Below are 56269 nucleotides of genomic sequence, written 5' to 3'. Positions count from 1 at the left end.
GAGCTCCTTCTCGTAGTCGAAGGGCAGCGGGGGCAGGTCGGTCCAGCCGGTGTTGGTGCGCCATTCGGTGACGAAGGACTTGGCCTGCTCGATCTCGCTGGTCCACTGCCGGGGTGTCCAGTTGCCGACCGAGCCGGAGCCGCCGCAGAAGTGGCCGTTGAAGTGGGTGCCGATCTCGTGGCCGTCGAGCCAGGCCTGACGGATCAGCTTCAGGGTGGAGCGGACGTGTTCGTCGCTGAGGTAGCCGATGTCCGAGGCGCCGCGGGGGTTGTTCGGCGGGTCGTAGAGGCGCTTCTTCGACTCGGGCAGCAGGTACAGGCCCGAGAGGAAGAACGTCATGTGCGCGTCGTTCTGCCGGGCGAGCTGGAGGAAGCGGTCGAAGAGACCGGTGCCGACCTCTCCGGCCCCGTCCCAGGAGAAGACCACGAACTGCGGCGGGGTCTCACCGGGCTCCAGCGGCACGGGGGCCTGGGGCTGGCGCGGCTGCTTGCCGGTGTAGGCGGTGGAGCCGTCGCCGATGAGACGCACGGCCGGCTTCTTCGGGGCGCCGGGCCTGCCGGTGCCCGCGGTGGCGGAGGGGTCGGGATGCCGCGTGGCGTCCTTGCCCGAGGTGGTGCCGCACGCGGCGAGTCCGAGCGCGGCCGCCGCACCCGCACCGAGGCCGATCATTCCCCTTCGGCTGACGTCCCGCATACGGACCTCTTTTCATCGCACCCTCTCAGCTGGCTCTCAGCTGGCATCCCATGAGAGGGCACGATGAAGTCCGAGGTTCCGATAAACGCGCGATGATTTATATGATTTTACGAAGATGCGCTCGTTTGGCCCGGGTTTGGGAACGGTCCGTCAGGCCCGGACACCCGCCCCCGGCACCCGGCATCAGGCCCCGAACGCCTTGCTCTTGCCCGGCACCGGCTTCGCGCCCGCCAGGAGATGAGCCGGAACCAGATCGCGTGCGGGCTCGGTGTAGCCCACGGACACGATCTTGTCGCCGCGGTAGGTGAACGTCGTCAGCGAGGCCAGCGTGCACTGCCGCTTGCGCGGGTCGTGCCACAGCCGCCGCTTCTCCGCGTAGCTGCGGACGATCCAGATCGGGAGCTGATGACTCACCAGCACCGCCTCGTGGCCGCGTGCGGCGTCCTTGGCGGCGTCCAGCGCACCCATCATGCGGACGACCTGGTCCACGTACGGCTCGCCCCAGGACGGCTTGAAGGGGTTGACCAGGTGCTTCCAGTTCTCCGGCCGCCGCAGCGCGCCGTCCCCGACACCGAAGGTCTTGCCCTGGAAGACGTTGTCGGCCTCGATGAGCCGCCCGTCCGTCGCCAGGTCCAGCCCATGGGCCTTCGCGATCGGCGTCGCCGTCTCCTGCGCCCGCTCCAGCGGCGAGGCCACGACGTGCGTGACATCGCGCGTGCTGAGGTGCTCGGCCACCCGGTCGGCCATCTGCCGCCCCAGCTCGGACAGGTGATACCCGGGCAGCCGCCCGTAGAGCACCCCGTCCGGGTTGGCGACCTCGCCGTGCCGCATCAGATGGACGACGGTGATGTCGCCCGCGCCGTCACTGCCGGTGCTCTCGCTCATGCCGTGGCCTCCGCCGCTGCCCGTGCCGCCGCCGGAAGGGCGTCGGCGATCCTCTGAACCGCCTCGTCGTCATGGGCCGTCGACACGAACCACGACTCGAAGGAGGACGGCGGCAGGTAGACGCCCTGCGCCAGCATCGAGTGGAAGAACGCGGTGTAGCGGAAGGACTCCTGCGCCTTCGCGTCCTCGTAGTCGCGGACCTCGCGCCCCGTGAAGAAGACGGAGAACATGTTGGAGGCGCTCTGCAGACGGTGGGTCACACCCTCCTTGGTGAGCGCCTCGGTCACCAGCGTCCGGATCCGCTCCGACACCGCGTCGATCCGGTCGTACGCGGCCTGGTCGAGCAGCCGGAGCTGCGCGAGCCCGGCGGCGGTGGCGACGGGATTGCCCGAGAGCGTGCCCGCCTGGTACACCGGCCCGGCCGGCGCGAGGTGCGCCATCACGTCCGCGCGGCCACCGAACGCGGCGGCCGGGAAGCCGCCGCCCATCACCTTGCCGAAGGTCATCAGGTCGGGACGCACGCCGTCGATCCCGTACCAGCCGGCCCGGCTCGTGCGGAAGCCGGTCATGACCTCGTCGGAGATGAACAGGGCGCCGTTCTTCGCGCAGGCGTCCTTCAGACCCTGGTTGAAACCGGGCGCCGGCGGCACCACGCCCATGTTGCCGGGCGAGGCCTCGGTGATCACACAGGCGATCTCGCCGGGGTGCGCGTGGAACGCGGCCTGCACGGATTCGAGGTCGTTGTAGGGCAGGACGATGGTGTCGGCGGCCTGGGCACCGGTGACACCGGGCGTGTCGGGCAGCGCGAAGGTCGCGACCCCGCTGCCCGCCGCCGCCAGCAGCGAGTCGACATGGCCGTGGTAGCAGCCGGCGAACTTGATCACCTTCGTGCGCCGGGTGAACCCTCGGGCGAGCCGGATGGCCGACATGGTCGCCTCGGTGCCGCTGGAGACGAGCCGGACCTGCTCGACGGGCTCGACGCGGGCGACGATCTCCTCGGCGAGAGCCACCTCCCCCTCACCGGGCGTGCCGAAGGACGTACCGCGCGCGACGGCCTCCTGAGCGGCGGCGACGACCTCGGGACGGGAGTGCCCGAGGATCATCGGACCCCAGGAACAGACGAGGTCGACGTACTCACGGCCGTCGGCGTCGGTCAGATACGGACCGGTACCGGACACCATGAACCGGGGCGTACCGCCCACGGCACGGAAGGCGCGCACCGGAGAATTCACGCCACCTGGTGTGACGGCCGCCGCGCGGTCGAAAAGCGACTGCGAGACTGGGGCTTCGTAGGGATAAGGCAGTTCGGTCATGACCTGCGACGTCTCCGACTCCGGGGGGCTAGTGACCTCCTCAGGGTAGGCCAGGGGCCCCGGTGGGCCGTGAGGGGAACAGCGGGGCGCCGTGAACGGACGGCCCCGGCCCGACGTACGGCTCCACAGAGGAAAGATCCCGGCCATCGCCGGGCCGGTGTGACGGAGCCCTGGACGACAACCGGGTCCCTTCCCCCGGCCATCTGCGAAACTGGGACCACGAACGGACAGCTCACATGAACGACGGTGTTCAGGGGCCGCGAAGATCCCGCGGACAGGTGTTTCGGCGTACGTTTCGGCGTGCGACCGTGGGGGAGGTCACTGTCACGATGATCGGGTTGCGTGGCGGGGGTCGCGCGACTTAGAAAAGCAGTCGGGTGGAGATATGCATCGCGGTGGCGGACTGGGCGAGGGGACCGATGACCTCAACCCTCGGCGTGCCCGGCGGGGGAAACACCGGCGTGAGGCGGAGGAAGCGGCGGCCGGAAGAGCCGGTCACGTACAGGGCTCGCAGGGTGACCCCGACGAGCGGATCGATCGCGCGGTCGAACGACTGCGGGCGGAGAGCGGGAATGGTGGCCGAGTGGGGGTGACGTACAAATATTTCGGCGCGCCGGACGGCGCGACGGCCGCCAGGGTCCCGATCTCGATGCGCCCCGAGGAACTCGGCGGCGACGAACTCGGCATGAACGGCATGTTCACCAAGATCAAGCCGGAGACGATGGCCGCGATGGTCCTCACCGGCATAGAAGGCGTCCCCCTGAACAAGGTGCCGCCGCTGGAGCTCGTCGTCCTGCACCCCGACTACGCCGTGGTCAAACTCCCGATGACCGTCGTCGACCCGCTGCGCGGGATAGGCGAGGAGGCCGTGGGCGCGGCCGCCTTCATCTGGTCCACCGTCCCCGACCGCGGCGGCCCGCGCGACGCGTTCAACGTCTACCAGCTCCTGCACGAGTGGCAGGACTTCTCCCACCGCCTGCACGAGGCGGGGCACCAGCCGTACTGCCTGGTGTGGCCCTGATCCCGGGGCTCTGAGGCAGCGGGCGGGGTTTCCGGACCCCGCCTTTCCCATGCCGGGGGACGATCGCCGCCGACCGTGCCGGACGATCACCGGCACGCGGCACGCAGCACCGGAGCGCGCCCGACCGCCGCCCGAAACCGTCGGAGACGGCCGGCTCGCAGCCCGGGGCTTCCGGGACCGACAGCCCGGTCGCGGAATCTCCGGAAGCCGTCGGCTACAGGCCTCCCGCGACCCGCAGGACCGCCCCCGTCGTGTACGAGGCGTCGTCCGACAGGAGCCAGGCCACCGCGCCGGAGATCTCCTCGGGCCGGCCGGCCCGGCCCATGGGGACGACCGCGGCCACCCGGGCCGGACGCTGCGGGTCCTCGTGGAAGTCGGTCCAGACCGTGCCCGGGGCGACACCGTTCACCCGGATTCCGTCGGCCGCCACCTCCTTGGACAGGCCCACGGTCAGGGCGTCGACGGCCGCCTTCGCCGCCGCGTAGTGGACGTACTGCCCCGGACTCCCGAGCGTGGCCGCCGCCGACGAGATGTTGACGATCGCGCCCCCGCCGGACGCCGCCATCTCCCGTACGGCACGGCGCGCGCAGAGCAGATAGCCGAGGACGTTCACCGCGAGGGCGTCCCGCATGCCCTCGGGGTCGGCGTCGGCCAGCGGTCCGTTGGGCCCGCTGACGCCCGCGTTGTTCACCAGCCCGGTGACCGGTCCGAGTTCGGCGCCCGCCGCGTCGAAGAGCCCGTCGACCGCCGCGGGATCGGAGGTGTCGACGGCCACCGTAAGACAGCGCCGGCCCGCGTCCGTGACGGCCTCCGCCACCTTCCGCGCGGCCGCGTGGTCGGACCGGTAGCCGATGACGACGTCATGGCCCTCCAGGGCCAGCCGTCGGCAGACCGCGGCGCCGATCCCGCGGCTGCCTCCGGTCACCACCGTGATCCTCCGCCCGTTCGGCATGATCACCCCTCCTCACGATCTGGACCACTTCACGATCTGGACCACCAGTGTGGCGGCGGAGGGTGCCGGTCCCGCTTCTCCCACGCCCTCGGCCGGGCGCCCCAGGACATGACTCGCCCATGGATCCCCCATGGCCGCACCAAGACAAGAGCCTTGAGGGCAACGGGATCTGACGGTGAGGGCCCCGCACGGCCCATCCGGGCGCAGCAGACGTGTCGCCGCCGATCGGGTCATGCGTGAAGCACCGCTGACGGCGACCCCACGCGGGTCCGGCCCGGCAAATCGGCAGGTCAGAGCCGTCGGGTCGGCGGCGGGTGGGCGCCAGGGCCACCGCCGGACGGAGTCCTCGCCCTGGGCCGTGCGAGCTCCCCGGGTGGTGCGCCGCGCACTTCGGATTGACGGTGGATCACGTCGCACCGGGTTTTCGGCTGCTGACAACAGGTCAGCTACCTGGTTCTGACGGAAGGACTCCGACTAATGCGATCTGCCCGCATGATCCTGGCCGCCGCGACGGCCACCGCCGCCCTCGCGATCGGCGCCCCCGGCGCCTACGCCGCCGCGACCGGCGACTGGGACCACAGCGACTCCTCTTCCTCTTCTTCTTCCAGCAAGGAGGACTCCGGCTACGGCAAGGAGCACGAAGACTCCGGCTACGGCTCGGACCACGGCAAGGACGAAAGCGACCACGGCAAGCCGAGCTGGCACCACGAGAAGCCGGAAGGCGGAGTGCACACCGGCGGCGGCGCCCTGATGTCCGTCAAGACGGACGACTCCTCGAAGGGTGACAAGAAGTACGACCCGGAGACCTACAAGGACAAGGACTCCTCGAGCTCCGACAGCAGCGGCTCCTGGAGCTCCGGGACCGAGAAGGGCTCGGGCTCCTGGGACTCGAGCAGCAAGGGCTCGTGGGACTCGGGCAGCAAGGAGTCCGAGGACAGGCCGCACGGCGGCATGCACACCGGTGGTGGCGGTCTCGCCACGTCGTCCGGCGTCACGGCCGGCGGAGTGGGCGTCCTGGGTCTCGCGGCCGCGGGCGTGTACATGCTGCGTCGTAGGAGCAGCCAGGGTGGTGTGGCCTGACCATGCCTGACGACATAGCGGTCCGGGCCGCCGCCCCTCACCCCGTGGCGGCCCGGCCGGTCCCTCCACCGGCTTCCGCGGCTCCCGCCGCTTCCGCCGTCCCCTGTCCCGCTTCCCGCTCCTGCCTCCGGTGCCGGTCTGGTCGATCCAGCCGGTCCTGCTTGCGTTGCACGTGTCGCCCGTCCTGCTTGCGTTGCACGTGCCGCCCGTCCTGCTTGCGTTGCACGTGCCGCCCGTCCTGCTTGCGTTGCACGTGCCGCCGGGCCTGCTTGCGTTGCATGTATCGCTGGTCCTGCTTGCGTTGCCCGTGTTGCCGGTCCTTCGCCCGGTGACCGTCTGAACGGCCTTGCTGATCTTGCTTCTGTCCCCCGTCCCGCTGTCCCCGCCCCTTCCGCCCAGTGCTCCGCTGCCCCGACCCGAAGAGGTGGTGCCCGATGGCAGCCCGGTTGTCCTCTCCCGCCAAGAACCCGAACCCGTCCCCCCAGCGGACCTTCCGGCGCCGTGCGACGTGGGTCGTGTGGTGCGCCGGTATCGCGGTCCTGCTGACCACGAACGTGCTCCACCGCCAGGACGAGTCGTCCGACCCCTCCCCCACCACCCCCGCCGCCGCGGCCCCCGCCCACTCGCACGCGCCCGCGTCCTCGGCCTCCCCCTCGAACGACCGCCCGGCCGCGAAGCATCTCCCGCGCGCCGAGCCGACCCGGCTGCGCATCCCGAAGATCTCGGTGAACGCGCCCTTCACCGAACTCGCCCTCGACGCCTCGGGCAAGCTCCAGCCTCCGCCCCCGGACGACACGAACCTGGTGGGCTGGTACGCCAAGGGCGTCTCCCCCGGCGAGGTGGGGACGGCGATCATCGCCGGGCACGTCGACACGAAGACCTCCGCCGCCGTGTTCGCCGGTCTCGGAGACCTGAAGAAGGGCGACAGGTTCAGCGTCGAGCGGTCCGACGGACGGACGGCGTCCTTCGTGGTCGACAGCGCGGAGACCTACGCGAAGGACGCCTTCCCCGACGACAAGGTGTACGCCGACACCCCCGACGCCGAGGTCCGCCTCATCACCTGCGCCGGCACCTACGACCGCTCCGTCAAGGACTACACCGACAACCTGGTGGTCTTCGCCCACCTCGTCTGAGCGGGCGGGCGAGCCATGCGGCTAGCGCGTCACGAGCGAGTCGCCGTAGACGTTGTAGACGGTCACCGAGACCTCCTTGCCCGCGCCCTTCGCGTAGGCACGGTAGGCCGCGGCGACCTTCTCGGCCTTGCCGATCGCGTCGTCCTCGGACCCGATGTCGGTGGAGATCAGGGCGTGGCCGTCGGTACGTTCCTGGATGCGCTCGACGTCGTCGGTGACCCGCACGAGGCTGTGGTCCTTGCCGTAGTCGCGCAGCGCCTTCGCGTTGGACTTCATGTCCGCGCTGTCACCGGTCGCGGGGAACTTCTCGGGGATCGCCGACTCCTTGGGGGCCTCGCTGGTGCAGGCCGTGGCCAGCAGGGACACGGCGAGGACGGGAAGGGCCAGGAAGGCGGCGGCACGGCGGATGATCACGATCGTCTCCTTGTCGGGGGGAGACGGCGGGGGCCCGGTCGGGCCCCCGCCGTCCGTCAGAGATGGGTCGTCGGGTCAGGTCAGTACTTGATGGCGTCGACCTTGTCGTTCCAGTTGCCGCCACCCGAGATCCAGGGGTAGCCGTAGCTCTTGAAGTTCTTGTAGAGCGAGTACCCGGCGCCCAGGAACAGGTGCGGGTCCGGCATTCCGGTGCGGATGTCGTAGCACTCGACACCGCGCTGCGGGCGGTTGACGTACGCGCTCGACGTCTGGTCCCGGAAGCCCCACTCGGACAGGTGCCGGGTCTTGGCGGTGTCGTGGGTCGGGAACTTCAGCATGCGGCCCTTGTAGCCGGCGTCCGCCCAGAGGCACACGTTGCCCGCCGGGCAGGCCGTGTACAGCTTGGAGATGATGCCCGAGCCGGGACCTGCCGGCTCCGGCTGGTCGGGGGTCGCCGTGGTGCTGCCGCCGTCGCCGGTGGCGTCGTCGGTGTAGTCGTCGCCCCCCGTGTCGCCGCCGGTGTCACCGTCGGCCGGGGCGGCGGCCGGAGCAGCGGTACGGGCCGCGGCGGCCGTCGCCGTCTTCTTGCCCTGCGCGGTCTTCTTGCCGCTCGCGCTCAGCGAGGCGTGCGCCGAACCGGCCGCGTCGCGGTTGGAGTCCTCGACGGAGTCCCAGCACTTGGCCTCGCCCGTGTCCGGGTCCTCCCCGCAGACCTGCGCGCCCTGCCAGCCCTCGGCAAGGTTGATCTTCTTTCCGTTGTAGTCGGCGACAACGCCCCCGCGCGTCTCGTCGTCCGTGGCGACGGCCTCGTGCAGCCGGGTTTCCTCACCCGGGGTCAGCAGGCCGGACACCGGCTTCTGCCCGGCGGACGGCGCGATGCCGTGGCCGAGGGTGCCGGCGGTGGCCGGCGTGGAGACGAGAGCCGCGGTCACGGCGGCTATCCCGACATAGATCATTTTATGCATGCGCCGACTATATGGTCATGAACATGATGCTTTTCCGGAAAGGGGCACACAATCGAGTGATCATCCTCACTCGGGACATTCACGCCCCCATCGGACATCCATCCGACAGTCGGGCCGACCCTCCGTCCACCCACGCAAGACGGACCGACGCTCCGTCAGGTCACCACGAGAGACTGTGAGTTGAGTCACCGGCCCGTCGCTCTGCGGGGCGGGACCGCCCGAAGACCGGCCCCCGGAGCGCAGCGCCGGGAAGGGCACGACCGACCCGACCCGAGCCGGCCCGACCCCGGGCCGACCTACACCTGAACGGGCGACGAACACCGCCCCCTTGGCGCTCCCGTGATGCGCGACCGGCCGGTCTTAACGCAAGCTTGACGCCTGAGGCCCCTGGACGCTCGGGCCCGGGGATCACTCTCTGCATACGCTGATGGGCGCCGTCTCCTCGATGGCCGGAACCGTTCGACGAGACGTACGTACAGGAGAGTCATCGATGGCCAGCACCGAGCCCGCCCCACCGAGCCGCTTGCGGGCGTGGATGCTGGAAGGCCTGTCCGACATGGGCAAGAGCAAGGGCCGCCGGCTCCCGACCCAGGCCGCCGAACCCGCGCCCGTCCACAAGGGGCAGCGCTGGTGGCGCGTCATGTGCCTGACCGGCGTCGACTACTTCTCCACCCTCGGCTACCAGCCCGGCATCGCCGCCCTCGCGGCCGGACTGCTGTCCCCCGTGGCGACCATCGTGCTCGTCATCGTCACCCTCGCGGGCGCCCTGCCCGTCTACCGCCGGGTCGCGGAGGAGAGCCCGCACGGCGAAGGCTCCATCGCGATGCTGGAACGCCTGCTCTCCTTCTGGAAGGGCAAGCTGTTCGTCCTCACCCTGCTCGGCTTCGCCGCCACCGACTTCCTGATCACCATCACCCTCTCGGCGGCCGACGCCTCCACCCACCTGGTGGAGAACCCCCACCTGAACAGCGCCCTGCACGACAAGCAGATGGTGATCACCCTGTTCCTGGTGGCCCTGCTCGGCGCGGTCTTCCTCAAGGGCTTCCTGGAGGCGATCGGCGTCGCCGTCGTCCTGGTGGGCATCTACCTCGGACTCAACGTCGTGGTCGCCGTGTCCGGTGTCTGGGAGGTCATCACCCACGAGCACCTCGTCACCGACTGGACCACGGCCCTGACCGCCGAACACGGCAACGTCCTCGCCATGATCGGGGTGTCCCTGCTGGTCTTCCCGAAACTCGCGCTCGGCCTGTCCGGCTTCGAGACCGGAGTCGCGGTCATGCCGCACGTCGAGGGCGACCCGGCCGACACCGAGGAGAAGCCCGCCGGACGGATCCGCGGCGCCAAGAAGCTCCTGACCACCGCCGCCGTGATCATGAGCGTCTTCCTCATCGTCACCAGCTTCATCACCACCGTGCTGATCCCGGAGAAGGAGTTCGAGCCGGGCGGCCAGGCCAACGGCCGCGCCCTCGCCTACCTGGCCCACGAATACCTCGGCAACGCCTTCGGCACGGTCTACGACGTCTCCACCATCTGCATCCTGTGGTTCGCCGGAGCCTCCGCCATGGCCGGACTGCTCAACCTCATGCCGCGCTACCTCCCGCGCTACGGCATGGCCCCGCACTGGGCCCGCGCCGTCCGCCCCATGGTGATCGTCTTCACCCTGGTCGCGTTCCTGGTCACCTGGATCTTCGACGCCGACGTCGACGCCCAGGGCGGCGCGTACGCCACCGGTGTCCTCGTCCTGATCAGCTCCGCCGCCATCGCCGTCACCATCGCCGCCCGCAAGGCCCGCCAGAAGCACTGGACCATCGCGTTCGCGGTCATCTCGGTCGTCTTCCTCTACACGACCGTCGTCAACATCATCGAGCGCCCCGACGGTGTGAAGATCGGCGCCTGCTTCATCGCCGGCATCATGCTCGTCTCCTTCCTCTCCCGGCTCGCCCGCGCCTTCGAGCTGCGGGTCACCAGCGTGACCCTGGACGACATGGCCGAGCGGTTCGTACGGGACATCGCGAGCCGGCGGATACGGTTCGTCGCCAACGAGCCCGACAAGCGCGACATGACCGAGTACCGCGAGAAGATCGAGCAGATCCGCGCCGACCACGACCTCCCGCCCCAGGAGGACTTCGTCTTCCTGGAGGTCACCGTCCGTGACCCCTCGGAGTTCGAGTCCGTCATGAACGTACGCGGCGAGGTCCTGCACGGCCGCTACCGCGTCCTCACCCTGGAATCCGCCTCCATCCCCAACGCCCTCGCCGCCCTGCTGCTCTACGTGCGCGACAGCACCGGCGGCATCCCGCACGTCTACTTCGAGTGGACCGAGGGCAGCCCCTTCACCAACTTCCTGCGCTTCTTCCTCTTCGGCCAGGGCGAGGTCGCCCCCGTCACCCGGGAGGTCCTGCGCGAGGCCGAACCCGACCGGGCGCGCCGGCCACGGGTGCACGTCGGCTGACGCCTCCGGTGAGGTCCTGACGTACGGGTCCGGACATCAGGGTCCGGACCTTTCCGGGCACGTCCGACACACCGGAAACGAGTGAGAGGCCGGTAAGAAGGTCCGTCGCGGAGCCGCTCACCAGGTCGCACGCCGCCGCGGGCTTGGCAGACTGGTCGAGTGCCCCAGAACGTACTGCTCGCCGAGGACGACCGCGCCATCCGCCATGCCCTGGAGAGGGCACTGACCCTGGAGGGCTACGCGGTGACCGCCGTCGCCGACGGCGTGGAAGCGCTGGCCCAGGCCCACCGCACCCCACCGGACGTCCTGGTCCTCGACGTCATGATGCCCGGCATCGACGGCCTCCAGGTGTGCCGCGTGCTGCGCGCCGAGGGCGACCGCACCCCGATCCTGATGCTCACCGCGCTCGTCGAGACCGCCGACCGCATCGCCGGCCTCGACGCCGGCGCCGACGACTACGTCGTCAAGCCGTTCGACGTCGAGGAGGTCTTCGCCCGGCTCCGCGCGCTCCTGCGCCGCACCGGGAACGGCTCCTTCGACGAGGACGCGCCCGCACCCGCTCCCCGGGAACCCCAGACCTCCGGGGCGCAGATCTCCGCCGCCGGGCTGCGCATGGACATCCAGGCCCGCCGGGCCTGGCGCGGCCGGCGCGAGCTGGAACTGACCCGCACCGAGTTCGAACTCCTCGAACTGCTCGTCCGCAACGCGGGCATCGTCCTCGACCACTCCACCATCTACGACCGGATCTGGGGCTACGACTTCGGCCCCGGCTCCAAGAACCTCGCCGTGTACGTCGGCTACCTGCGGCGCAAGCTCGACGAGCCGGGCGCTCCGGCGCTGATCCACACCGTGCGGGGCGTGGGATACGTCCTGAGGGAGGACTGAGTGCGAAGACGGCTGCGGCAGGTGTCCTCGCTGCGGGCCACCTTCACCGTGTCCTTCGCGGCCGTCGCCGCCGCCGTCACGGTCCTCGTCGGCTTCCTGAGCTACGACGCCGCCGCGCGGCTGGTGCGGGTCGACCAGCAGACCGTCTTCGCCGAGGTCGTGCAGGACCTGCGCGACCAGGTCCGTGAACATCCCCTGCACACCAGCGACTTCGCGTCCTCGGACCCGGACCACGACGGGCCCCTCGACGACATCATCCGGCCCAGCCGCACCGACGTCCAAGTGCTCGGACCGAACGGTGTGATCGTCGACCACGGTGTTCCGCCGCTGCCCGTGGACGGCCGCGACCGCGTCGTCGCCGACCACTCCGGCGCGGGCGGGCTCGTGGAGCACAAGGACGTCTACGTCGCCGGGGACCGCTACCGCATCGCGACCGTCTCGCTCGGCGGCGGACGCGGGGCCGTGCAGGTCGCCCAGCAGTTCAGCGACACCGAGGATCTGCTCCGGGAACTCCAGCAGCGGACCGTCCTGCTCGTCGGGGCCGTCGTGATCGCCGCGGGGCTGTTCGGCTGGTGGCTGGCCCGGCGCATCACCCGGCGCCTGGTGCGGCTGGCGGGGGCCGCCGAGGACGTGGCGCGTACCGGTCGGCTCGGCATCCAGGTGCCGGTCACCGGATACGACGAAGTGGCACGGCTCGGACGCTCCTTCGACCGGATGCTCGGCCGGCTCGCCCAGTCCGAGGAGGACCAGCGGCGCCTGGTGCAGGACGCCGGGCACGAACTCCGTACGCCGCTGACCTCCCTGCGGACGAACATCTCGATGCTCCGCCGGATCGACGAACTGCCGCCCGACGCGCGTGAGGAACTCGTGGCCGATCTGGCGCTGGAGTCCCGGGAGCTGACCGACCTGGTCAACGAGCTGGTCGCCCTCGCGGCCGGCCAGTCGGACACCGAGCCGGTGCGGCGGCTCGACCTCGCCGAACTCGCCGAGGACGTGGCGGTCGTCGCGCGGCGGCGCACCGGGCGGGACATCACCGTCCGGGCCACCGGCGACACGGCGGTCGACGGCCGGCCGACCGCCCTGCAGCGCGCCGTCTCCAACCTGGTGGAGAACGCGACCAAGTTCGACCGGGCGGGAACGGAACCGATCGAGGTCGAGGTGACGGGGCCGGCCTCCGCGGGCCCGGCGAACCCGGCCGGCTTCGCGGGGCCCGGGGGTTCCCCGGGTTCCTCGGGTTCCGGCGGGGGCCGTCACCGACAGGTGCGGGTCGAGGTGCTCGACCGGGGGCCCGGCATCGGTGACGACGACCTCGTGCGGGTCTTCGACCGCTTCTACCGAACCGCCGACGCCCGCAGCCTGCCCGGCTCGGGCCTCGGCCTGTCGATCGTCCGCGAGGTCTCCACGGCCCACGGCGGCACCCCGTTCGCCCACCCCCGCAAGGGCGGCGGCACGGTGATCGGCTTCACGGTGGAAGCCGCCGAGGCACCCGACTGACCGGTCCGGGCCCCGGGTCCGGCCGGCGAAATTTTCAGCCCCGGCCGGCAGGATCCAGCCCCTCCGGCGTTTGAGGAGCGGGGGTCCGGGGGCAGCGCCCCCGGGTACGGGACGGGTAGGGGCGGAGGGGGCGAGGAAACCCGCTACGGCCGAAGCGCGGCGAGCTGTTCCGCGAACGGGACCACGTGGAACCCGTCCGCCCGGCCGGACAAGGGCTGGGTGGGCGAGGACTCGGCGGGCGAGGACTGGGCGGGGACGGTGGCGCCCGGCCCGGGCCCGGCCGAGGCCGAGGGAGCCGGCGCCGTCGGGCCGGGCGCCGCGCCGGCCAGGGCCGTCATCAGACCGGCCAGCTCACCCCCGGCCCTCTCGACCCGCTCGGCCAACCCCTCCACCCCCCAGTCCTCCGAAGCCGCGTACACCCCGGTCGGCACGACCACGGCCCGCAGATAGGCGAACAACGGCCGCAGCGCGTGCTCGAGGACGAGCGAGTGCCGCCCGGTCCCCCCGGTCGCCCCGATCAACACCGGCTTGCCCGCCAACACGTCCTTGTCGAGCACGTCGAAGAACGACTTGAACAGCCCGCTGTACGAAGCCGAGAAGACGGGGGTGACGACGATCAGGCCGTCCGCGGAGGTCACGTCGTCGATCGCGGCGGACAACGCCCGCCCCGGAAACCCGTTGGTGAAGTTGTGGGCGATCTCGACGGCGAGGTCGCGCAGTTCGACGACCCGCAGATCCACCCCGCCGGACACCCGGCCGGCGGTCGCGGCCGCCAGCCGGTCGGCCAGCAGCCGCGTGGACGACGGAACACTCAGCCCCGCCGAGACGACGACGAGCTTCATGCGCGGCTCACCTCTTCCTTGGCCGCGGCCACCCGGGCCGCGTGGGTCGGCGCGTCCGGCACGTCGGCCGGACGGTTCTTGGCGAACTCCTCGCGCAGCACCGGCACGACCTGTTCGCCGAGCAGGTCGAGCTGCTCCAGGACGGTCTTGAGCGGCAGCCCGGCGTGGTCCATCAGGAAGAGCTGACGCTGGTAGTCACCGGCGTACTCGCGGAAGGCCAGCGTCTTCTCGATGACCTGCTGCGGCGAGCCGACGGTCAGCGGTGTCTGCTCGGTGAAGTCCTCCAGGGAGGGCCCGTGCCCGTAGACCGGCGCGTTGTCGAAGTACGGACGGAACTCCCGTACGGCGTCCTGGGAGTTGGGCCGCATGAAGACCTGGCCGCCGAGGCCGACGATGGCCTGCTCGGCCGTGCCGTGCCCGTAGTGCGCGTACCGCTCGCGGTACAGCTCGACCATCCGCTTGGTGTGGTCGGCGGGCCAGAAGATGTTGTTGTGGAAGAAGCCGTCGCCGTAGTACGCGGCCTGTTCGGCGATCTCGGGCGAGCGGATGGAGCCGTGCCACACGAACGGCGGCACGTCGTCCAGCGGACGCGGGGTCGAGGTGAACGACTGGAGCGGCGTGCGGAACTTGCCCTCCCACGTCACCACGTCCTCGCGCCACAGCCGGTGCAGCAGCGCGTAGTTCTCGACGGCGAGGTTGATGCCCTGCCGGATGTCCTGCCCGAACCAGGGATAGACCGGCCCGGTGTTGCCGCGGCCCATCATCAGGTCGACCCGGCCGTCCGCGAGGTGCTGGAGCATCGCGTAGTCCTCGGCGATCTTCACCGGGTCGTTGGTGGTGATGAGGGTGGTGGAGGTGGACAGCACCAGCTTCTCGGTCTTCGCCGCGATGTAGCCGAGCATCGTCGTCGGTGACGAGGGCACGAACGGCGGGTTGTGGTGCTCACCGGTGGCGAAGACGTCGAGGCCGACCTCCTCGGCCTTCAGCGCGATGGCGACCATGGCCTTGATCCGCTCGCGCTCGCTCGGCTCCCGGCCCGTGGTGGGGTCCGGTGTCACATCGCCGACGCTGAAGATCCCGAACTGCATGGTGGCTCACCCTCCATCTTGTTGATTGTTCAACTATACCCACGAACCACCACCCCTCCCCAGGTATTCCGCCACCCCTCTCACATCCGACGGACCGCCGCCCACTATCCACTTGACCGCACCGCGACCCATGCCCCACATTTATCTGCGTGACACAGATACTGCATGACACAAATGAATCCTCCGGACAACCCCCCGGTCGGCCCTCCGGACAATCCTCAGGACACCCTCCCTCCCGCATCCGCTGGGCGATCCTCGGCGTCGTCCTCGCCGCCGACGTCCTGGACCTCCTCGACGGCACCATCACCAACATCGCCGCCCCGACCATCGCCCACGACCTCGGCGGCGGCACCGCCCTCATCCAGTGGCTCGGCGCCTCGTACGCCCTCGCGCTCGGGGTCCTGCTCGTCCTCGGCGGGCGGCTCGGCGACAAGTACGGCCGCCGCCGGCTCTTCCTGACCGGACTCGCGGGCTTCACCGCCGCCTCACTCGCCTGCGGCCTCGCGCCGACGCCCGGAACCCTCGTCGCCGCCCGTCTCGTCCAGGGCGCGTTCGGCGCGCTCGTCATCCCGCAGGGCTTCGGCATCCTCGGCGCGACCTGGCCCCGGGACCAGATCGGCAAGGCCTACAGCCTGTTCGGACCGGTGATGGGCCTCTCGGCCGTCGGCGGCCCGGTCCTCGCCGGCCTCCTGATCGACGCCGACCTCGCCGGCCTCGGCTGGCGCCCGATGTTCCTCGTCAACCTCGTCCTCGGCGGCGCCGCGCTCCTCGCCGCCGCCCGCCTGCTCCCCCGCGACACCGGCGACCGCGCGACCACCGTCGACATCCCCGGCTCCGCCCTCCTGGGCGCCACCATGCTCGCCCTGCTCACCGGCCTCATCGAAGGCTCGGCCCACGGCTGGGGCCTACTCCCCGGCCTGCTCCTGCTCGCCGGCCTCGGGCTCTTCGCGGGGTTCTGCCACCGCCAGCGCACCGCGCCCAGCCCCCTGCTCAAGCCCTCCCTCCTGCACAACCGCGGCTTCACCTCGGGACTGCTCATCGGTGTCGTCTTCTTCGCCGCGGTCGCCGGCCTCCTCTACGTCGTCTCCCTCTTCCTCCAGCAGGGCCTCGGCCGCTCCCCCGCGGCCGCCGCGCTCGCCCTCACGCCCCTGTCCGCGGGCATCGTCATCGCCTCGATCGCCTGCTACCGGCTGATCGCCCGCCTGGGCCGCCGCCTCGTCCTCATCGGCTTCCTGGTCACCCTCGCCGGGACGGCCCACCTCCTCGCCCTGGTCACGGTCTCCGGCACGGACACCGCGGGCTGGGCCCTGGTCCCCCCGCTGCTGGTGATCGGACTCGGCATGGGCGCCTGCTTCGGCTCGCTCTACGACGTCACCATCGGGGACATCGAGCCCGCGGAGGCGGGCAGCGCGGGCGGCTCGCTCGGCGCGGTCCAGCAGCTCGCCAACGCCCTCGGAGCCGCCGCCGTCACCACCGTCTACTTCCGGACCGACGGCGGCGGGACCCACGCCACCACCGTGAGCCTCACCGTCGTGGCCGCCGTCACCCTCCTGTGCTGCCCCCTCGTACGCCTGCTCCCCCTCAAGGCCCCGGAGCAGCACCACTGACACTCCACCGGGGCTAGGGCACCAGCACCAGCCGGCCGCGCAGTCCGCCCTCGGCGAGCCGCGCGTGGGCCTTGACCGCCTCGTCGAGGGCGTACGTCCCGGCCACCCGGGTCGTCAGCGCGCCCGCGTCGACGAGCGCCACCAGCTCCGCGAGCCGGGCCCCGTCGGCGGCGACCTCCACGGCACCGGTCCGCACCCCGCGCACGGACGCCGGGTGGGCCCCCGGGATGACCCCCATGAAGGCACCCCCGTCCCGCACCCACTCCAGGGCGTCCGCGCCCAGGATCGCCGCGTCCAGCACGGCGTCCACGCTCCGCGGGGCCACCCCGTCCGACACGAACTCGTCCGCCCCCAGGGACCGTACGAGCTTCTCGTCGCCCTCACGGGCCAGAGCGGTCACGCTCACCCCGAGCCGGGCGGCGAGCTGCACGGCGTATCCGCCGACCGCGCCCGCGGCCCCGGTGACCAGCAGACGCCGCCCCGGCTCCAGGCCCAGCCCGTCCAGGGCCTGGGCCGCGGTCAGCGCGTTGAGCGGCAGACTCGCCGCGTGCGCCGCGTCGACCGAGCGGGGAGCCACGGCCACCGCGTCCGCGTCGACGACCACAAGGTCGGCGTGCGTACCGAGGTGCTTGGCGGTCCCGTAGGCCAGCGCCACCACCTCGTCGCCCACGTTCCACCCCGAGGCGACCCCGACCGCCTCCACCACACCCGCGACGTCCCAGCCGAGCCCCAGCCGCTTCCCGGCGCCCCCGAAGACACCGGCGCGCACCCCGGCGTCCACCGGATTGACGCCGGCGGCCGCCACCTTGATCCGCACCTGGCGGGCCCCCGGCTCCGGCAGGGCGACCTCGACGATCTCGACGGCTTCCGGACCACCGAACGACGTCACAACCGCTGCACGCATCCCGACTCACCCCATCTGTAGGTCATCCGCGGGTCTCTCACCCGCCACAACAACCCTAGGAAGAGCTACTATCCATTGGTAAGTAGGCACCTGAAGGTGCGTACGTCACCCGGAGGTGAGTCATGGCGACCACGACGGCGGCCGAGCGGCGCCACCAGGCCCGCGTCGAGTACGACGCGTTCCTCAAGAGCTGCCCCACCAACCAGCTCCTGGACCGCATCAGCGACAAGTGGGTCAGCCTGATCGTGAGCGCGCTCGCCCAAGCGGGCGGACCGATGCGCTACAGCGACCTCGGCCGCAAGATCGCCGGAGTCAGCCCCAAGATGCTGACGCAGACCCTGCGCTCGCTGGAGCGCGACGGCATCCTGTCCCGCACGGTCACCCCGTCCGTACCGGTCCGCGTCGACTACGAACTCACGCCGCTGGGCACGAACCTGAGCTGCCTGCTCACCGCCGTCAAGGACTGGGCGGAGCATCACATCGAGGAGGTCGTCGAGGCCCGCGAGCGCTACGACGCCTCGTCCGAGGTTTCCTGAAAGTCGCCGGACCGCAGCCGGGCGACCTGCTCGGCGCTGAAGTCGACCGTGCGTCGCATGTGCCCGATGATCAGGGCCACCTCGTCGTCGTCGAGCCCGTCGAACAGGCCGTACCAGCCGGCGCCCAGCCGTTCCCACATGCGCCCGAACTCGGCGATCTTCTCGGGCACGGTGGCCACCAGCACCCTCCGCCGGTCGACCACGTCGCGCTCGCGCACCACGTAACCGGCCTTCTCCAGCCGGTCCACCAGACGCGTGGCGGACCCGGTGGTCAGCCCCGTCATCTCGGCGATCCGCCCGGTGGTCACCGGCCCGTCCTCCAGGCTGAGCAGGTTCACGCACTGCACGTCCGTCGGGTGCAGGCCGACGTGGTCGGCGAGGGCCTGGTTGAACAGGGCGTACGAGGCCATGTACCGCCGCGAGACGACCGCCAACTCCCCCAGCAGCCGCTCGCGAGAATCCCCGCCGATGGCCATACGGCCCCTTTCCACCAGCCCAGCCAGAATCGTACGCCGCCCGACCCTCACCCCCGGAAACCCGGAAGCCCCGGAACCCCGGAAACGAGGACCGCTCCCCGGGCACCGCTGCCCAGGCACCGCTCGTCAGGCACCGCTCCCAAGCGTTTCCTCGCCCCCTCCGCCCCTACCCGACCCGAACCTGGGGCTCCGCCCCAGACCCCGCTCCTCAATCGCCGGAGGGGCTGAAAATTTCGCCGGCCGGGGTTGGAAGGTGAACAGCCGTCGCTGGCCGGGGTTGGTATGTGGACTGTCACCGCCGACCGGGGTTGGTATGTGGAATGTGGATCGCGCACCCGCAGTCGGGATCCGGCGTGAGGGGACGTGGCGGTACATCAATGGCCGTCGCCACCGACGGTCACTCCTCACCCGACGGCGACGGGCTGATGCACCGGCACGGCCCCGACCCACCACCGGACGGGAACCGCGCCCTGAAACAGTGTCCCCATGCTGATCGCCCGCTCCGCGCTCCTCTTCGCCCTGGCCGCACTCCTGGAGATCGGCGGCGCCTGGCTCGTCTGGCAAGGCGTACGCGAACACCGGGGCGCCCTCTGGATCGGCGCCGGCGTGATGACCCTGGGCCTGTACGGCTTCGTCGCCACCCTCCAGCCGGACGCCGAGTTCGGCCGCGTCCTCGCCGCGTACGGCGGAGTCTTCGTCGCCGGCTCCCTCGCCTGGGGCGTCGTCGCCGACGGCTACCGCCCCGACCGCTGGGACATCACCGGCGCCCTGATCTGCCTGGCCGGAGCCGCCGTGATCATGTACGCCCCCCGAGGGGGCAACTGACCCCCGCCTATCCTGGCCGGAGACCGCAGACCCGCAGACCCGCCAAGGAGCAGCCGTATGACCCCCGCCGCCGCGTCCCGTATCGCCGTCATCACCGGTGCAAGCAGCGGAATCGGCGCCGCGACGGCCCGACAGCTCGCGGCCGAGGGCTACCGCGTCGTCCTCACGGCCCGCCGCAAGGACCGCATCGAGGCGCTGGCGGAGGAGATCACCGCGGCGGGCGGCCAGGCCACCGCGTACGCCCTGGACGTCACGGACCGCACCGCGGTCGACGAGTTCGCGACGGCGTTCAAGACGGTCGGCGTGCTGGTCAACAACGCCGGCGGCGCACTCGGCGCCGACCCGATCGCGACGGGCGACCCGGCCCAGTGGCGCCAGATGTACGAGACGAACGTCATCGGCACCCTGAACATCACCCAGGCCCTCCTCCCCGCGCTCACCGCCAGCGGCGACGGCACGGTCGTGGTCCTGTCCTCCACGGCGGCCCACGCCACGTACGAGGGCGGCGGCGGCTACGTGGCCGCCAAGCACGCCGAGCACGTGCTCGCCGAGACGCTGCGCCTGGAGATCGTCGGCACGCCGGTACGGGTCATCGAGGTGGCCCCCGGCATGGTCAAGACGGAGGAGTTCGCTCTCACCCGCTTCGGCGGCGACACCGAGAAGGCCGCCAAGGTCTACGCGGGCGTGGCCCAGCCCCTGACCGCCGACGACGTGGCCGAGACGATCACGTGGGCGGTCACCCGCCCCAGCCACGTGAACATCGACCTCCTCGTGGTCCGCCCCCGGGCCCAGGCGTCGAACACGAAGATCCACCGCGAACTGTGACACCGGACGGGACACCCACGCCCCAGCCGCCCGCGACCGGCGAACAGGCCCGCCTGGCCCTGGAGAAGAAGCGCGAACGGTACGTCTGGTACTACCTCGCGTACTTCCTCTTCGGCATCCACATCGTGGCCTTCGTGATGATCTGGGCCGTCCTGAGCACGAAGTGAACGCGAAGGGCCCGAGCCGTCAACGGCTCGGGCCCTCAAGGCAGTCGGACTACAGACGCCACGCGGCAGACGGCGGACGGCGGACCGCCCACGCACCTCACCCCTTCACACAGACAACCTGCTTCAGCTTCGCCACGACCTGCACGAGGTCACGCTGCTGCTCGATGACCTGCTCGATCGGCTTGTACGCACCCGGGATCTCGTCCACGACGCCGGAGTCCTTGCGGCACTCCACGCCCTGCGTCTGGTCCTCCAGGTCCTTCGTCGAGAAGCGCCGCTTGGCCGCGTTGCGGCTCATGCGCCGACCCGCGCCGTGCGAGGCCGAGTTGAAGGACTTCTCGTTGCCGAGCCCCTTCACGATGTACGACCCGGTCCCCATCGAGCCCGGGATGATGCCGAACTCACCCGCCCGCGCGCTGATGGCTCCCTTGCGCGTGACGAGCAGGTCCATGCCGTCGTAGTGCTCGACGTTCACGTAGTTGTGGTGGCAGGAGATCTCCGGCTCGAAGGCGGGCTTCGCCTTCTTGAACTCCTTGCGGATCACGTCCTTGAGGAGCGCCATCATGAGCGTCCGGTTGTTCTTCGCGTACTCCTGGGCCCAGAACAGGTCGTTGCGGTACGCCGCCATCTGGGGCGTGTCCGCGACGAAGACGGCGAGGTCCCGGTCGACCAGACCCTGGTTGTGCGGGAGCTTCTGCGCGACCCCGATGTGATGCTCGGCCAGTTCCTTGCCGATGTTCCGGGAACCGGAGTGCAGCATCAACCAGACAGAACCCTCCGAATCGATACAAACCTCAACGAAGTGATTCCCCCCGCCGAGCGTCGCCATCTGCTTCACAGCCCGGTCCTGACGGAACTTGACCGCGTCCGCCACCCCGTCGAACCGCGCCCAGAAGTCGTCCCAGCCGGCGGTGGCCAGGCCGTGGAAGCCGTCCGGGGTGACCGCGGAGTCGTGCATGCCGCGGCCGACCGGGATCGCCTGCTCGATCTGCGAGCGGAGCCGCGAGAGGTCGCCCGGGAGGTCGTTGGCGGTGAGGGAGGTCTTGACGGCGGACATTCCGCAGCCGATGTCGACGCCCACCGCCGCCGGGCACACGGCGTCCCGCATCGCGATGACGGAGCCGACCGTCGCGCCCTTGCCGTAGTGGACGTCCGGCATGACGGCGAGGCCCTTGATCCAGGGCAGGGTCGCCACGTTCTGGAGCTGGCGGAGCGCGACGTCCTCGACGGAGGCGGGGTCGGCCCACATGCGGATGGGAACCTGCGCCCCCGGCATCTCTACGTACGACATATCGTCCTCTTCCCCCACAAAACCAACAGAAGTCTTAAATCGCAAAACCGGCGCCTAGGTCGACGTATAGGACAACGGACCGGCGTCCACGGCTGTGCGTGCGATACACATTGTCTCCAGGGGTCGCCCCCGTGCGGCAACCCAATAACCACAGGACACCCGGGCCGAAGCGCCGACGGGAACCGTCGAGAGGAGCCTGACCGTGCAGCGGAAGGCGTACGTATCTGGCGCCGCCGTGCTCCTCGCGGCAGTGCTGGCGGGCTGCACGGGCGGTTCCGGTGTGGGCGGTCCGGCCCCCGACTCCAAGGGCGGCGACACCGGCACGACGGCCGCGGCGGCCCAGCCGGGCAAATACCGCACCCTCCCGGAGGCGTGCGGCGCCGCGGATCGCGACACGCTCGACACGCTGCTGCCCGGCATCCAGGAGACGACCGACGAGGCCCAGCAGGAGAAGGCGTACGCGGGCGAGGCGACGCTCACGTACGACACGGACCGGCGCGACGGCTGCGACTGGAAGGTGGCCTCCGCCGCCGCCACCGATCACCTCTCCCTCGACTTCGAGCGCGTGGTCTCGTACGACAACACGGTGAGCGACGAGGCCAAGGCGGAGGAGCTCTACGCCACCAGGCAGACCGCGGCCGACCTCCCCGAGCCCGCCGCGTCCGCGTCCGACGAAGCAACCGCGAGCCCGAGCGCCGGCGCCGGCGCCGGCGCCACGGCCGACGGCGACAACGGCGCAGGCACGGAGACCGGCGACCCCTCGGGCGCCCCCTCCGCTCCCTCCGCCTCCGCCTCGCGAACCCCGGCCGATCTCCAGCCGCGCGTCCTCGACGACCTCGGCGACGAGGCGTTCCTCGACGACAAGCTGAGCACCGGCTCGTCGACGGCTCAGCAGCGCACGGTGACTGTGGTGTTCCGCACGTCCAACGTGATCGTGAGGATCGAATACTCCGAGCAGCCGACGGCTTCCACGGACGCCCCCGACAGCAAGGAAATGCAGGACAGGGTGCAGAAACTGGCCCAGGAGCTGGCCTCCCGCCTCAACGGCTAGCGGCCCCGCGGCCGATGGGGGCGCCCCGGCGCAAACCACCCGAACGGGAACCGCCCCCACGCCCCACCGCGTACCGTGGCCCCTTGGAATCGACCGGCCGCACACCCCATGTGCGGCCGTACCACGAGCGCCACGAGTGAAGGAACCATGCACCGACCAGTACAACGAGCAGGCCGAGCACAGCGACTCCCCCGCATCCTTGTCAGCGCGGCCGCCGTCCCGGTGATGCTCGTCGCCGCGGGCTGTTCCTCGGACTCCGGCTCCGGTGACGACGCGCAGAAGGACGCGAGCGCGGGCCCGGGAGCGACGGTGTCCGCGAGCAGCGCGGCCCCCACCGTCCAGCCCGCCGCGTACACGACGTTGCCCAAGGCGTGCTCGGTGCTGTCGAACAAGACACTGGGCGAACTGATACCGAAGGGCTCGAAGTCGGGCAAGTCCGGCAAGCTGGATGAGCCGAAGCAGCGCGGCAACTGCAACTGGACGAGTCTCGACAACAACGGGGTGAAGGGCTCTCAGTTCCGCTGGCTGAACGTGGCGCTGCTCCGCTTCGACTCGGACGCGCGCGGCTCGGGCGACGAACAGGCCCACGCCTACTTCCAGAAGCAGGTCTCGGCCGCGCAGACGGTGGAGGGCGCGCTGGACGCCAAGTCGGCGCCGGTCTCCGGTACGGGCGACGAGGCGACGGCCGTGCACTACGGCCTGAAGAAGAAGGAAGGCACCTTCAAGCAGCAGACGATCGTCGCGCGCGTCGAGAACGTGGTCGTGACGCTCGACTACAACGGCGCCGGGCTCGCGGGTGAGAAGACCCCGGACGCGACCACGCTGCAGAAGGCCGCCGAGAAGGCCACGAAGGAAGCGGTGGCCGCGGTGGCCGCCGCGAACGGGGACGGCGGTGCGGCGGGTTCGGGCTCGCCCGACCCGGGCTCCTCGTCGAAGGACTCCTCGAAGGGGTCGTCGAAGACCTCGTCCGCGCCGTCGGCCTCGCCGTCCAGGAGCGCCTCCGGGGGCACGTCCAAGACCGGCTCCAAGAGCGCCTCGCCGTCGCAGTCGGCGGCCGGGAAGAGCTGACCCGGTCTCGACCGGACACGGGGCCCGACCCGGGGCTCCGGCAGACAGTTCACGGGGCCCGGTTCCGTCCGGAACCGGGCTCCTTCCATACCGCGCATCCGTACGCCACACACATGTGCCACTCTGTTGCGCGCAACAACACGCAAGGGGAGGGGAGTACAGGTGGCCGCGCCCATACAGCTCACACGGATGCACAAGATTCTCATCGGCGTGGTCGTCGCCGGTGCGCTCATCATCGCCGGCATCGGCTTCGCCGGTTCGTACGCGGCGGTCCGTGAGCTGGCGTTGCAGAAGGGTTTCGGGAACTTCAGTTACGTCTTCCCGATCGGCATCGACGCGGGTATCGGCGTCCTGCTCGCCCTCGACCTGCTGCTGACGTGGATCCGTATCCCGTTCCCGATGCTGCGCCAGACGGCCTGGCTGCTGACGATGGCGACGATCGCGTTCAACGGCGCGGCGGCCTGGCCGGACCCGCTGGGCGTGGGCATGCACGCCGTCATCCCGGTGCTGTTCGTTGTCTCGGTCGAGGCGGCCCGCCACGCGATCGGCCGCATAGCCGACATCACGGCCGACAAGCACATGGAGGGGGTCCGCCTCACCCGCTGGCTGCTCTCCCCCATCCCGACCTTCCTGTTGTGGCGCCGCATGAAGCTGTGGGAGCTGCGCTCCTACGAGCAGGTCATCAAGCTGGAGCAGGACCGGCTGGTCTACCAGGCCCGTCTGCACTCCCGCTTCGGCCGCGCCTGGCGCCGCAAGGCCCCCGTGGAGTCGCTGATGCCGCTGCGGCTGGCCCGCTACGGCGTGCCCCTCGCGGAGACCGCCCCGGCGGGTCTGGCGGCGGCGGGCATCGAGCCGGCGGTACTGCCTCCGGCACCCGCTCCCACGCCGGCCCTGGCGCCGGCCGACGCGTCCGGGGGCGGTCGCACCCCCGAGCCCGCGGCCGCCCTCCAGCCCCAGCCCATCGAGCAGCGCCCCGCTCCCGAGGGCGGCGAACGCCCCGAGTCGCCGGGCTACGCCGAGCCGCAGAATCCGTGGCTCCAGGCGCGGAACCCGGAGTCCATCGAGTACCAGGGCGGCTACGACCCGGACGCGGCGTACCAGCAGTGGTTCGCGGAGCAGCAGCAGGCCGAGCTGTTCCAGGAGCAGCAGCAGTTCTGGGCCAGTCAGCAGCTCCAGGAACAACAACGGTTCGAGGAGCAGCAGAGGTTCGAGCGGCAGCAGTACGAGGAACCGTCGGCCCCCGACCCCGCCCCGGAGGACACCGGTACCTTCCCGATCCCGTCCGGCCCGGGCCGTACCCGTGACCTGGGTTCGGGCGGCAGCACGGAGCCGACCGAGGAGGACTACTACCTGGTCTTCAAGAAGTCGATAGACGGCAGTTACCCGACCTCGGGCCAGTTCAGGGGTGATGTGGAGGCGACGTACCGCGTCACGCTCCCGCAGCGTGAGGCCGACCGCATGGTCCACCGCTTCACCAACCGCCACACGGCGGAGCTCCAGGAGGACCACATAGCCTAGGCGCGTCGGTGAACGAGCGCGACAGCGTGTACGAGGAAGGGGCGCCCGGTGATCACCGGGCGCCCCTTCCTCGTACGGCCGGGGCCGCTACGCCGCGAGCAGCTTGCGCACCCGGTCCTGTCCCACGGCCAGCAGCAGCGTGGGCAGACGCGGGCCGGTGTCGCGGCCGACGAGCAGGTGGTAGAGCAGGGCGAAGAACGTGCGCTGGGCGACCTTGATCTCGGCGGGGAGTTCCTTGGCGGTCGCGTCGGCGGGGAAGCCCGCCTGGACCTTGGGAACGCCGTAGACGAGGTGGGTGAGGCCGTCCAGGGACCAGTTCTCCTCCAGTCCGTCGAGGAGCAGGCGCAGCGACTCGCGGCCCTGGTCGTCGAGGGACTTCAGGAGCTCGGCGTCGGGCTCGTCGCGGACGACGGTGCGCTCCTCGGCGGGGACCTGGGTGTTGATCCAGGTCTCGGCCTTGTCGAGGCGGGGCCGGACCTCGTCCAGGGACGCGAGCGGGTTCTCGGGGTCGAGTTCGCTCAGGATGCGCAGGGTCTGGTCCTCGGCGCCGGCGGTGATGTCGGCGACGGAGGCGAGGGTGCGGTACGCCATCGGGCGGGGGGTCCGGGGCAGCTCGCCGGCGGCGGTGCCGACGGCGCGGCTGTACGCGGCCGCGTCGGCCGGCAGGACCGAGCCGTCGGCGACCTTGCCGGCGAGCTTGTCCCACTCGTCGTAGAGCCGCTGGATCTCCTGGTCGAAGGCGATCTTGAACGACTGGTTGGGGCGGCGGCGGGCGTACAGCCAGCGCAGCAGTTGCGGCTCCATGATCTGGAGCGCGTCGGACGCGGTCGGGACCCCGCCCTTGCTGCTGGACATCTTGGCCATGCCGGAGATGCCGACGAAGGCGTACATCGGGCCGATGGGCTGCTCGCCGCCGAAGATCCCGACGATCTGGCCGCCGACCTGGAAGGAGGAGCCCGGGGAGGAGTGGTCGACGCCGCTGGGCTCGAAGATCACGCCTTCGTAGGCCCAGCGCATGGGCCAGTCGACCTTCCAGACCAGCTTGCCGCGGTTGAACTCGCTGAGCAGGACGGTCTCGGCGAAGCCGCAGGCGGAGCAGGTGTACGACAGCTCGGTGGTCGTGTCGTCGTACGAGGTGACGGTGGTCAGGTCCTTCTCGCACCGCCCGCAGTAGGGCTTGTACGGGTAGTACCCGGAGGTGGAGCTGCCGTCGTCCTCGGCGGCGGCGCCGGAGCCCTCGGCGGCCTCCAGCTCGGCCTCGTCGACCGGCTTCTGGCCCTGCTGCTTCTTGGCGGGGGCCTTCTTGGTGCGGTACTGCTCCAGGATCGCGTCGATGTCGCCGCGGTGCTTCATCGCGAACAGGACCTGCTCGCGGTAGGTGCCCGCGGTGTACTGCTCGGTCTGGCTGATCCCGTCGTACTCGACGCCGAGCTCGGCCAGGGCCTCGGTCATGGCGGCCTTGAAGTGCTCGGCCCAGTTCGGGTACGCGGAGCCGGCGGGGGCCGGGACGGAGGTCAGCGGCTTGCCGATGTGCTCGGCCCAGGACTCGTCGATGCCCGCCACGCCGTTCGGGACCTTGCGGTAGCGGTCGTAGTCGTCCCAGGAGATCAGGTGGCGCACGGTGTGTCCGCGGCGGCGGATCTCGTCGGCGACGAGGTGCGGGGTCATGACCTCGCGGAGGTTGCCGAGGTGGATCGGGCCGGACGGGGAGAGTCCGGACGCTACGACGACCGGTTTGCCCGGGGCCCGACGCTCCGACTCCTCGATGACCTCATCCGCGAAACGGGAGACCCAGTCGGTGGTCTCGGTGCTCTGAGCCACGATCGGCACGTCCTTCTTCCTCAAACGCGAGTACGGCTGACGCGACCATTCTCCCAGCTCGGGCCTCAACCGCGAAAACGGCTTTTCACCGCGTGGGATACTGGCTTTCCTTGTACTCGGAGTCTCCGTACTCAGAGTCTCCGGAACCCGAGCAGAAACGGCAGCCTCTTCATGGCCTCGGTCACGTCCCTCACCGCTTCCGTCCATCAGCGCCTCGCGGACGCCCTCTCGGCAGCTCTGCCGGAGGCCGGTTCCGCCGACCCGCTGCTGCGACGAAGCGACCGGGCCGACTTCCAGGCCAACGGGATCCTGGCCCTCGCCAAGAAGGCGAAGGCGAACCCGCGCGAGCTGGCGACGCAGGTCGTGGCCGCGGTCGAGTCGGGTGACGTGATCAAGGACATCGAGGTCTCCGGGCCCGGCTTCCTGAACATCACGATCACCGACCGGGCGATCGTGTCGAACCTGGCGGAGCGGTACGCGGACGGTGAGCGCCTCGGGGTGCCCCTCGCGGCGAATCCGGGCACGACGGTGATCGACTACGCGCAGCCGAACGTGGCCAAGGAGATGCACGTCGGGCATCTGCGGTCCGCGGTGATCGGTGACGCGGTCGTGCAGATCCTGGAGTTCACGGGCGAGTCCGTCGTGCGCCGGCACCACATCGGGGACTGGGGCACGCAGTTCGGCATGCTCATCCAGTACCTGATCGAGCACCCGCACGAGCTGGACCACAAGGGCGGCGAGGTCTCCGGCGAGGAGGCCATGTCGAACCTGAACCGGCTCTACAAGGCGGCGCGGACCGTCTTCGACTCCGACGAGGGGTTCAAGACGCGGGCGCGGCGCCGGGTGGTGGACCTCCAGGCGGGTGAACCCGAGACGCTGGCCATGTGGCAGAAGTTCGTGGACGAGTCGAAGATCTACTTCTACTCGGTCTTCGACAAGCTGGACATGGAGATCCGGGACCCGGACGTGGTCGGCGAGTCCGGCTACAACGACATGCTGGACGAGACGTGCCGCCTCCTGGAGGAGTCGGGCGTGGCGGTCCGTTCGGACGGCGCGCTGTGCGTGTTCTTCGACGACGTGAAGGGCCCGGACGGCAACCCGGTGCCGCTGATCGTGAAGAAGTCGGACGGCGGCTACGGCTACGCGGCCACCGACCTGTCGGCGATCCGCGACCGTGTCGTCAACCTGAAGGCCGACAGCCTGATCTACGTGGTGGACGCGCGGCAGTCCCTGCACTTCAAGATGGTCTTCGAGACCGCGCGCAGGGCCGGCTGGCTGAACGACGACGTGAAGGCCCACCAGCTCGCGTTCGGCACGGTGCTGGGCAAGGACGGCAAGCCGTTCAAGACCCGTGAGGGCGAGACGGTGCGGCTGGTCGACCTGCTCGACGAGGCGATCGACCGGGCGACGACGGTCGTGCGGGAGAAGGCCGAGAAGGTGGGCCTGAGCGAGCGGGAGATCGAGGAGAACGGCCGGTACGTCGGCATCGGCGCCGTGAAGTACGCGGACCTGTCGACCTCGGCGGTGCGGGACTACAAGTTCGACCTGGACCAGATGGTCTCGCTGAACGGTGACACGTCCGTGTACCTCCAGTACGCGTACGCCCGTATCCGGTCGATCTTCGGCAAGGCGGGCGAGCGGACGCCGCTGGCCCACCCGGAGCTCGAACTGGCCCCGGCGGAGCGGGCGCTGGGCCTGCACCTGGACCGGTTCGGCGAGACGCTGGAGGAGGTCGCGGCCGAGTACGCCCCGCACAAGCTGGCGGCGTACCTGTACCAACTGGCCTCGCTGTACACGACGTTCTACGACCAGTGCCCGGTCATCAAGCCCGCCCCCGAGCAGGAGGTCGCGGAGAACCGCCTGTTCCTGTGCGACCTGACGGCCCGCACCCTCCACCAGGGCATGGCCCTGCTGGGCATCAGGACGCCCGAGCGGCTCTGACGGCTCCGGCCGCTCCGACACGCCTGTCGCGGGCCCCGTCCTCCTCGTGAGGACGGGGCCCGCGGCGCGTTGTCAGTGCCTGGTCCTACAGTCACCGGCATGGCGACCCTTCCCAATCCGCTGCCGCGGCTGACGGCAGACCCGAGCGGGCGCGCGCTCGGGCTCGATCTCCCGCCGGGGAGACTGATCGACGCGACGCACGACGGCCCGTGGCACGAGCCCCTGCTGTGGCACGCCGGGGACCGCGCGGTTCCCGGCGGGTGGGCGGTCCTGTCCGCGGCCCGGACCGTGGGGCTGCTGCCGGTGCTGCTGGACGTGGGCGGCCCGCAGAACGGCCCGGAGGACTGGGAGTTGCTGCCCGACGAGATGTCGTATCCCGGGGATCACGACGCCGAGGAGGTGCTGGCGGAGTTCTGGGAGGACTACGCGGCCGACGAGCCCGGCCCGGACCAGGACTACCCCGGCAAGGAGAAGGTCGTCGAGGTCTTCGGGGAGCAGCCGGCCTTCGAGGAGACGATCGCGCCGTACGGGCCCGTCTGGCCGGGCCGGGCCGCCGCGCCCCCGCTCCAGGCGGATCCGGAGGCCCGCGCCGCCGAGATCGCCGACTCCCTGACGCGGTCCGGCTCCTGGCTGAAGGAGCCCCGGCTCGCCCTGGTCCCGGCGCGCCGCAGCGCCGACATCCCGGCGGCCATCGGCTGGCCCGGCCCGTTGAACCACGAGAGCGACGTGGCGCGTCTGTGCGCCGTGCTCCGCTCGTGGGAAGACCGCTTCGGCATACGCGTGGTGGCCCTCACCTTCGACCAGTTGGTCCTCTCGGTGGCGGCCCCGCCGTCCACCGCGGCCGAGGCCGAGGCGGTCGCGGCGGAGCACTTCGCCTTCTGCCCGGACAACATCACCCAGGGCCACCACGAGAGCCTGCGCGCGTACGCCGAGCAGGAGGTGCTGAACGGGCGGGTGTGGTCCTTCTGGTGGGACTGAGCCCGTCCGGAGGCCACCGGGAATCCCGGTGGTCCGGGTCGGGAACTCGATCGCGGGCTTCGGCGGACAGTGGGTGAACCGCCCCCGTCTTCGAGGAGATCCATGAGCTTGAGAGGCGACCGATGACCCTCTCACCGGGCGTCGGAGTCCAGCGTCCGCCCACCACCACCGGCACCGGCCCGGACACCGGTGCCGGTGGTGGTGCGGGCGAGGACGGCGACTCCGACGCCGCGGTGATCGAGCGGTCCTGGGCCGAACCCGACGTGTTCGCCGAGCTGTTCCACCGCTACGCCGACGACATCCACCGGTACGCGGCCCGGCGGCTGGGCACCGAGGCGGCCGACGATCTGATGGCCGAGACCTTCGTGATCGCCTTCCAGCGGCGCCGCCGGTACGACCTGTCACGCCCGCACGCGCGGCCCTGGCTGTACGGCATCGTCACGCGGCTGATCGGCGGTCACCGGCGGGCCGAGGCGCGGCGGCTGCGCGCGCTGTCGCGGGTCGCGTCCGCGGATCCCGCCGACGGTGGCGGCGCCGAGCCGCTGGCGGAGCGGGTGGCCGCCCGGATCAGTGCCGAGAACACGCGCGGGGCCCTGTCGGCTGCCCTGGCGACGCTGCCCGCGCGCCACCGGGACGTCCTGCTGGTCGTCGCCTGGGGAGATCTCGAGTACGCGGAGGCCGCCGAGGCCCTGGGCATACCGGTGGGCACGGTGCGCTCACGGCTGCACCGGGCCCGCAAGAAGCTGCGCGAAGCACTGGGCGGGGCGGATCCCACAGCCTTTCGAGAGGAACAGGAGGAACCCCGCCGTGGATGACCTCACCCGTGTACGCGAGCTCGCGGCCGACCAGGCCGGACCGACCGACCGGGCGCGCGCCGTCGCCTTCGCCCGCCTGCGGAGTGCCATCGGCGAGGAGACCGGCGACGCGGGCGGAGCGCTCGCGCGGCAGCGTCCGCTGTCCCGGCGGCTGGTGTTCCGGGCGGCGATCGCGGCCACCGGCACCGCGGCGGTGGCGGGCACGACGCTGCTCGTGGCCGGCGGCGAGGACGGCGGGGGACCGCGGTTGCCGGCGCTCAACGCCGCCCAGGTGCTGCGCAGGGCCGCGGACAGGTCACGCGCCGACACCGGCGGTATGCCGATCCCGCGCGACGACCAGTACATGTACTCCAAGGAGGTCACCCATCGGATTTACGACAGGGGCGCGCGGAAGCTGCGGCTCGTCGACGAGTACTGGCTGTCGGTGGACGGCTCGAAGACCTCCCGGTACGTCTACAACGGCAGGGTCAAGGACGAGGTGCCGGACAAGCACTCGGTGATCTGGCCGCCCCTCCAGTACGCGAAGCTCGAGAAGTGGCCGACCGACCCCGATGAGCTCCTGAAGCTGTTCGGACACGGCAGGACGACGGGCAAGGACGCGGAGGCGGACATGTTCGCGTACATACAGGCTTGCATCTTCCTGCGCGGCCCCCGGGTCTTTCCGCCGGGGTTGCAGGCCGCCGCGTTCGAGGCCGTCGCGAAGCTGCCCGCCGTCAAGATCGACCACGACCGGGTGGACGCGCTCGGCCGGCACGGCATCGGGATCTCGTACCCCAGGATTGCGTTCGGTCTCGTCTTCGACCCGGAGACCTATGCCTACCTCGGCATCTTCGAGCGGGGACACTCGGACAAGAACGGCGGGTTCTCGCAGGTCAGAGCCGTGGTGTCGCAAGGGGTGGTGGACCGGATCGGCCGGCGGCCGACCGGCCGGGGCACGGCCGGGACGACTCCCTCGGCCTCCGCGACCCCGTCCCCGTCGCCGTCGGACCCGTCCCCGTCCCCGTCGACGTCCGCCGGCTCCACGAGCCCGTCCCCGTCCCCGACCTCCGTGCCCCCGTCCCCGGGCTCCGCGTCCCCGTCCGCTACGTCAGCAACCCCGTCGCCAAGCGGCGCAGACCCTCGGTGATCTCCTCCGGGGTCTGGGTGACGAAGCACAGGCGCAGGGTCGACGGGTCCGGGGTGCCGGCGTGGAACGGGGCGCCGGGGACGTAGGCCACGCCCCGCTCCACCACCGGGCGGAGCAGGGCCGTGGTGTCGTACGACGCGGGCAGGCGGGCCCAGAGGAACATGCCGCCTTCCGGGCGGGTCCAGGTGGATCCGGCCGGGAGGGCGGCACCGATGCCCGCGAGCATGGCGTCCCGCCGCTCGCGGTAGACGGCCGCGACCTGGGCCACGTGGGAGTCCAGGTCGCGGTCGGCCAAGTAGCGTGCGGCGGCGAGCTGGTTGACGGTCGGGGTGTGCAGATCGGCGGCCTGCTTGGCGACGGTGCAGGCGCGCCGCAGGGCCGCGGGTGCCCGCAGCCAGCCCAGCCGCATGCCGGGTGCCATCACCTTGGAGAAGGAGCCGAGGAGGACCGTGCGGTCCTCGGCTCCGTCGTGGGAGGCGATCCAGGGGACCCGCTCGCCCTCGAAGCGCAGCTCTCCGTACGGGTCGTCCTCGACGATCCACAGGCCGTGCGCGGCGGCGGCGCGGGCGACGGCGGCCCGTCGTCCGGCCGGCAGGGTGCGGCCGGTGGGGTTCTGGAAGGTCGGCACGGTGTAGAGGAGCTTCGGGCGCTCGCGGGCCACCAGGTCGCCGAGGGCGTCGGGGTCGAGGCCGTCGTCGTCGCCCGGGACGGCCAGGACGCGCGCTCCGGCGAAGGCGAACGCCTGAAGTGCCGCCAGATAGCAGGGACTTTCGACCAGGACGGTGTCGCCGGGTTCGAGCAGGGCGGTGGCGAGCAGCGACAGGGCCTGTTGCGAGCCGGTGGTGACCAAAACGTCGTCGGGCCCGGTGGGCAGTCCGCGGGCGCTCATGCGGTCCGCGAGGGCCGCGCGCAGCGACGGCTCGCCTTCGGTCGTCGAGTACTGCAGGGCCCGTCGGGGCTGCTCGGCGAGGACGTCGCGGTACGCGGCCGCGATGCCGTCGGTGTCGAACAGTTCCGGGGCGGGCAGCCCGCCGGCGAAGTTGATCACTTCGGGGCGGGCGGTGATGGCGAGGATGTCCCGTACGGGCGAGCCGCCGATCGCGGTGGCCCGGGCGGCGAGCGGGGGCACGGGGGCGGCTTGGGCGGCGGCGGGTTCGGCGACGGTCACGGTGGCGGCTCCTTGTCCTTGCGGGCGGCGGACCCTTCGAGGGCGTGCTCGCGGGCGGCCCCGTCGTGCCGGGGCCGCCCTGCCCGCACCCTAGGGCGATGCGTGGCCTCTACACCCGTCAATTCCGGGATGCGGACGGACCGCAACCGGGCGCAGGCGCCCTGCGGACCGGCCCTAGGGCTTGACGCCTGTGGCGACGTAGACGTTGATGTCCGCGTCCGTGACGTCGTTGATGTCCAGGTAGCGGACCTTGTCGATGGCGTCGAGCGTGGCCAGGAAGGCCGGGTCGGCGGCCTCGGGGGCCGGGGCGTCGCCGTCGGGCCGCCAGTGGTGGGCGGGGACGACACCGGGCTCGTCGATCACCAGTCCGTTCTCGGTGAAGAAACGCTCGACCTCGGCCCTGGAGCGCAGCACGAAGGTGAACCCGCGTTCGGTGTAGGTCCGTTGGACGGCGCGGATGTTCTCGGCGTTCAGGTCCTCGGTGAGGTGGCTCAGGACGACCCGGCTCCCGGACGGCAGCGCGTCGATCAGCCCGCGCACGATGGGGTACGCCTCCGCGTCCTCGACGAAGTGCAGGATGGCGACCAGGACCAGGGCGACGGGCTGCTCGAAGTCGATGGTCTCGGCGGCCTGTTCGAGGATCTGCTTGGGCTCCTTGAGATCCGCGTCGATGTAGTCCGTACGGCCCTCGGGTCCGCTGGTGAGCAGGGCGCGCGCGTGGGCCAGGACCACCGGGTCGTTGTCCACGTACACGACGCGCGCGTCCGGGGTGATCCGCTGGGCGATCTGGTGGACGTTCTCCTGGGTGGGCAGGCCGGTGCCGATGTCCAGGAACTGGCGGATGCCGCCCTCCGACGCCAGCGCGGTCACGGCGCGGCGCAGGAAGTCGCGGTTGTGCCGGACGTCGAGGTAGCCGCGCGGGTTCGCGGCGAGTGCGGCGGCCGCCGCGTTCCGGTCGACGGGGTAGTTGTCCTTGCCGCCGAGGAAGACGTCGTAGACCCGGGCGGGGTGCGCCTTGGTGGTGTCGATCCTCCTTCTCAGCTCGGCGGGGTCCTGACCGAGGGCGTCACCGGACATGGGGCATCTCCCTGGAGGGTCGTGTCGATCGACGGTCAACACCCTAGCTCCAGGGCCGACTTGGCGGTGCGCTTCAGCCACCGCGAGGTGCCGTCTGCCATTCGCTGCCGCCCAGTGGGTAGTTGTAGGCGGGCCGCCCGACGTTGCCGCTCGTCCGGAACGGCTGTCCGTGGTCGTCGACGCGTACGGTGCCGCTCTTCGCCCCGCTGGACCAGTCGAGTTCGAGGTACCAGCTCACGTCGTGCGCCTGCGCGTCCGCGATGACGTAGAAGACCTCGGGGTCGGACTCGCTGACCTTGTAGGGGAAGTTCCGCTGCCCGCCCCTGACCGCGACCGCCGGGCGCCCCGCGTCGAGGTCGACGGTGAACGACTTCGTCCGCACCCCGCCGCCGCAGCCCACGCCCATGGCGTAGTCGTTCCAGGCGAGCGGCGCGCTCTTGTCCAGCACCCGCACGTGCAGCGCCTTCAGGACGACGGTCGCCTTCCCGGTGCCCTGCACGGTGAGCGCGATCATCTGCTCCCCGCCCGGGACGCCGCCGAGTGCGGTGACCCAGCCCCGCGCGTCCGACTCGCCGGGCGGCGGGGGCACTTGGGGTGCGGGCCGGTTCACCAGGTAGTGCTGGCTGCACGGGTCCTCGTACGTGTACGGGTCGGTGACGACGGTGGGAGCGCCCGCTCCGTCGGCGGCCGTTCCCTGGCCGGCCGTCGCGTCGCCGCCGTCCCCGGCCGGGTCGACGGCGCCGCCGATGGAGGAGACGGACGCCTTGGGACGGCCCTTGGGCGAGGCGGACGGCGAGGGCGATCCGTGCTTCGCGCCGGTGGCCGCTCCGGTCCTCGGCAGGCCGGTGGCGTTCGGTACGCCGAGGGCCACCGCCTTGCCGCCGGTGTCGTCGTCACCGCCGCCGGACCCGATCCGCGCGCCCAGGGCGCCGGCCACGACGGCGGTCGCGACGACGGCGCCGACCGCGGCGAGGACCATGGTCCGCCGTCCGCGCAGCCGGCCCGCGCCCACCGCCCCGGCCTCCTCGGTCTCCCCGGCGTCGACCGCCCCGCTGTCCGCGGTCTCCCCGGTCCCCCGGCCACCGTCCGCCGGACGTTCCGCCCGCGGGTCCGGCTCCGCGCCCGGCAGCGCACCACCGGAGCCGCTGCCCTCGGCCTCGGCCTCCGGACCGGCACCCTCCGGACCGGCACCCTCCGGAGCGGCGCCCGCGCCCTTCCTTGCGCGCAGCCCGTCCGCGAGGACCCACCGCCGGTGCAGCTCCACCAGCTCCTGCGGGGTGGCCCGGCACACCCGCGCCATCCGTTCGACGGGCGCGTAGTCCGCCGGTACGGCATCACCGTTGACGTACCGGTGCAGTGTGGACGTACTCACGTGAAGCCGTTTGGCGAGCGCCCCGTAGCTGAGACCGGACCGCTCCTTCAGCTCCCGGAGCAGTCCCGCGAACTCGTCCCCCGCCACCGTTCCCCCATCCCCCGTGTCCCGGACCGCGTTCCAGGGGAGCATTGTTTCCCCAGGTCAGACGGCATTTCGGCGTTCCAGCGTCCCGCGTTGCCCGCCGGGCGTGGCGCCCGGGACGGATCACCGCCCAAGCTGTGGCCATCCAAGCACGCCGCCCTCACCGACCGGCCGGGCGGCCGTTCCATCAGGCCACCTCACACGAACATCCACAGGGGGATCACTCATGTCCGCACACACCACCCGCACCACCCGCACCCGTCTGCTCGCCGCCTCCGCGATCGCGCTCACCGCGCTCTCGCTCACGGCGTGCGGCAGCGGGAACGGCGTCCGCGACGAGGGCTCGTCCGCCCCGGCCCGCCCCTCGGCGGGATCCGACAGCCCGGCGGCCGGCGCGGGCACGACGGCGAAGCCCGCGGGCACCGGCACCACCACGGGCTCGGCGAACGGTTCGAAGAACACCGGCACCACCACGGGCGGCACGGGTTCCGGCTCCGCCGGCACGAGCGGCAAGGGCTCGGCGGGCGGCTCCACGGGCAAGACCGGCACCGGCACCGGCACCGGCACCAGGAACGTCGCGTGCAACAGCTCCAACACCCGTATGAGCGCCACGGCCGTCTCCCGGCCGCTGAACCACATCCTGCTCACCGTCACCAACACGGGTTCCCGGAACTGCGACCTGACGGGCTACCCGATCGCCCGCTTCGGTGAGGCCCAGTCCGTCCCGCCGGTCGCGGAGGAGACCCACCCGCAGGCGGTCGTCACCCTCACTCCCGGCGAGTCCGGCTACGCGGGCGTGCTGCTGTCGGCGGCCGACGGCAGCGGCGGCAACGGCTACACGGCCAGGACGCTGGAGGTCGGCTTCACCGGCCAGGGCGGGACCGCGCGTCCCGCCCTCCCCGCGAAGGGCGTCTTCGTCGACGACAAGCTCACGGTGACGTACTGGCAGCAGGACCTGGACACCGCGCTGTCGTACTAGGGCCGGGCGGACGGGCATCGTCGGACCGGCCCTGGTGGCGCCGCACTAGCGCAGGCTGCGGGCCACCTCGGTCGCCCAGTACGTGAGGATGTTCTGCGCGCCGGCGCGCTTGATCCCGGTCAGGGACTCCAGGATCGCCCGGTCGCGGTCGATCCAGCCCTTCTCGGCGGCGGCCTCGACCATCGAGTACTCGCCGGAGATCTGGTAGGCGACGACCGGCACGTCGGACTCGTCGGCGACGCGGGCCAGGATGTCGAGGTAGGGGCCGGCGGGCTTCACCATCACCATGTCGGCGCCCTCCTCCAGGTCCAGCGCCAACTCCCGCAGCGCCTCCCGCGCGTTGGCCGGGTCCTGCTGGTACGTCTTGCGGTCGCCCCTCAGGGACGAGCCGACGGCCTCGCGGAAGGGGCCGTAGAAGGCGGAGGCGTACTTGACGGTGTAGGCGAGGATCGCCACGTCCTCGCGGCCGATCTGGTCGAGGGCGTCCCGGATGACACCGATCTGGCCGTCCATCATGCCGCTGGGGCCCACGACATGGGCGCCCGCGTCGGCCTGCACCTGGGCCATCTCGGCGTACCGCTCCAGGGTCGCGTCGTTGTCGACCCGGCCCTGGTCGTCGAGCACACCGCAGTGCCCGTGGTCCGTGGTCTCGTCGAGGCACAGGTCGGACATCACGAGCAGGTCGTCGCCGACCTCGGCGCGCACGTCGCGCAGGGCGACCTGGAGGATCCCGTCCGGGTCGGTGCCGGGCGTCCCGACGGCGTCCTTCTTCTCGTCCTCGGGAACCCCGAACAGCATGATCCCGGAGACCCCGGCCTCGAGCGCCTCCACGGCGGCCTTCTTCAGGCTGTCCCGCGTGTGCTGCACGACCCCGGGCATCGAGGAGATCGGCACCGGCTCGCTCACACCCTCGCGCACGAACGCGGGGAGGATGAAGTCGGCGGGGTCCAGCCGGGTCTCGGCGACCATCCGACGCATGGCGGGCGTGGTGCGCAGCCGCCGCGGACGCGTACCGGGAAAGGATCCGTACTTCGTCATGACGTCTACGCTACGCCCGTCACAGAGGCACCTTTACCGACGATTCGTCGGAGCCCGGGCGGCGCGGCGGCCGGGCCGCACGGCCACGGAACGCGGCACGCCCCGCCGTCTCCCGTAGGAGACCGCGGGGCGTGCCCACCTCTGCGCGGGTCAGGTGGTGCGGCGCCTGCGCGAGCCCGGACGGCGCTCGCTCGGGCGGGTCACCGGGTCGCCGGCGTCCAGCGCGGCGGCACGGCGGCGCAGGCCGAACTCGGCCAGTGCCTCCGCCAGCTTGTGCACGGACGGCTCGGGGGCCATGACGTCGACCCGCAGCCCGTGCTCCTCGGCCGTCTTGGCCGTGGCGGGACCGATGCAGGCGATCACCGTCACGTTGTGCGGCTTGCCCGCGATGCCGACCAGGTTGCGGACCGTGGAGGACGACGTGAAGAGCACGGCGTCGAAGCCGCCGCCCTTGATCGCCTCGCGGGTGTCCGCCGGCGGCGGCGACGCGCGCACGGTGCGGTACGCCGTGACGTCGTCGACCTCCCAGCCCAGCTCGATGAGCCCGGCGACGAGGGTCTCCGTGGCGATGTCCGCCCGGGGCAGGAAGACACGGTCGATCGGGTCGAAGACCGGGTCGTAGGGCGGCCAGTCCTCGAGGAGGCCCGCGGCGGACTGCTCGCCGCTCGGCACCAGGTCCGGCTTCACGCCGAAGGCGACGAGCGCGTTCGCGGTCTGCTCGCCGACCGCGGCGACCTTGATGCCCGCGAAGGCGCGCGCGTCGAGGCCGTACTCCTCGAACTTCTCCCGGACCGCCTTGACGGCGTTGACCGAGGTGAAGGCGATCCACTCGTAGCGGCCGGTCACCAGGCCCTTGACCGCGCGCTCCATCTGCTGGGGCGTGCGCGGCGGCTCGACGGCGATCGTCGGCACCTCGTAGGGCACGGCCCCGTACGACCGAAGCTGGTCGGAGAGCGAAGCCGCCTGCTCCTTCGTGCGCGGTACGAGCACCTTCCAGCCGAACAGCGGCTTGGACTCGAACCACGACAACTGGTCGCGCTGGGCGGCTGCGGAACGCTCACCGACCACGGCTATGACCGGGCGTCCGCCGTCCGGGGACGGCAGCACCTTCGCCTGCTTCAGCGTCTGCGCGATCGTGCCGAGGGTGGCCGACCAGGTGCGCTGGCGGGTCGTCGTGCCGGCGATCGTCACGGACATCGGGGTGTCGGGCTTGCGGCCGGAGGCCACCAGCTCACCCGCGGCCGCGGCCACGGAGTCGAGCGTCGCCGACACCACGACGGTGCCGTCGGAGGCGCCGACCTCGGTCCAGCAGCGGTTGGACGCGGTCCGCGCGTCGACGAACCGTACGTCCGCGCCCTGCGCGTCCCGCAGCGGCACACCCGCGTAGGCGGGCACACCGACGGCGGCCGCGATGCCGGGCACGACCTCGAACGGAACGCCCGCGGCGACGCAGGCGAGCATTTCCTCGGCCGCGTACGTATCAAGTCCCGGGTCCCCGGACACCGCACGCACGACCCGCTTGCCGCCCCGTGCGGCCGTCATGACAAGATTGGCAGCGTCCCTCGACGCGGGGTCACCAACGGCTGTTGACGCGCTGTCAACAACCGTCAGCTGAGGCGTGCCTGTGCCCTGGTACGGAACCGGCGAAGTGTCCGGATCCGTGTTCAGAACAGCGACGCCTTGTCTGGCGTGAACGCGCACCACGTCGAGCACGTCGTGCTCGGCGACGAGGACGTCCGCGTTCGCCAGCGCCTCCACGGCGCGCAGTGTCAGCAGCCCTGGATCTCCGGGTCCGGCACCCAGGAAGGTGACGTGCCCGTGGACCGGACCGGCGGGAAGGTTGGTGGGGCTCACAGTGCTCGCTCCCCCATCAGACCGGCCGCGCCCTTGGCAAGCATCTCGGCGGCGAGTTCACGGCCGAGCGACATCGCCTGGTCGTGTGTCTCGGGCACGGGACCGGTGGTGGACAGCTGCACCAGCGTCGAGCCGTCGGTCGTGCCGACGACGCCGCGCAGGCGCATCTCCTTGACAATCTGCCCGTCGGCCAGCAGGTCGGCGTACGCGCCCACGGGAGCGCTGCAGCCGGCCTCCAGGGCGGCAAGCAGGGATCGCTCGGCGGTCACGGCGGCCCGGGTGTACGGGTCGTCGAGCTCGGCGAGCGCGGCGACGAGGTCCGCGTGATCCGCGGCGCACTCGATCGCCAGTGCCCCCTGGCCGGGGGCGGGCAGGACGGTGTCGACCGACAGAAAGTCGGTGACCTCGTCGATCCGGCCGAGCCGGTTGAGTCCGGCGGCGGCGAGCACGACGGCGTCGAGCTCCCCGGCGTGGACGTACCCGATCCGGGTGTCTACGTTGCCGCGGATGGCGACCGTCTCGATCGTCATGCCGTGGTTGCGGGCGTACGCGTTGAGCTGGGCCATGCGACGCGGCGAACCGGTGCCGACGCGCGCGCCGTCCGGAAGCCGCTCGAAGGTCAGCCCGTCGCGGGCGACCAGCACGTCGCGGACGTCCTCGCGCACCGGCACGGCGGCCAGCGCGAGCTCCTCGGGCTGCGTGGTCGGCAGATCCTTGAGCGAGTGCACGGCGAAGTCGACCTCGCCGCGCACCAGTGCCTCCCGCAGCGCGGTCACGAAGACGCCCGTGCCGCCGATCTGCGCGAGGCTCTCGCGCGAAACATCGCCGTACGTCGTGATCTCAACGAGCTCGACGGGCCGTCCGGTCACCCGGCTCACGGCATCCGCCACCTGCCCGGACTGGGCCATGGCGAGTTTGCTTCGCCTGGTCCCCAGCCTCAAAGCCTGCTCACTCATGCTCGCCCTCGGTTCTTGGCGTTCTCGGTGTTGTTCTCGGCCCGCGAGACGGCGGCGACCGTCTCCGGGTCCAGGTCGAACAGGGTCCGCAGCGCGTCCGCGTACCCGGCACCGCCGGGCTCGGCGGCGAGTTGCTTGACCCGTACGGTCGGCGCGTGCAGCAGCTTGTCCACGACGCGCCGCACGGTCTGGGTGATCTCGCCGCGCTGCTTGTCGTCGAGGTCGGGCAGCCGTCCGTCCAGGCGAGCGATCTCGTTCGCGACGACGTCGGCGGCCATGGCGCGCAGCGCGACCACGGTCGGGGTGATGTGCGCGGCCCGCTGGGCGGCGCCGAACGCTGCCACCTCGTCGGAGACGATCCGGCGCACCTGGTCCACGTCGGCGGCCATCGGCGCGTCCGCGGAGGCCTCGGCGAGCGTCTCCAGGTCGACGAACCGCACACCGAGCAGCCGGTGCACGGCCGCGTCGATGTCACGGGGCATCGCGAGGTCGAGCAGCGCGAGCACCGGCGCGGGGCGGAGCGCCTCGGCGACGGGTTCGGGCCGGCGGCGCTCGGGGATGCGGCCGGCGGTCGCCGCGGTGGCGGCCAGCGCGGCGATGAGCTCGGCGTCGGCCTCGGCGTCCTCGGCGGGCGTACGACGGCCGTCACGGCGCTCGACGGTTCCGGTGCCCTTGTCCACCCAGGCCGCGTGCTGCTCCAGGGTGGCGGCGTCCATGCCGGCGACGGCGGCCTCGCCCATGACGGAGAAGCCGGTGGCGCCCTGCACGGCGGACAGGTCCAGCGGGCAGGCGTCCTCGGCGGCGTCGGCGGGCGCGAGGTGACCGGACGGGCCGGCCGCCCGCTCGCGCAGGGCCGCGGGCGTTCCCGTACGTCCTTCGACGGCGGCCGCGACGGTGTCGGCCGTCAGGACGAGTCCGGTGGCCCCGGTGCACGAGACGGCGATGTCGGCACGTGTCAGCTCGACCGGCACCGAGTCCATCGGTACCGCGCGGGCCAGCACGTCCGTGTCGTCGCCGCCGGTGAGGATCTCGGCGAGGCGCTCGGCGCGGTCGGGGGTGCGGTTGGCGATCACGATCTCGCCGACGCCGGCGCGCGCGAGCGTCGCGGCGGCCAGCGAGGACATCGAGCCCGCGCCGATGACGAGGGCCTTCTTGTCCTTGGCCCAGGCCTCGACGGCCCGTCCGGCGGAGAGCTGCTCCAGGCCGAAGGTGACCAGGGACTGTCCGGCCCGGTCGATGCCGGTCTCGGAGTGGGCGCGCTTGCCGACCCGCAGAGCCTGCTGGAACAGGTCGTTCAGGAGGCGGCCCGCAGTGTGCAGTTCCTGCGCGGTGGCCAGCGCGTCCTTGATCTGGCCGAGGATCTGGCCCTCGCCGACGACCATCGAGTCGAGGCCGCAGGCCACCGAGAAGAGGTGGTGGACGGCCCGGTCCTCGTAGTGCACGTACAGGTGGGGGGTGAGCTCCTCCAGGCCGACGCCGCTGTGCTGGGCGAGGAGCGTGGACAGCTCGGCGACGCCCGCGTGGAACTTGTCCACGTCGGCGTACAGCTCGATGCGGTTGCAGGTGGCGAGCACCGCGCCTTCGGTGGCGGGCTCGGCGGCGAGGGTGTCCTGGAGCAGCTTGACCTGCGCGTCCGCGGACAGCGCGGCCCGTTCGAGGACGCTGACCGGGGCGCTGCGGTGGCTCAGCCCGACGACGAGGAGACTCATGCCGGCATCACCGCTGGGAGGTCCCCGTCGGGACCCTTGCCGTCGTTCCCCCGCTCGGCCGGGGCGGCGGCGGCTCCGGCCTGGGCCTCGGCCTCCTCGCCGGCCTTGCGCTGCTCGTGGAACGCGAGGATCTGCAGCTCGATCGAGAGGTCGACCTTGCGCACGTCGACGCCGTCCGGGACGGACAGGACGGTCGGCGCGAAGTTCAGGATGGAGGTGACACCGGCGGCGACCAGGCGGTCGCAGACGGGCTGGGCGGCGCCGGCCGGGGTCGCGATGACACCGATCGAGACACCGTTCTCGTCGATGATCTTTTCCAGGTCGTCCGTGTGCTGCACCGGGATCCCGGCGACGGGCTTGCCGGCCATCGCGGGATCGGCGTCGATGAGCGCGGCCACACGGAATCCGCGCGAGGCGAACCCTCCGTAGTTGGCCAGTGCCGCGCCGAGGTTGCCGATACCGACGATCACAACCGGCCAGTCCTGGGTCAGGCCCAGTTCGCGGGAGATCTGGTACACGAGATACTCGACGTCGTACCCCACACCACGCGTTCCGTAGGAACCGAGGTAGGAGAAGTCCTTGCGAAGCTTCGCGGAGTTGACCCCCGCGGCGGCCGCGAGCTCCTCGGAGGAGACCGTGGGCACCGAGCGCTCCGACAGAGCGGTGAGGGCTCGGAGGTACAGCGGAAGCCGGGCGACAGTGGCCTCGGGAATTCCTCGGCTGCGGGTCGCCGGTCGGTGAGTTCGGCCAGTTGCCACGGTGCTCCTGCGGGTAGAGCGGGGCTGCAGGCGGTCACACGTCCCCAGACCGCCCCGTCGAATGCAGGCTATGTCTTTGTGAACGCGTGCACAAAGATGGTGTCCGATTTGCCCGGCCAACGTGACCGGGGTCACGCATGCCCGGCACGCCGGTATGCAACCGGCGCGCGGACGACTCCGCTCCGCACACGAAGGGGGCAAAACCGCACACTCTCCTCAACGAATCCCGCCCCCGAGACCAATCGCCGTCGATCCTAGGCGACTTTCCGGACGCTTTGGACTGCTCGGGCAGGTCACAAGTCGGGATACATCACGGGCACCCCCGGCCCCACGGGGCACGGCTCACCCCGTGAGGGCTTTGCGAAGGCGTTCCTCGTTCACGCGCCAGAAGGTGTGCTGCGCGCCGTCCACCAGCACGACCGGGATCTGCTCCCAGTACTGGCGGTGCAGCTCCTCGTCCTCGGTGATGTCCTTGCCCTCCCAGGGGACCCCGAGATCGGCGCACACCTTCTCGATCACCTCCTGTGCGTCATCACACAGATGGCACCCGGGCTTCCTGATCAGAGTGACCAGGTGCTCCGCGGGCGCCTTCGTCTGCGTACGGCGGTCGCTGCGCCGGAAGATGGGACTCATACCCGCCATTCTCCCGCCCCGGACGGCCCGGAGGCACCCCGCGTCCGCGCACGGTGGCGAGGCTCGCGTCGGTCCGCCGCGCCGTGGGTGCGGTGCGGGGGCGGTGTCCGTACGGGGTGTTCGGAGCGCTCGTTTAACGGCGTGGCCGCGGAGAGTTCACAGCACCGAATCCTGTCGACTCCGGAAGCGCCGAACAGACTGGCTATGCTCACGACATGGCCGCTCTCGGATGGCTCACTCCCCGTAGGCGCTCCGCGACCGCGCGGAGCGTGTTGGCAGGCGAGGCCTCTGCGGAGGCAGCGCGCAAGTCCTCGCAGGAACTGCAGGAACTCGAAGAACTGGCGCCACCGGACGCCGTGGAGGAACCCGACTTCCCGGTGCTCGGCGACGACAGGGCCGCCGCGTTCTTCGATCTCGACAACACCGTGATGCAAGGTGCCGCCCTCTTCCACTTCGGACGCGGGCTGTACAAGCGGAAGTTCTTCGAGACCCGCGACCTCGCGAAGTTCGCCTGGCAGCAGGCGTGGTTCAGGCTGGCCGGGGTCGAGGACCCCGAGCACATGCAGGAGGCGCGCGACTCCGCTCTGTCCATCGTGAAGGGCCACCGGGTCTCCGAGCTGATGTCGATCGGCGAGGAGATCTACGACGAGTACATGGCCGAGCGGATCTGGCCCGGGACCCGGGCGCTCGCCCAGGCGCACCTGGACGCCGGCCAGAAGGTGTGGCTCGTCACGGCGGCGCCGGTGGAGATCGCCACGGTGATCGCGCGGCGGCTCGGCCTCACGGGTGCGCTCGGTACCGTCGCGGAGTCGGTGGACGGGATCTACACCGGCAAACTGGTCGGTGAGCCGTTGCACGGGCCGGCGAAGGCGGAGGCCGTGCGGGCGCTGGCGTCCGCGGAGGACCTGGACCTGTCGCGCTGCGCCGCGTACAGCGACTCGCACAACGACATTCCGATGCTCTCGCTGGTCGGACACCCTTACGCGATCAACCCGGACTCGAAACTGCGCAAGCACGCGCGGGACTTCGACTGGCGGCTGCGGGACTACCGCACGGCGCGCAAGGCCGCGAAGGTCGGGATTCCCGCCGCGGCCGGGGTCGGAGCGGTGGCCGGCGGCACGGCCGCGGCGATCGCGCTGCACCGGCGCCGCCGGTAGTTCGTCCGTTCGGTCGCGGATCCGGTCCGGCGGTGGGTCGGGGCCGTGCCGGATCCCGGCTGCGGGTGCGCGGTCCACATTCCACAGACCAACCCCGGTCGGCGACGCCTGTTCACCTTCCAGCCCCGGCCGGCGAAAGTTCAGCCCCTCCGGCGTTTGAGGAGCGGGGTCCGGGGCGGAGCCCCAGGTACGGGACGAGTAGGGGCGGAGGGGGCGAAAACCTGTCCGGACCTGGGACGGGGCCCCGGCCGCGGGGGCAAATCACATGGTCCTACCCACGTCTTGGGCGACTCAGTCGCACTCTCCGCAGGCGGGCACAACACGCCCTGCACTCAGACGGAACACGAACCGATGCGATCAACAAGCGGTCACCGACCGGTACTTGAACGGGCACCGATCCGTGCGAAAAGCGTCGTAATCGATGATTTTAGCAACTGGGTGTAGTGCTGCCTGTACGAAGCGTTATTCTCCTCAGACGCAAACCGGTACCCCTCCGTCGTCACGACGGGTGAAAGGTCCCGCACTGCACGTGATGGAAGCTCTGCCTCTGGGAGTCCCGTGTACTCACACGTCGGGGTTGACGCCTCGGGCCTGGCTACGCTGCGCGCAACGGTCCTGGACCGTTTGCGCGGCTTCGTCCCCACCGCGTACGCCGTCCCCGCCTTCGCCCTCCCCGCGCCCGTCGGACCTTGCTATGCCCTGGCCGACGGCAACGCGGCGGTCGGCAGGCGTGGCCGCTCAGGCTCGGCCACCACCGCACGCCGTCCGGCCGCCGACAGTGACAGCGCCCGGATGATGGATCTCGTGGAGCGCGCCCAGGCCGGCGAGGCCGATGCCTTCGGACGGCTCTACGACCAGTACAGCGACACCGTGTACCGCTACATCTACTACCGGGTCGGAGGCAAGGCGACCGCCGAGGACCTCACGAGTGAGACCTTTCTGCGGGCGCTGCGCCGGATCGGCACGTTCACCTGGCAGGGCCGTGACTTCGGCGCCTGGCTGGTGACCATCGCCCGGAACCTGGTGGCCGACCATTTCAAGTCCAGCCGCTTCCGGCTGGAAGTGACCACCGGGGAGATGCTCGATGCCAACGAGGTCGAGCGCTCCCCCGAGGACTCCGTCCTGGAGTCGCTTTCCAACGCCGCGCTCCTTGACGCCGTGCGACGGCTCAATCCGCAGCAGCAGGAGTGCGTGACACTCCGCTTCCTCCAGGGGCTCTCGGTCGCCGAGACCGCCCGGGTGATGGGCAAGAACGAGGGTGCCATCAAGACCCTCCAGTACCGGGCCGTGCGCACGCTGGCCCGGCTCCTGCCCGAAGACGTGCGCTGAGCAAGCTTTCGACCACAGTGGTCCCGCACGCTCAGCGACGTCCAACTCACCTTCTGTAAAAGTCGGTTGACTTTGCGGTCCGTGCATCCGCCGTCCGTAACCGAAGTGCCGTGACGCTCGTTGTGCGGGATACAGGCTCCCTGTGGTCACGCCTTGGCCAGCGCCGATCACCCGATCGTGTGCACACGGCCAGGGGGTGCAACCCTCAGGACCCCCTGGGGAGTCGACCGTCATGACGAGAGGAGGTGCCGCCAGTGATCGCGAACGTATCGGCACACCGGCGGGCGAACGCCTTCGCCCAGGCCCTGGAGGAGATCGACCAGGGCACGGCGGCCGAGCAGCCGGATGGGGCGGCACCGTCCCGGGCTGCTGCGGAACAGACCGAGCAAGGGCTGCTGTTGGCCCTCGCCACCGGTCTCGGCGAGCTGCCCGAACCGGAGCTGGACCCCGAGGTCAAGATCGTGCAGCGAGCCCAGCTCGTCGCCGCGATGGAGGCCATGCTCCAGGAGGGCACGGCCGCCGGAGGCGAGGGGCCGGGCCGCGCGCTGCCCGAGCAGCGGTCCCATCGGGCCAAGGGCGCGCACCGGGCGACCGGACTGGGGAAGCTCCGCCCCCGGTCCCGGCTGTCCAAGGGGCTGGCCGCGGGCGGACTCACCGTCGGCGTGGCCGCCGGAGCCTTCGGCGGTGTCGCCGCCGCGAGCTCCGACGCCCTGCCCGGTGACTCGCTCTACGGGCTCAAGCGCGGCATGGAGGACATCAAGCTGGGGCTGGCCCACGGCGACAGCGACCGGGGCGAGCTCTATCTCGACCAGGCCTCGAACCGCCTGAGCGAAGCCCGCCGGCTGATGGAGCGGGGCCGCTCGGGACACCTCGACCACGAGTCCCTGGGCGAGATCCGCCGAGCCCTGTCCGGCATGCAGCACGACGCCTCCGAGGGGCACCGCCTGCTGCACGAGGCCTACGAAAGGGACGGCTCACTGGGCCCCATCCAGACTCTGTCCGCCTTCTCCCAGTCCCACCGCGAGGCCTGGGGCGCCCTGCGCGACCGGCTGCCCGTGCAGCTCGGTGACGTCAGCGACCAGGTCTCGTCGGTCTTCGAAGCCATAGACGAAGAGGTCGACCCGCTGCGCTCGCTGCTGCCCAGGACGCCCGCCCCCGAGGGCACCGGCCGTCACCGGGGCAGGAGCGAGGAGGCCACCGGCTCGCCGGGCACGGACACCCCGGCGCCCAGCGCCAGCAGCAAGGGCAGCACGGGCGAGAGCCACAGCAGCGGCAAGCCCAGGCCGTCCAGTTCCGGCAGCAGCAGCGAGGGCCTGCTCGGCGGCGGCACCGGCGGCCTGCTCGACCCGCCGCAGGACGACACCAGCTCCACCCCGTCGTCCAGCGCCGGCAGCAAGGGCAGCGCCACGAGCGAACCCGACGTCACCCTGCCGCCCCTGCTCCCCGGTCTCCTGCCGGGGCTCGGGATCGACACGCAGGACAGCGGCTGACGAGGCCACCGCGGTACGTCGATGGGGGCGCCCTCCTCGGGGAGGGCGCCCCCATCGACGTACCGGCATATCAGGACATGATCAACAGAATCGTATTTGCATGATCAGAAGAACACGGACCTGCGCTGCACCAGCAGCTTGTACAGCGTGTGCTGGATCTGCTCCCTGACCTGGTCGGTCAGGTTGAACATCAGCATCGGGTCGTCGGCCGCCTCCGGCGGATAGCCGTCCGTGCGGATCGGCTCGCCGAACTGGATCGTCCACTTGGTGGGCAGCGGGATCGCACCGAGCGGGCCCAGCCACGGGAACGTCGGCGTGATCGGGAAGTACGGGAATCCCAGCAGCCGCGCGAGGGTCTTCGCGTTGCCGATCATCGGATAGATCTCCTCCGCCCCGACGATCGAGCACGGAATGATCGGGGTGCCCGCGCGCAGCGCCGTCGAGACGAAGCCGCCCCGGCCGAACCGCTGGAGCTTGTAGCGCTCGCTGAACGGCTTGCCGATGCCCTTGAAGCCCTCCGGCATCACCCCGACCAGTTCCCCGCGCTCCAGCAGCCGTTCGGCGTCCTCCGAGCAGGCCAGGGTGTGACCGGCCTTGCGGGCCAGCTCGTTGACGACCGGCAGCATGAACACCAGGTCGGCGGCGAGCAGCCGCAGATGACGGTTCGCGGGATGGTTGTCGTGGACGGCGACCTGCATCATCAGGCCGTCCAGCGGAAGGGTGCCCGAGTGGTTGGCGACGATCAGGGCGCCGCCGTCCGACGGGATGTTCTCGACACCCTTCACCTCGACGCGGAAGTACTTCTCGTACACCGGCCGGATCAGGGACATCAGAACCTGGTCCGTCAGCTCCTGGTCGTAGCCGAACTCGTCGATCTCGTAGTCGCCGGTGAGCCTGCGGCGCAGGAAGGACAGGCCTCCCGCGATGCGCTGCTCCAGGCTCGTACCCGTAGCGCCCTGCCGGGGCGGCTGTTCCTCCTGCGTCACCGGAACATCATCCTGCGGAAGGGCACGTCCCGGCATGGGCTGGACCTCGCGTACGACCACGGGATCGCCCTTGCGCCGGCTCCCCGCGGCCCGGCGCCTCGCCGGGCGCTGCACCGCAGCCCCGCGCGAGCGGTCGTCGTCGAACGGAATGACCTTGGCGTCCGCCATCGTTGATGCGCTCCTCAGTTGGCGCTCTGCGTCGGGGGGTGGCCGCCGCCCAGAACAGGCAGCGCGGCGATCTTGTCCACGGCCCCCGCAAGGGCCTCCGGGGGCAGGAGTCCGGGACCCCTGCTCTGGGCGAAGTCCGCGAAGGTCTCCGCCGTCGTGTACTTCGGCCGATAGCCCAGGGTTTCGCGCATCTGGACCGTCGCGACGACCCTGCCGTGCGTGAGCAGCCGTAGCTGCTCCGGCGAGAAGTCCGTCACCCCCAGGGTACGCACGGCCGTGCCGGCCCAGCTCAGGGCCGGCAGCAGCAGGGGCACGGTGGGCCGGCCGAGCCGTCGCGCGCACTGCGAGAGCAACAGGACGCCGTCCCCGGCGATGTTGAACGTGCCGCTGTTGAGCGTGCCCCGCTGCGGCTCGTGCGCGGCGAGCCGCAGCACCTCGATGACGTCGCTCTCGTGGACGAACTGGAGCCGCGGGTCGTAACCGAACACCGTCGGCAGCACCGGCAGCGAGAAGTAGGAGGCGAGCGGTGAATCCGCGCTCGGTCCGAGGATGTTGGCGAACCGCAGCACGCACACCGCGACATCGGGCCGCCGGCGCGCGAAGCCGCGTACGTAGCCCTCGACCTCGACCGTGTCCTTCGCGAAGCCGCCGCTGGGCAGCGACTTGGGCGAGGTGGTCTCGGTGAAGACGGCGGGGTCGCGCGGCGCGGAGCCGTAGACGTTGGTGCTGGACTTCACGACGAGCCGCTTGACCGTCGGGGACTTCTGGCAGGCGCCGAGGAGCTGCATGGTGCCGATGACGTTGGTCTCCTTGACCGTGGTCCGGCTGCCGGAGGCCAGCGCCGTTCCCGTCACGTCCATGTGGACGACCGTGTCGACGGAGTACTCGGCGAGCACCCGGGCGATGGTGGGCTGCCGGATGTCGGCCTGCACGAAGTCGGCGCCGCCGATGTGGTGCTCGGGAGGCACCGCGTCCACGGCGATCACCCGGTCCACCTGCGGGTCACGCTGGATCCGTCGGACGAACCGGCCCCCGAGCTGCCGGGCCACCCCGGTCACGAGCACGACCTTCCCCAAGATCAGCGCCTTCCTTCCAGAACTGGACGTAGCTCCGCTCGTACCTGCCGCGTTCCCCGTGTGCGCCAACTTAGCGGGTTGATGTTGCGCTGTGATGACCGCCCGATGCACGAAGTGACGACAGCCATGGACGTGCGACCAGACCCAGCCATTCGGCCCACAGCCGCGTGGGGCCGGTGTGGCCGAAGACGTTCGACGGTCGAGCGGTCATTCGGGGTCCTCCGGCACGGCCGCCCCGGGCCGAAGTCGGCTCGATCACCGCCGGGCCGCATTCGGCACGTTCACCGCCGGGCCGGACGTCGGCCCGATGACCGCCGGGTGGAGGTCGGCCCGATCACCGCCGGGCCGCATTCGGCTCGGCCGCCGTCGCACCGGAGGTGGGTGGGTCGCCCCGTCACGCCGGAAGTCCCCTGTCGCCGTCACAGGGCCCCCGCCGACGCAGGTGCGGCTTTCCCCGACCGGATACGCCTGTGGCCTCCCACCCGCTGGTGAGAGGCCACAGTACGCGTTTCCGCGCGTCGCTTACTTCTTGTTGCGACGCTGAACGCGAGTGCGCTTGAGCAGCTTGCGGTGCTTCTTCTTCGCCATCCGCTTGCGCCGCTTCTTGATAACAGAGCCCACGACTACCCTCGCTCACTTCTCTTTACTCGGTGCTGGGCTGCATGGGCCCACACGACCTATGAGGGGCCAGCCTACCCGCCCGAGGGCTGAGGTCGTAATCGAGGTGTTTTCCGGGAGATCGCGAACGGTCTCCCGGAACGCCGTCAGGCGGTCTCCACCCCCACATAGCTCTCGCGGAGGTACTCGTGAACCGCTTGCTCCGGCACCCGGAAGGACCTCCCCACCCGGATCGCCGGCAGATGACCGCTGTGCACCAGGCGGTACACGGTCATCTTCGACACTCGCATCACCGAGGCGACTTCCGCCACGGTAAGGAACTGAACCTCGTTCAGAGGCCTCTCGCCTGCAGCCATGTCACACCTGCACCTTCCGCACTCGACGGCCACCGGCTTCCCCTTCCGGTGACTCTTCGTCGCTGCGCACTCACTCCCCAATGTAGGGGCGTGTGATGCGAGTGGGGAAGAGGGGATGCCATCGGCCGCCTACTGTGACAGACACGCTCGATTGAGTACATAGCGAGTAAGCGGTCGGTAGTAATCAGACCGCACAGCGTCATCTAGCGGAACGACGACGGACACGCGCCCCTCTGCCTCTCCGACGAACAGCGCGGGGTCGTCCGTATCGGCGAGACCGATGGCCTCGAACCCCAGTTGACCTGCTCCGCAGACCCATCCGTGGTCTCCGACGACCAGCTCCGGGAGGGGGCCTCCAGCCTCGGCGGCGGCCGCCAGAACGGTCCTGACCGGGAGGGGTGAATGGGTGTGTGCGCCGGTCGCACGACCGGCGTCCTCGGGCTCCGGTTCACGCACGAGCGCGACACCTCGTACGTAGTCGATGTTGTATGTGCGTAGACCGAACCGGGTCGTTATGTCGATAGAGCTACCCTGCGCGGGGGTGAGGACGGTACACCCCGCCGCCGACAGGGCGTCCGCGAGCGCGGCGTAGAAATCGATCAGACGGTGCGGGTGACCGGTACCGAGAAGCACGGGGTGACGGCGTCGGGCGGCTTCGCCGAGCCGTTCGGCGAAGGCATCGAGGGCCGCGAGGGTCCGCTCCGGGTCGATCACATCATGCCCCGAAGTGTGTGACGGATCGGCCGAGACCCCGCATTTGTCGGCCATCAACTCGATCAGATCCCGCTGGCACCACGACCATTCGGGATCGAGTCCGAGCAGCAGACGGGGGTCGCGGGCGGCGAAGAGCCGGTAGCTGCGCAGGCTCTCCTCGCGCGACGTGGCCACGGGTCCGGCGAGCCGGGCGGCCAGCAGATGTGCGCGCAAAGCTCCGGTGCTCAACACGTCAGCGATGCTGGCGCATCCACCGATGCCCTATGCCCACAATGCGGAATATGCCCCACAGTTGGCCTAAGGGTCCGGTGTCGTCCCCTGCCGTGCCCTACCGTCCCCTGTCGGCGCCCGCGGGGACCGGGCGGACCAGGCGGACCAGGCGGACCAGGCGGACCAGGCCTACGGGAGCATCCCCCGCAGCGGGAACACGGCCTTGCGCGTCGCCACGATCGCCTGGTCGAGACGGTCCGCCGGGTCGTACCCCGACTCCCAGTCCTTGAAGGACACCGGCCACCGCCCGTCGGTCATCCGCATCGGCGCCAACTGCCGTGTGCGGGCGAAGACCTCCTGCCGCCAGCTCTCCGGGACGACCGTCTCCGGCTCCACGGGACGGCCCGCCGCCACGGCCACGAGGTGCGTCCACGAACGCGGTACGACCTCCACCACCGCGTAGCCGCCGCCTCCCAGCGCGACCCAGCGCCCGTCGGCGTACGTGTGCGCCAGGTCGTGACAGGCCACCTGCACCGCCCGCTGCGCGTCGAGCGAGACCGCCAGGTGCGCGAGCGGGTCCTCGAAGTGGGTGTCCGCGCCGTGCTGGGTGACCAGCACCTGCGGCCGGAAGTCGGCGATCAGCTCGGGCACCACGGAGTGGAACGCCCGCAGCCAGCCCGCGTCCCCGGTGCCCGCCGGCAACGCGAGATTCACGGCCGTGCCCTCCGCGCTGCCCGCCCCGGTCTCCTCGGGCCACCCGGTCTGCGGGAACAGCGTCCGCGGATGCTCGTGCAGCGAGATCGTCAGGACCCGCGGATCCTCCCAGAAGGCCGCCTGGACACCGTCGCCGTGATGCACGTCGACATCGATGTACGCGACCCGCTCGGCGCCCAGTTCCAGCAGCCGGGCGATCGCCAGAGCGGCGTCGTTGTAGACGCAGAACCCGGAGGCGGCGCCGGGCATCGCGTGGTGCAGCCCGCCGGCGAAGTTCACCGCGTGCAGCGCCTCGCCGCGCCACACCGCCTCCGCGGCCCCCACGGACTGCCCGGCGATCATCGCGGACACCTCGTGCATCCCGGCGAACGCGGGATCGTCCATCGTTCCGAGGCCGTACGCCTGGTCGGCCGAGGCGGGATCGGCTGACGCGGCCTTCACGGCCGCCACGTAGTCCTCGCGGTGCACCAGCCGCAGCGTCGAGTCCCCGGCGGGCTTCGCCGCGACCACCGCGACGTCCCGGTCGAGCCCGAAGGCGTCGACGAGCCCCCTCGTCAGCCGGAGCCGGACCGGATCCATCGGATGGTCCGGACCGAAGTCATACCCCGTTACTGCCTCGTCCCACATCAGCTGTGCGCGGCCGCTCATGCACGTCACCGTATCGGTCCGGTTGAGCCTCGAACGACCGGGCGTACCCCAGCGTCGCCAGGACCAGCACCATCGGTACGAGCATGGCCCCACGGTAGTTCCACGCGTCACCCAGCGCGCCCACCAACGGGGACCCGATCAGGAAGCCGACGTAGTTGAAGATGTTCAGCCGCGCGATCGCCGTGTCCGAGGCCCCGGGGAACAGCCTCCCCGCCGCCGCGAAGGTCTGCGGCACGATCACGCACAGCCCGAGCCCCAGCAGCGTGAACCCCAGCATGCCCACCCCGGCGCCGGGTGCGACCGCCACCACCCCGAACCCGAGCGCGGCCACCACGGCACCCAGCCGCACCACCGCCACGGCCCCGAACCGCCGCACCCCGAGGTCTCCGACAGCCCGCCCCACCAGCGTCATCACCATGTAGACGTTGTACGGAACGGTCGCCATCTGCTCCGAGCTGCCCAGCACGTCCTTGAGGTACTTCGCGCTCCAGTTGGAGACCGTCGAGTCCCCGATGTAGGCGAACGTCATCACCAGGCACAGCGGCAGCAGGAGCTTGAAGACGAGGGGACCCGCGCCCGCACCGGCCTGCGCGTCCTCCTTCCCGCCCGCGTCCGCGCCTCCGTCGACGTACCACCGGCTCCCCACCAGGGCGAGCGGCAGCAGCATCAGTACGGCCGGCAGATACGACACGAAGAGCGACAGGTGCCAGTGCGCCCCGGCCCACGCGAGCGAGGCGCCCACGATCCCGCCCAGGCTGTACGCGGCGTGGAAGCCGAGCATGATGCTGCGCCCGTACGACCGCTGGAGACTCACGCCGAGCATGTTCATCGAGGCGTCGAGACCACCGACCGCGAGGCCGAAGGCGCCGAGGGCGACGGCCACCTCGACGAGCTGGTCGCCGGCGCCGACTCCGAGCAGGGCCAGCAGCACGACCGGCTGCGACCACCGCAGGATCCGGCTGGGGCGTATGCGCTTGACGAGATGCTCGGTGGTGACGCTGCCCAGCCCGGCGAGGACCGGGACGGCGGCCAGGAACACCGGCAGGAGCGCGTCGGAGATCCCGTAGCGGTCCTGGATGGCCGGGATACGCGTCACGAGCAGCGCGAAGGCGGCACCCTGAGCGAAGAAGCTGAACGCCAAAGAGGCCCTACCGCGCCGCAGCACATCTGTCATGGCGGCGAGCGTAGGGCCCCGGCTTACCGGTGGGTAGATCAAGCCGAAGATGAATTTTGCTCAGCTCTTCGGGGGTGGGGGTGGAGAGGGACTGCCGCGGTCCTCGCGGCGGACCCGTCCCCGTCCTCGGTGCGGGGTCCGGGGTCCTCGGCGCGGGGCCGTTCAGCGCCGCGGCCCGGCCTCGGCGGCGAGCTCGTGCTCCAGCATCTTCTGCATCGGGACGACGGCGAACCGGCCGCTGAGCAGGAAGGCGAGGACCATCGATGCGATCGTGACGACCGTGCCGAGCCAGACCATGGTGTCGATCGGCAGCGTGTAGGCGCCCACGGCCTTCGCGACGCACTCGCTCAGCAGGACCGTGCCCCACACCAGCGAGAACGTCCGCTCGGCCTTCCGGAACGCCTCCGAGCCCGCCGCCAGCCGGTCCCAGGCCGCGGCCCGCGCCGCGTCGCCCTTCACGAGGAACGGCTTCATCCCCTGCGTCATCATCGGCCGGCCGAGCCTGACGGACACGAGGACACCGATCCCGATCACGCTGCTGACCCCGCTGTCCTTCGCGAGCATCAGCCGCGGGTCACCGGCGACGAGGCTGAGCGCGAGCCCCACCACGTTGACGAGCAGGATCAGCGCGGCCAGGGCGTTGGCCTTGCGCTCCTTCACCACGCTCCACACGGTCCGCACGGCCGGCACGACGCTGCTCCAGCCGAGGGCGGCCATCGTGCTCATCCCGAACCCGTTCTTGAGCAGGTAGTACGACCCGACGGGCACCGCCACGTCCACGATCAGCGGCAGGAAGCTCGGCCGGGGGCCGGCGGTCTCCGGCGTGGTGGCCGCTTCCGCCCGGGCAAAGCCGGTGGTCTCTCCGGTGCTGATCTCGGTGGCCGTGATGCTCATGATCGGGTCCCTCCGTCGTAGCTGTGTACGTCCCGTTTCGATGTACTCAGCTTCGCGGTCGGCCCCCGCCCTCCGACAGAAACGATCGTCCGGAGCTCGGCATGACAAATGTCAGCGCCCGCCGATGGGAGCCGTCATACCAGCAGGTCAGCCAACTCCCCCATGTCGGAGAAGAGTTGGGTGGCCCCGGTGAGCCGGTCGGCCGGTGTCATGGCGGTGAACCCGTACACGTCCATCCCGGCCGCGTTGGCCGCCTGCACCCCCAGGGGACTGTCCTCGACGACAGCGCACTTCTCCGGCCGCACGCCCATGCGCTCGGCGGCGTGGAGGAACAGATCGGGGGCCGGCTTGCCCCGCCCGACGTCCTGCGAGCTGAAGATCCGGTCCTCGTCGAACCAGCGGTCCAGCCCTGTCGTCCGGTGTCCGACCCGGATCCGCTCGTGACTCCCGGAGGAGGCGACGCAGTACGGCACTCCATCGGCGGCCAGCTTCTCCAGGACCTGGGCGGCCCCGGGAACCGGCTTCAGCTCCCGTTCGAACGCCGCGAAGACCCGTGCGTGGAAGACGTCGTCGAAGTCGTCCGGCAGCCGCCGGCCGGTGCGCTCCAGGACCAGGTCGTGGATGCGGTGCATCGCGGAGCCCATGTAGTCACGCAAGGAGTCCTCGTACGAGGTGGGGTGCCCCAACTCGGTGAGGTAGGCGGCCAAGTGGGTATTGGAGATCGGCTCGCTGTCGACGAGGACTCCGTCATTGTCGAAAATAATCAGGTCGTAGCGCATGACAAAGACCCTAAACGCAGAAAACCCCCGGACCGGTATCCCCGGTCCGGGGGTCTTCTCACAATTTGTTCGGCGGCGTCCTACTCTCCCACAGGGTCCCCCCTGCAGTACCATCGGCGCTGTGAGGCTTAGCTTCCGGGTTCGGAATGTAACCGGGCGTTT

At 71.0% G+C, this 56269-nt stretch carries 53 protein-coding genes and 1 rRNA gene (1 of these 54 cut by a window edge); 23 read left to right on the top strand and 31 right to left on the bottom strand.

All coding sequences use genetic code 11. From position 1 onward, the window contains the following. From ACZ4TO_RS19230 to hemL, 3 genes are all read right to left on the bottom strand, one after another. A protein-coding gene (locus tag ACZ4TO_RS19230) for a polysaccharide deacetylase family protein (RefSeq protein ID WP_382793676.1) crosses the window boundary here: on the bottom strand, positions 1–693 show its 5' portion. It extends 570 nt beyond the left edge of the window; only the first 693 of its 1263 coding nucleotides appear in the window; the start codon lies at positions 691–693; its stop codon lies off the left edge, out of view. Positions 694–876: 183 nt separating this feature from the next. Beyond that, positions 877–1578 (bottom strand): histidine phosphatase family protein, encoded by a 702-nt coding sequence (locus tag ACZ4TO_RS19225; RefSeq protein WP_382793673.1) that lies wholly within the window; start codon positions 1576–1578, stop codon positions 877–879. Then, entirely contained in the window at positions 1575–2891 is a 1317-nt protein-coding gene (hemL, locus tag ACZ4TO_RS19220) for a glutamate-1-semialdehyde 2,1-aminomutase (RefSeq protein ID WP_382793670.1), read from the bottom strand. Before hemL ends, ACZ4TO_RS19225 begins: the two co-directional genes overlap by 4 nt. A gap of 583 nt (positions 2892–3474) precedes the next feature. Between hemL and ACZ4TO_RS19215 the strand changes: the two genes are divergently transcribed. Beyond that, positions 3475–3912, top strand: coding sequence for a hypothetical protein (locus ACZ4TO_RS19215; RefSeq protein WP_019061278.1), 438 nt, complete (start codon positions 3475–3477; stop codon positions 3910–3912). Positions 3913–4126: 214 nt separating this feature from the next. On the opposite strand, the gene ACZ4TO_RS19210 is transcribed toward ACZ4TO_RS19215, so the two are convergent. Then, positions 4127–4864 (bottom strand): SDR family NAD(P)-dependent oxidoreductase, encoded by a 738-nt coding sequence (locus tag ACZ4TO_RS19210; RefSeq protein ID WP_468024828.1) that lies wholly within the window; start codon positions 4862–4864, stop codon positions 4127–4129. A gap of 477 nt (positions 4865–5341) precedes the next feature. On the opposite strand from ACZ4TO_RS19210, the gene ACZ4TO_RS19205 reads away from it, so the two are divergent. The 3 genes from ACZ4TO_RS19205 to ACZ4TO_RS19195 all read left to right on the top strand — a co-directional run bounded on the left by ACZ4TO_RS19205 (position 5342) and on the right by ACZ4TO_RS19195 (position 7077). Beyond that, the gene (locus ACZ4TO_RS19205) at positions 5342–5944 is read left to right on the top strand and encodes a hypothetical protein (protein WP_382793665.1); all 603 of its coding nucleotides are present in this window, start codon (positions 5342–5344) and stop codon (positions 5942–5944) included. Between the two features lie 130 nt (positions 5945–6074). Next, complete coding sequence (locus ACZ4TO_RS19200; RefSeq protein ID WP_468024827.1) at positions 6075–6284, top strand: hypothetical protein; 210 nt, start codon at positions 6075–6077, stop codon at positions 6282–6284. A 94-nt stretch (positions 6285–6378) separates the two neighbouring features. Further along, a complete protein-coding gene (locus ACZ4TO_RS19195) occupies positions 6379–7077 on the top strand; it encodes a class F sortase (RefSeq protein ID WP_385045911.1) in 699 nt (232 codons plus the stop codon). 21 nt (positions 7078–7098) lie between these two features. Here ACZ4TO_RS19195 and ACZ4TO_RS19190 read toward each other — a convergent pair whose 3' ends face one another. Both ACZ4TO_RS19190 and ACZ4TO_RS19185 read right to left on the bottom strand, forming a co-directional pair. Beyond that, positions 7099–7491 carry a hypothetical protein gene (locus tag ACZ4TO_RS19190; RefSeq protein ID WP_382793657.1) on the bottom strand — a complete coding sequence of 131 codons (393 nt, stop codon included), beginning with the start codon at positions 7489–7491 and terminating at the stop codon, positions 7099–7101. Between the two features lie 80 nt (positions 7492–7571). After that, positions 7572–8456, bottom strand: a complete 885-nt coding sequence (locus tag ACZ4TO_RS19185; RefSeq protein ID WP_468024826.1) for a peptidase inhibitor family I36 protein — start codon at positions 8454–8456, stop codon at positions 7572–7574. Between the two features lie 490 nt (positions 8457–8946). Here ACZ4TO_RS19185 and ACZ4TO_RS19180 point away from each other — a divergent pair, with 490 nt between their 5' ends. From ACZ4TO_RS19180 to ACZ4TO_RS19170, 3 genes are all read left to right on the top strand, one after another. Continuing rightward, complete coding sequence (locus ACZ4TO_RS19180; RefSeq protein WP_382793651.1) at positions 8947–10908, top strand: APC family permease; 1962 nt, start codon at positions 8947–8949, stop codon at positions 10906–10908. 159 nt (positions 10909–11067) lie between these two features. Then, positions 11068–11793: a response regulator transcription factor gene (locus tag ACZ4TO_RS19175; RefSeq protein WP_382793648.1), complete on the top strand. Its 726-nt coding sequence runs from the start codon at positions 11068–11070 to the stop codon at positions 11791–11793. Continuing rightward, on the top strand, positions 11794–13287 hold the full coding sequence (locus ACZ4TO_RS19170; RefSeq protein ID WP_468024825.1) for a HAMP domain-containing sensor histidine kinase: 1494 nt from the start codon (positions 11794–11796) through the stop codon (positions 13285–13287). A gap of 143 nt (positions 13288–13430) precedes the next feature. Here the strand turns inward: ACZ4TO_RS19170 and ACZ4TO_RS19165 are convergent, their stop codons facing one another. Together ACZ4TO_RS19165 and ACZ4TO_RS19160 are read right to left on the bottom strand one after the other, a co-directional pair. Continuing rightward, entirely contained in the window at positions 13431–14129 is a 699-nt protein-coding gene (locus ACZ4TO_RS19165) for an FMN reductase (protein WP_468024824.1), read from the bottom strand. Next, complete coding sequence (locus ACZ4TO_RS19160; protein WP_382793641.1) at positions 14126–15217, bottom strand: LLM class flavin-dependent oxidoreductase; 1092 nt, start codon at positions 15215–15217, stop codon at positions 14126–14128. Before ACZ4TO_RS19160 ends, ACZ4TO_RS19165 begins: the two co-directional genes overlap by 4 nt. 149 nt (positions 15218–15366) lie before the next feature. On the opposite strand from ACZ4TO_RS19160, the gene ACZ4TO_RS19155 reads away from it, so the two are divergent. After that, positions 15367–16824, top strand: a complete 1458-nt coding sequence (locus ACZ4TO_RS19155) for an MFS transporter (protein ID WP_468024823.1) — start codon at positions 15367–15369, stop codon at positions 16822–16824. A 13-nt stretch (positions 16825–16837) separates the two neighbouring features. Here ACZ4TO_RS19155 and ACZ4TO_RS19150 read toward each other — a convergent pair whose 3' ends face one another. Further along, complete coding sequence (locus ACZ4TO_RS19150; RefSeq protein ID WP_468024822.1) at positions 16838–17728, bottom strand: NADP-dependent oxidoreductase; 891 nt, start codon at positions 17726–17728, stop codon at positions 16838–16840. Positions 17729–17850: 122 nt separating this feature from the next. Between ACZ4TO_RS19150 and ACZ4TO_RS19145 the strand changes: the two genes are divergently transcribed. Beyond that, complete coding sequence (locus ACZ4TO_RS19145) at positions 17851–18264, top strand: winged helix-turn-helix transcriptional regulator (protein WP_382793632.1); 414 nt, start codon at positions 17851–17853, stop codon at positions 18262–18264. Here the strand turns inward: ACZ4TO_RS19145 and ACZ4TO_RS19140 are convergent. After that, a complete protein-coding gene (locus ACZ4TO_RS19140; RefSeq protein ID WP_382793629.1) occupies positions 18237–18740 on the bottom strand; it encodes a MarR family winged helix-turn-helix transcriptional regulator in 504 nt (167 codons plus the stop codon). The two genes, ACZ4TO_RS19145 and ACZ4TO_RS19140, sit on opposite strands and share 28 nt — an antisense overlap. Positions 18741–19226: 486 nt before the next feature. On the opposite strand from ACZ4TO_RS19140, the gene ACZ4TO_RS19135 reads away from it, so the two are divergent. The 3 genes from ACZ4TO_RS19135 to ACZ4TO_RS19125 are packed head-to-tail and all read left to right on the top strand — an operon-like array spanning position 19227 to position 20557. Continuing rightward, positions 19227–19565 (top strand): YnfA family protein, encoded by a 339-nt coding sequence (locus ACZ4TO_RS19135; RefSeq protein WP_365493604.1) that lies wholly within the window; start codon positions 19227–19229, stop codon positions 19563–19565. Between the two features lie 57 nt (positions 19566–19622). Continuing rightward, positions 19623–20390: an SDR family NAD(P)-dependent oxidoreductase gene (locus tag ACZ4TO_RS19130; RefSeq protein WP_382793627.1), complete on the top strand. Its 768-nt coding sequence runs from the start codon at positions 19623–19625 to the stop codon at positions 20388–20390. Further along, positions 20387–20557, top strand: a complete 171-nt coding sequence (locus ACZ4TO_RS19125) for a hypothetical protein (protein ID WP_385045891.1) — start codon at positions 20387–20389, stop codon at positions 20555–20557. Before ACZ4TO_RS19130 ends, ACZ4TO_RS19125 begins: the two co-directional genes overlap by 4 nt. Before the next feature lie 97 nt (positions 20558–20654). Here ACZ4TO_RS19125 and ACZ4TO_RS19120 read toward each other — a convergent pair whose 3' ends face one another. Then, the gene (locus ACZ4TO_RS19120) at positions 20655–21848 is read right to left on the bottom strand and encodes an RtcB family protein (protein WP_468024821.1); all 1194 of its coding nucleotides are present in this window, start codon (positions 21846–21848) and stop codon (positions 20655–20657) included. A 202-nt stretch (positions 21849–22050) separates the two neighbouring features. On the opposite strand from ACZ4TO_RS19120, the gene ACZ4TO_RS19115 reads away from it, so the two are divergent. From ACZ4TO_RS19115 to ACZ4TO_RS19105, 3 genes are all read left to right on the top strand, one after another. Continuing rightward, complete coding sequence (locus tag ACZ4TO_RS19115) at positions 22051–22899, top strand: DUF3558 domain-containing protein (protein WP_468024820.1); 849 nt, start codon at positions 22051–22053, stop codon at positions 22897–22899. A gap of 147 nt (positions 22900–23046) precedes the next feature. Further along, entirely contained in the window at positions 23047–23967 is a 921-nt protein-coding gene (locus tag ACZ4TO_RS19110; protein WP_468024819.1) for a DUF3558 domain-containing protein, read from the top strand. Positions 23968–24156: 189 nt separating this feature from the next. After that, positions 24157–25485 (top strand): DUF2637 domain-containing protein, encoded by a 1329-nt coding sequence (locus tag ACZ4TO_RS19105; protein ID WP_468024818.1) that lies wholly within the window; start codon positions 24157–24159, stop codon positions 25483–25485. An 87-nt stretch (positions 25486–25572) separates the two neighbouring features. Here ACZ4TO_RS19105 and lysS read toward each other — a convergent pair whose 3' ends face one another. Further along, positions 25573–27315 carry a lysine--tRNA ligase gene (gene lysS, locus ACZ4TO_RS19100; RefSeq protein WP_468024817.1) on the bottom strand — a complete coding sequence of 581 codons (1743 nt, stop codon included), beginning with the start codon at positions 27313–27315 and terminating at the stop codon, positions 25573–25575. 162 nt (positions 27316–27477) lie between these two features. Here lysS and argS point away from each other — a divergent pair, with 162 nt between their 5' ends. The 4 genes from argS (at position 27478) to ACZ4TO_RS19080 (ending at position 32166) form a co-directional block, all read left to right on the top strand. After that, the gene (argS, locus tag ACZ4TO_RS19095) at positions 27478–29247 is read left to right on the top strand and encodes an arginine--tRNA ligase (RefSeq protein WP_468024816.1); all 1770 of its coding nucleotides are present in this window, start codon (positions 27478–27480) and stop codon (positions 29245–29247) included. 99 nt (positions 29248–29346) lie between these two features. Beyond that, a complete protein-coding gene (locus ACZ4TO_RS19090; protein ID WP_468024815.1) occupies positions 29347–30225 on the top strand; it encodes a DUF4253 domain-containing protein in 879 nt (292 codons plus the stop codon). Between the two features lie 122 nt (positions 30226–30347). Continuing rightward, the gene (locus ACZ4TO_RS19085; protein ID WP_468024814.1) at positions 30348–31040 is read left to right on the top strand and encodes an RNA polymerase sigma factor; all 693 of its coding nucleotides are present in this window, start codon (positions 30348–30350) and stop codon (positions 31038–31040) included. Further along, the gene (locus tag ACZ4TO_RS19080; protein ID WP_468024813.1) at positions 31033–32166 is read left to right on the top strand and encodes a CU044_5270 family protein; all 1134 of its coding nucleotides are present in this window, start codon (positions 31033–31035) and stop codon (positions 32164–32166) included. The genes ACZ4TO_RS19085 and ACZ4TO_RS19080 overlap by 8 nt, the downstream gene beginning before the upstream one ends. Here the strand turns inward: ACZ4TO_RS19080 and ACZ4TO_RS19075 are convergent. From ACZ4TO_RS19075 to ACZ4TO_RS19065, 3 genes are all read right to left on the bottom strand, one after another. Continuing rightward, positions 32123–33334 (bottom strand): aminotransferase-like domain-containing protein, encoded by a 1212-nt coding sequence (locus ACZ4TO_RS19075; RefSeq protein WP_385049674.1) that lies wholly within the window; start codon positions 33332–33334, stop codon positions 32123–32125. The genes ACZ4TO_RS19080 and ACZ4TO_RS19075 overlap by 44 nt on opposite strands. 174 nt (positions 33335–33508) lie before the next feature. Beyond that, positions 33509–34411, bottom strand: coding sequence for an SAM-dependent methyltransferase (locus tag ACZ4TO_RS19070; protein ID WP_468024812.1), 903 nt, complete (start codon positions 34409–34411; stop codon positions 33509–33511). A gap of 73 nt (positions 34412–34484) precedes the next feature. Continuing rightward, positions 34485–35870, bottom strand: a complete 1386-nt coding sequence (locus tag ACZ4TO_RS19065) for a helix-turn-helix domain-containing protein (protein ID WP_468024811.1) — start codon at positions 35868–35870, stop codon at positions 34485–34487. Between the two features lie 223 nt (positions 35871–36093). Between ACZ4TO_RS19065 and ACZ4TO_RS19060 the strand changes: the two genes are divergently transcribed. Beyond that, positions 36094–36846 (top strand): DUF4232 domain-containing protein, encoded by a 753-nt coding sequence (locus ACZ4TO_RS19060; RefSeq protein WP_468024810.1) that lies wholly within the window; start codon positions 36094–36096, stop codon positions 36844–36846. A 45-nt stretch (positions 36847–36891) separates the two neighbouring features. Here ACZ4TO_RS19060 and hemB read toward each other — a convergent pair whose 3' ends face one another. The 6 genes from hemB to ACZ4TO_RS19030 form a co-directional block, all read right to left on the bottom strand. Next, positions 36892–37884 (bottom strand): porphobilinogen synthase, encoded by a 993-nt coding sequence (gene hemB, locus ACZ4TO_RS19055; RefSeq protein ID WP_382793586.1) that lies wholly within the window; start codon positions 37882–37884, stop codon positions 36892–36894. 150 nt (positions 37885–38034) lie between these two features. Beyond that, positions 38035–39738, bottom strand: coding sequence for a bifunctional uroporphyrinogen-III C-methyltransferase/uroporphyrinogen-III synthase (locus ACZ4TO_RS19050; RefSeq protein WP_382793583.1), 1704 nt, complete (start codon positions 39736–39738; stop codon positions 38035–38037). After that, positions 39735–40694, bottom strand: coding sequence for a hydroxymethylbilane synthase (gene hemC / locus ACZ4TO_RS19045; RefSeq protein ID WP_382793579.1), 960 nt, complete (start codon positions 40692–40694; stop codon positions 39735–39737). The genes ACZ4TO_RS19050 and hemC overlap by 4 nt, the downstream gene beginning before the upstream one ends. Continuing rightward, positions 40691–42403 carry a glutamyl-tRNA reductase gene (locus tag ACZ4TO_RS19040; RefSeq protein ID WP_468024809.1) on the bottom strand — a complete coding sequence of 571 codons (1713 nt, stop codon included), beginning with the start codon at positions 42401–42403 and terminating at the stop codon, positions 40691–40693. The genes hemC and ACZ4TO_RS19040 overlap by 4 nt, the downstream gene beginning before the upstream one ends. Continuing rightward, positions 42400–43161, bottom strand: a complete 762-nt coding sequence (locus ACZ4TO_RS19035) for a redox-sensing transcriptional repressor Rex (RefSeq protein ID WP_382793573.1) — start codon at positions 43159–43161, stop codon at positions 42400–42402. The genes ACZ4TO_RS19040 and ACZ4TO_RS19035 overlap by 4 nt, the downstream gene beginning before the upstream one ends. Before the next feature lie 342 nt (positions 43162–43503). Continuing rightward, the gene (locus ACZ4TO_RS19030; RefSeq protein ID WP_382793571.1) at positions 43504–43803 is read right to left on the bottom strand and encodes a glutaredoxin family protein; all 300 of its coding nucleotides are present in this window, start codon (positions 43801–43803) and stop codon (positions 43504–43506) included. Between the two features lie 206 nt (positions 43804–44009). Between ACZ4TO_RS19030 and ACZ4TO_RS19025 the strand changes: the two genes are divergently transcribed. The 3 genes from ACZ4TO_RS19025 (at position 44010) to ACZ4TO_RS19015 (ending at position 47770) form a co-directional block, all read left to right on the top strand. After that, positions 44010–44951 (top strand): HAD family hydrolase, encoded by a 942-nt coding sequence (locus ACZ4TO_RS19025; RefSeq protein ID WP_328449658.1) that lies wholly within the window; start codon positions 44010–44012, stop codon positions 44949–44951. A 558-nt stretch (positions 44952–45509) separates the two neighbouring features. Continuing rightward, entirely contained in the window at positions 45510–46280 is a 771-nt protein-coding gene (locus tag ACZ4TO_RS19020) for an ECF subfamily RNA polymerase sigma factor, BldN family (protein WP_382793567.1), read from the top strand. A 254-nt stretch (positions 46281–46534) separates the two neighbouring features. Further along, the gene (locus tag ACZ4TO_RS19015) at positions 46535–47770 is read left to right on the top strand and encodes a DUF5667 domain-containing protein (protein WP_468024808.1); all 1236 of its coding nucleotides are present in this window, start codon (positions 46535–46537) and stop codon (positions 47768–47770) included. 104 nt (positions 47771–47874) lie between these two features. Here ACZ4TO_RS19015 and ACZ4TO_RS19010 read toward each other — a convergent pair whose 3' ends face one another. The 10 genes from ACZ4TO_RS19010 to rrf form a co-directional block, all read right to left on the bottom strand. Then, the gene (locus ACZ4TO_RS19010) at positions 47875–48924 is read right to left on the bottom strand and encodes a lysophospholipid acyltransferase family protein (protein WP_385049651.1); all 1050 of its coding nucleotides are present in this window, start codon (positions 48922–48924) and stop codon (positions 47875–47877) included. Positions 48925–48938: 14 nt separating this feature from the next. After that, positions 48939–50000, bottom strand: coding sequence for an NAD-dependent epimerase/dehydratase family protein (locus tag ACZ4TO_RS19005; RefSeq protein WP_382793559.1), 1062 nt, complete (start codon positions 49998–50000; stop codon positions 48939–48941). A gap of 522 nt (positions 50001–50522) precedes the next feature. Then, positions 50523–50621: a 30S ribosomal protein bS22 gene (locus ACZ4TO_RS19000; protein ID WP_003948845.1), complete on the bottom strand. Its 99-nt coding sequence runs from the start codon at positions 50619–50621 to the stop codon at positions 50523–50525. A gap of 143 nt (positions 50622–50764) precedes the next feature. Beyond that, the gene (locus tag ACZ4TO_RS18995) at positions 50765–50974 is read right to left on the bottom strand and encodes a helix-turn-helix domain-containing protein (RefSeq protein ID WP_093781815.1); all 210 of its coding nucleotides are present in this window, start codon (positions 50972–50974) and stop codon (positions 50765–50767) included. Between the two features lie 129 nt (positions 50975–51103). Beyond that, the gene (locus ACZ4TO_RS18990) at positions 51104–51919 is read right to left on the bottom strand and encodes a phosphatase (protein ID WP_382793556.1); all 816 of its coding nucleotides are present in this window, start codon (positions 51917–51919) and stop codon (positions 51104–51106) included. A gap of 168 nt (positions 51920–52087) precedes the next feature. Next, entirely contained in the window at positions 52088–53260 is a 1173-nt protein-coding gene (locus ACZ4TO_RS18985) for an acetoin utilization protein AcuC (protein ID WP_382793554.1), read from the bottom strand. Then, a complete protein-coding gene (locus tag ACZ4TO_RS18980; RefSeq protein ID WP_382793551.1) occupies positions 53211–54434 on the bottom strand; it encodes an MFS transporter in 1224 nt (407 codons plus the stop codon). The genes ACZ4TO_RS18985 and ACZ4TO_RS18980 overlap by 50 nt, the downstream gene beginning before the upstream one ends. Before the next feature lie 162 nt (positions 54435–54596). Beyond that, the gene (locus tag ACZ4TO_RS18975; protein WP_468024807.1) at positions 54597–55328 is read right to left on the bottom strand and encodes a VC0807 family protein; all 732 of its coding nucleotides are present in this window, start codon (positions 55326–55328) and stop codon (positions 54597–54599) included. A 134-nt stretch (positions 55329–55462) separates the two neighbouring features. Then, a complete protein-coding gene (locus tag ACZ4TO_RS18970; protein WP_382793546.1) occupies positions 55463–56107 on the bottom strand; it encodes an HAD family hydrolase in 645 nt (214 codons plus the stop codon). Positions 56108–56174: 67 nt separating this feature from the next. Further along, positions 56175–56269 (bottom strand): 5S ribosomal RNA (rrf, locus tag ACZ4TO_RS18965); the annotation flags it as partial.

Source organism: Streptomyces sp. NPDC028298 (assembly GCF_055565895.1).
The sequence above is the reverse complement of the archived record's forward strand: the minus strand, read 5'-3'. Positions and strand labels throughout refer to the sequence as shown.

Coding starts and splice junctions, on each gene's coding strand:
- ACZ4TO_RS19140 (WP_382793629.1), bottom strand. CDS start 18,740: ATGGCCATCGGCGGGGATTCTCGCGAGCGGCTGCTGGGGGAGTTGGCG.
- ACZ4TO_RS19110 (WP_468024819.1), top strand. CDS start 23,047: ATGCACCGACCAGTACAACGAGCAGGCCGAGCACAGCGACTCCCCCGC.
- ACZ4TO_RS19160 (WP_382793641.1), bottom strand. CDS start 15,217: ATGCAGTTCGGGATCTTCAGCGTCGGCGATGTGACACCGGACCCCACC.
- ACZ4TO_RS19090 (WP_468024815.1), top strand. CDS start 29,347: ATGGCGACCCTTCCCAATCCGCTGCCGCGGCTGACGGCAGACCCGAGC.
- ACZ4TO_RS19120 (WP_468024821.1), bottom strand. CDS start 21,848: ATGTCGTACGTAGAGATGCCGGGGGCGCAGGTTCCCATCCGCATGTGG.
- ACZ4TO_RS19070 (WP_468024812.1), bottom strand. CDS start 34,411: ATGTCCGGTGACGCCCTCGGTCAGGACCCCGCCGAGCTGAGAAGGAGG.
- ACZ4TO_RS19085 (WP_468024814.1), top strand. CDS start 30,348: ATGACCCTCTCACCGGGCGTCGGAGTCCAGCGTCCGCCCACCACCACC.
- argS (WP_468024816.1), top strand. CDS start 27,478: ATGGCCTCGGTCACGTCCCTCACCGCTTCCGTCCATCAGCGCCTCGCG.
- hemC (WP_382793579.1), bottom strand. CDS start 40,694: ATGAGTGAGCAGGCTTTGAGGCTGGGGACCAGGCGAAGCAAACTCGCC.
- ACZ4TO_RS19010 (WP_385049651.1), bottom strand. CDS start 48,924: ATGGCGGACGCCAAGGTCATTCCGTTCGACGACGACCGCTCGCGCGGG.
- ACZ4TO_RS19205 (WP_382793665.1), top strand. CDS start 5,342: ATGCGATCTGCCCGCATGATCCTGGCCGCCGCGACGGCCACCGCCGCC.
- ACZ4TO_RS19210 (WP_468024828.1), bottom strand. CDS start 4,864: ATGCCGAACGGGCGGAGGATCACGGTGGTGACCGGAGGCAGCCGCGGG.
- ACZ4TO_RS18995 (WP_093781815.1), bottom strand. CDS start 50,974: ATGGCTGCAGGCGAGAGGCCTCTGAACGAGGTTCAGTTCCTTACCGTG.
- ACZ4TO_RS19135 (WP_365493604.1), top strand. CDS start 19,227: ATGCTGATCGCCCGCTCCGCGCTCCTCTTCGCCCTGGCCGCACTCCTG.
- ACZ4TO_RS19105 (WP_468024818.1), top strand. CDS start 24,157: ATGCACAAGATTCTCATCGGCGTGGTCGTCGCCGGTGCGCTCATCATC.
- ACZ4TO_RS19225 (WP_382793673.1), bottom strand. CDS start 1,578: ATGAGCGAGAGCACCGGCAGTGACGGCGCGGGCGACATCACCGTCGTC.
- ACZ4TO_RS18985 (WP_382793554.1), bottom strand. CDS start 53,260: ATGAGCGGCCGCGCACAGCTGATGTGGGACGAGGCAGTAACGGGGTAT.
- ACZ4TO_RS18975 (WP_468024807.1), bottom strand. CDS start 55,328: ATGAGCATCACGGCCACCGAGATCAGCACCGGAGAGACCACCGGCTTT.
- ACZ4TO_RS19040 (WP_468024809.1), bottom strand. CDS start 42,403: ATGAGTCTCCTCGTCGTCGGGCTGAGCCACCGCAGCGCCCCGGTCAGC.
- hemL (WP_382793670.1), bottom strand. CDS start 2,891: ATGACCGAACTGCCTTATCCCTACGAAGCCCCAGTCTCGCAGTCGCTT.
- ACZ4TO_RS19060 (WP_468024810.1), top strand. CDS start 36,094: ATGTCCGCACACACCACCCGCACCACCCGCACCCGTCTGCTCGCCGCC.
- ACZ4TO_RS19185 (WP_468024826.1), bottom strand. CDS start 8,456: ATGCATAAAATGATCTATGTCGGGATAGCCGCCGTGACCGCGGCTCTC.
- ACZ4TO_RS18970 (WP_382793546.1), bottom strand. CDS start 56,107: ATGCGCTACGACCTGATTATTTTCGACAATGACGGAGTCCTCGTCGAC.
- hemB (WP_382793586.1), bottom strand. CDS start 37,884: ATGACGAAGTACGGATCCTTTCCCGGTACGCGTCCGCGGCGGCTGCGC.
- ACZ4TO_RS19130 (WP_382793627.1), top strand. CDS start 19,623: ATGACCCCCGCCGCCGCGTCCCGTATCGCCGTCATCACCGGTGCAAGC.
- ACZ4TO_RS19145 (WP_382793632.1), top strand. CDS start 17,851: ATGGCGACCACGACGGCGGCCGAGCGGCGCCACCAGGCCCGCGTCGAG.
- ACZ4TO_RS19150 (WP_468024822.1), bottom strand. CDS start 17,728: ATGCGTGCAGCGGTTGTGACGTCGTTCGGTGGTCCGGAAGCCGTCGAG.
- ACZ4TO_RS19195 (WP_385045911.1), top strand. CDS start 6,379: ATGGCAGCCCGGTTGTCCTCTCCCGCCAAGAACCCGAACCCGTCCCCC.
- ACZ4TO_RS19030 (WP_382793571.1), bottom strand. CDS start 43,803: ATGGCGGGTATGAGTCCCATCTTCCGGCGCAGCGACCGCCGTACGCAG.
- ACZ4TO_RS19180 (WP_382793651.1), top strand. CDS start 8,947: ATGGCCAGCACCGAGCCCGCCCCACCGAGCCGCTTGCGGGCGTGGATG.
- ACZ4TO_RS19025 (WP_328449658.1), top strand. CDS start 44,010: ATGGCCGCTCTCGGATGGCTCACTCCCCGTAGGCGCTCCGCGACCGCG.
- ACZ4TO_RS19165 (WP_468024824.1), bottom strand. CDS start 14,129: ATGAAGCTCGTCGTCGTCTCGGCGGGGCTGAGTGTTCCGTCGTCCACG.
- ACZ4TO_RS18980 (WP_382793551.1), bottom strand. CDS start 54,434: ATGACAGATGTGCTGCGGCGCGGTAGGGCCTCTTTGGCGTTCAGCTTC.